At 60.6% G+C, this 57,671-nt stretch carries 50 protein-coding genes (1 of these 50 running past the window's edge); 24 read left to right on the forward strand and 26 right to left on the reverse strand.

The window, feature by feature from the left end:
• Positions 1-736: 736 nt before the first annotated feature.
• From HX801_RS29860 to HX801_RS29870, 3 genes are all read right to left on the reverse strand, one after another.
• Positions 737-1,636 carry a hydroxymethylglutaryl-CoA lyase gene (locus HX801_RS29860; protein ID WP_177023293.1) on the reverse strand — a complete coding sequence of 300 codons (900 nt, stop codon included), beginning with the start codon at positions 1,634-1,636 and terminating at the stop codon, positions 737-739.
• Positions 1,637-1,648: 12 nt separating this feature from the next.
• Entirely contained in the window at positions 1,649-2,047 is a 399-nt protein-coding gene (locus HX801_RS29865) for a MerR family DNA-binding transcriptional regulator (RefSeq protein ID WP_003211806.1), read from the reverse strand.
• A 67-nt stretch (positions 2,048-2,114) separates the two neighbouring features.
• On the reverse strand, positions 2,115-3,044 hold the full coding sequence (locus tag HX801_RS29870; protein WP_003211805.1) for a LysR family transcriptional regulator: 930 nt from the start codon (positions 3,042-3,044) through the stop codon (positions 2,115-2,117).
• Positions 3,045-3,194: 150 nt separating this feature from the next.
• On the opposite strand from HX801_RS29870, the gene HX801_RS29875 reads away from it, so the two are divergent.
• Positions 3,195-4,424, forward strand: a complete 1,230-nt coding sequence (locus tag HX801_RS29875; RefSeq protein WP_003211803.1) for an acyl-CoA dehydrogenase — start codon at positions 3,195-3,197, stop codon at positions 4,422-4,424.
• 139 nt (positions 4,425-4,563) lie between these two features.
• Here the strand turns inward: HX801_RS29875 and HX801_RS29880 are convergent, their stop codons facing one another.
• Both HX801_RS29880 and xthA read right to left on the reverse strand, forming a co-directional pair.
• Entirely contained in the window at positions 4,564-5,904 is a 1,341-nt protein-coding gene (locus HX801_RS29880; protein ID WP_003211801.1) for a substrate-binding domain-containing protein, read from the reverse strand.
• 201 nt (positions 5,905-6,105) lie between these two features.
• Entirely contained in the window at positions 6,106-6,918 is an 813-nt protein-coding gene (xthA, locus tag HX801_RS29885; protein ID WP_102369515.1) for an exodeoxyribonuclease III, read from the reverse strand.
• A 203-nt stretch (positions 6,919-7,121) separates the two neighbouring features.
• On the opposite strand from xthA, the gene HX801_RS29890 reads away from it, so the two are divergent.
• From HX801_RS29890 to HX801_RS29920, 7 genes are all read left to right on the forward strand, one after another.
• The gene (locus HX801_RS29890; protein WP_003211798.1) at positions 7,122-7,772 is read left to right on the forward strand and encodes an N-acetyltransferase; all 651 of its coding nucleotides are present in this window, start codon (positions 7,122-7,124) and stop codon (positions 7,770-7,772) included.
• A 64-nt stretch (positions 7,773-7,836) separates the two neighbouring features.
• Complete coding sequence (locus HX801_RS29895) at positions 7,837-9,564, forward strand: autotransporter assembly complex family protein (protein ID WP_023658973.1); 1,728 nt, start codon at positions 7,837-7,839, stop codon at positions 9,562-9,564.
• Positions 9,564-13,247, forward strand: coding sequence for a translocation/assembly module TamB domain-containing protein (locus tag HX801_RS29900; RefSeq protein WP_177023294.1), 3,684 nt, complete (start codon positions 9,564-9,566; stop codon positions 13,245-13,247). Before HX801_RS29895 ends, HX801_RS29900 begins: the two co-directional genes overlap by 1 nt.
• A 145-nt stretch (positions 13,248-13,392) precedes the next feature.
• On the forward strand, positions 13,393-13,866 hold the full coding sequence (locus HX801_RS29905) for a MarR family winged helix-turn-helix transcriptional regulator (protein ID WP_003211792.1): 474 nt from the start codon (positions 13,393-13,395) through the stop codon (positions 13,864-13,866).
• Entirely contained in the window at positions 13,863-15,326 is a 1,464-nt protein-coding gene (locus HX801_RS29910; RefSeq protein ID WP_087694798.1) for an efflux transporter outer membrane subunit, read from the forward strand. Before HX801_RS29905 ends, HX801_RS29910 begins: the two co-directional genes overlap by 4 nt.
• 15 nt (positions 15,327-15,341) lie before the next feature.
• Positions 15,342-16,559, forward strand: a complete 1,218-nt coding sequence (locus HX801_RS29915; protein WP_087694799.1) for an efflux RND transporter periplasmic adaptor subunit — start codon at positions 15,342-15,344, stop codon at positions 16,557-16,559.
• Between the two features lie 64 nt (positions 16,560-16,623).
• The gene (locus HX801_RS29920; RefSeq protein WP_003211786.1) at positions 16,624-18,156 is read left to right on the forward strand and encodes a DHA2 family efflux MFS transporter permease subunit; all 1,533 of its coding nucleotides are present in this window, start codon (positions 16,624-16,626) and stop codon (positions 18,154-18,156) included.
• Positions 18,157-18,324: 168 nt separating this feature from the next.
• On the opposite strand, the gene lpxH is transcribed toward HX801_RS29920, so the two are convergent.
• Together lpxH and HX801_RS29930 are read right to left on the reverse strand one after the other, a co-directional pair.
• Positions 18,325-19,074: a UDP-2,3-diacylglucosamine diphosphatase gene (gene lpxH, locus HX801_RS29925; protein WP_003211785.1), complete on the reverse strand. Its 750-nt coding sequence runs from the start codon at positions 19,072-19,074 to the stop codon at positions 18,325-18,327.
• Positions 19,071-19,574, reverse strand: coding sequence for a peptidylprolyl isomerase (locus HX801_RS29930; RefSeq protein ID WP_003211783.1), 504 nt, complete (start codon positions 19,572-19,574; stop codon positions 19,071-19,073). The genes lpxH and HX801_RS29930 overlap by 4 nt, the downstream gene beginning before the upstream one ends.
• A gap of 246 nt (positions 19,575-19,820) precedes the next feature.
• Between HX801_RS29930 and HX801_RS29935 the strand changes: the two genes are divergently transcribed.
• The 5 genes from HX801_RS29935 (at position 19,821) to HX801_RS29955 (ending at position 27,019) form a co-directional block, all read left to right on the forward strand.
• Positions 19,821-21,521, forward strand: coding sequence for a glutamine--tRNA ligase/YqeY domain fusion protein (locus HX801_RS29935; protein WP_008432425.1), 1,701 nt, complete (start codon positions 19,821-19,823; stop codon positions 21,519-21,521).
• A gap of 20 nt (positions 21,522-21,541) precedes the next feature.
• A complete protein-coding gene (cysS, locus tag HX801_RS29940; protein WP_008432427.1) occupies positions 21,542-22,930 on the forward strand; it encodes a cysteine--tRNA ligase in 1,389 nt (462 codons plus the stop codon).
• Positions 22,931-23,163: 233 nt separating this feature from the next.
• A complete protein-coding gene (locus tag HX801_RS29945) occupies positions 23,164-24,639 on the forward strand; it encodes a 3'-5' exonuclease (RefSeq protein ID WP_256344315.1) in 1,476 nt (491 codons plus the stop codon).
• Positions 24,636-25,298, forward strand: coding sequence for a DarT ssDNA thymidine ADP-ribosyltransferase family protein (locus tag HX801_RS29950; RefSeq protein WP_177023295.1), 663 nt, complete (start codon positions 24,636-24,638; stop codon positions 25,296-25,298). Before HX801_RS29945 ends, HX801_RS29950 begins: the two co-directional genes overlap by 4 nt.
• Before the next feature lie 62 nt (positions 25,299-25,360).
• Positions 25,361-27,019, forward strand: coding sequence for an ADP-ribosylglycohydrolase family protein (locus HX801_RS29955; RefSeq protein ID WP_218166771.1), 1,659 nt, complete (start codon positions 25,361-25,363; stop codon positions 27,017-27,019).
• A 787-nt stretch (positions 27,020-27,806) separates the two neighbouring features.
• Here HX801_RS29955 and HX801_RS29960 read toward each other — a convergent pair.
• Complete coding sequence (locus tag HX801_RS29960) at positions 27,807-28,358, reverse strand: dihydrofolate reductase family protein (RefSeq protein WP_177023296.1); 552 nt, start codon at positions 28,356-28,358, stop codon at positions 27,807-27,809.
• Positions 28,359-28,518: 160 nt separating this feature from the next.
• Here HX801_RS29960 and lepB point away from each other — a divergent pair, with 160 nt between their 5' ends.
• Positions 28,519-29,187 carry a signal peptidase I gene (lepB, locus tag HX801_RS29965; protein ID WP_003211763.1) on the forward strand — a complete coding sequence of 223 codons (669 nt, stop codon included), beginning with the start codon at positions 28,519-28,521 and terminating at the stop codon, positions 29,185-29,187.
• Between the two features lie 8 nt (positions 29,188-29,195).
• Here the strand turns inward: lepB and HX801_RS29970 are convergent, their stop codons facing one another.
• The 10 genes from HX801_RS29970 to HX801_RS30015 form a co-directional block, all read right to left on the reverse strand.
• Positions 29,196-29,783, reverse strand: a complete 588-nt coding sequence (locus HX801_RS29970; RefSeq protein ID WP_023658972.1) for a TetR/AcrR family transcriptional regulator — start codon at positions 29,781-29,783, stop codon at positions 29,196-29,198.
• Positions 29,784-29,814: 31 nt separating this feature from the next.
• Entirely contained in the window at positions 29,815-30,567 is a 753-nt protein-coding gene (locus tag HX801_RS29975; RefSeq protein WP_177023297.1) for a 3-oxoacyl-ACP reductase family protein, read from the reverse strand.
• Positions 30,568-30,701: 134 nt separating this feature from the next.
• The gene (locus HX801_RS29980) at positions 30,702-31,631 is read right to left on the reverse strand and encodes a sel1 repeat family protein (RefSeq protein ID WP_177023298.1); all 930 of its coding nucleotides are present in this window, start codon (positions 31,629-31,631) and stop codon (positions 30,702-30,704) included.
• Positions 31,632-31,746: 115 nt separating this feature from the next.
• Positions 31,747-32,682, reverse strand: coding sequence for an alpha/beta hydrolase (locus HX801_RS29985; RefSeq protein ID WP_003211755.1), 936 nt, complete (start codon positions 32,680-32,682; stop codon positions 31,747-31,749).
• A gap of 106 nt (positions 32,683-32,788) precedes the next feature.
• Positions 32,789-33,157, reverse strand: a complete 369-nt coding sequence (locus HX801_RS29990; RefSeq protein WP_003211753.1) for a Na+/H+ antiporter subunit G — start codon at positions 33,155-33,157, stop codon at positions 32,789-32,791.
• Positions 33,154-33,432 (reverse strand): K+/H+ antiporter subunit F, encoded by a 279-nt coding sequence (locus HX801_RS29995; RefSeq protein WP_003211751.1) that lies wholly within the window; start codon positions 33,430-33,432, stop codon positions 33,154-33,156. The genes HX801_RS29990 and HX801_RS29995 overlap by 4 nt, the downstream gene beginning before the upstream one ends.
• Positions 33,429-33,917: a Na+/H+ antiporter subunit E gene (locus HX801_RS30000; RefSeq protein ID WP_003211750.1), complete on the reverse strand. Its 489-nt coding sequence runs from the start codon at positions 33,915-33,917 to the stop codon at positions 33,429-33,431. The genes HX801_RS29995 and HX801_RS30000 overlap by 4 nt, the downstream gene beginning before the upstream one ends.
• Positions 33,914-35,596: a monovalent cation/H+ antiporter subunit D gene (locus HX801_RS30005; protein WP_003211748.1), complete on the reverse strand. Its 1,683-nt coding sequence runs from the start codon at positions 35,594-35,596 to the stop codon at positions 33,914-33,916. Before HX801_RS30005 ends, HX801_RS30000 begins: the two co-directional genes overlap by 4 nt.
• Positions 35,593-35,937, reverse strand: coding sequence for a Na+/H+ antiporter subunit C (locus tag HX801_RS30010; protein ID WP_003192163.1), 345 nt, complete (start codon positions 35,935-35,937; stop codon positions 35,593-35,595). Before HX801_RS30010 ends, HX801_RS30005 begins: the two co-directional genes overlap by 4 nt.
• Positions 35,937-38,858 (reverse strand): monovalent cation/H+ antiporter subunit A, encoded by a 2,922-nt coding sequence (locus HX801_RS30015; RefSeq protein ID WP_003211746.1) that lies wholly within the window; start codon positions 38,856-38,858, stop codon positions 35,937-35,939. Before HX801_RS30015 ends, HX801_RS30010 begins: the two co-directional genes overlap by 1 nt.
• A 186-nt stretch (positions 38,859-39,044) precedes the next feature.
• On the opposite strand from HX801_RS30015, the gene HX801_RS30020 reads away from it, so the two are divergent.
• Positions 39,045-40,622: an ABC-F family ATP-binding cassette domain-containing protein gene (locus tag HX801_RS30020; protein WP_177023299.1), complete on the forward strand. Its 1,578-nt coding sequence runs from the start codon at positions 39,045-39,047 to the stop codon at positions 40,620-40,622.
• Between the two features lie 6 nt (positions 40,623-40,628).
• Here HX801_RS30020 and HX801_RS30025 read toward each other — a convergent pair whose 3' ends face one another.
• A complete protein-coding gene (locus HX801_RS30025; protein ID WP_008432448.1) occupies positions 40,629-41,549 on the reverse strand; it encodes a DMT family transporter in 921 nt (306 codons plus the stop codon).
• A 92-nt stretch (positions 41,550-41,641) separates the two neighbouring features.
• Here HX801_RS30025 and HX801_RS30030 point away from each other — a divergent pair, with 92 nt between their 5' ends.
• From HX801_RS30030 to HX801_RS30060, 7 genes are all read left to right on the forward strand, one after another.
• Complete coding sequence (locus HX801_RS30030; protein WP_003211741.1) at positions 41,642-42,205, forward strand: helix-turn-helix domain-containing protein; 564 nt, start codon at positions 41,642-41,644, stop codon at positions 42,203-42,205.
• Positions 42,206-42,357: 152 nt separating this feature from the next.
• Positions 42,358-42,723: a hypothetical protein gene (locus tag HX801_RS30035; protein ID WP_134326982.1), complete on the forward strand. Its 366-nt coding sequence runs from the start codon at positions 42,358-42,360 to the stop codon at positions 42,721-42,723.
• 237 nt (positions 42,724-42,960) lie between these two features.
• Positions 42,961-44,157, forward strand: coding sequence for an SfnB family sulfur acquisition oxidoreductase (locus tag HX801_RS30040; protein ID WP_177023300.1), 1,197 nt, complete (start codon positions 42,961-42,963; stop codon positions 44,155-44,157).
• A 12-nt stretch (positions 44,158-44,169) separates the two neighbouring features.
• Complete coding sequence (locus HX801_RS30045) at positions 44,170-44,511, forward strand: hypothetical protein (RefSeq protein ID WP_003211737.1); 342 nt, start codon at positions 44,170-44,172, stop codon at positions 44,509-44,511.
• Entirely contained in the window at positions 44,511-45,926 is a 1,416-nt protein-coding gene (locus HX801_RS30050) for an LLM class flavin-dependent oxidoreductase (protein ID WP_003211735.1), read from the forward strand. Before HX801_RS30045 ends, HX801_RS30050 begins: the two co-directional genes overlap by 1 nt.
• A 124-nt stretch (positions 45,927-46,050) precedes the next feature.
• Positions 46,051-46,638 (forward strand): AMP-binding protein, encoded by a 588-nt coding sequence (locus HX801_RS30055; protein WP_102605521.1) that lies wholly within the window; start codon positions 46,051-46,053, stop codon positions 46,636-46,638.
• Between the two features lie 86 nt (positions 46,639-46,724).
• On the forward strand, positions 46,725-48,143 hold the full coding sequence (locus HX801_RS30060) for an FAD/NAD(P)-binding protein (RefSeq protein WP_177023301.1): 1,419 nt from the start codon (positions 46,725-46,727) through the stop codon (positions 48,141-48,143).
• Positions 48,144-48,246: 103 nt separating this feature from the next.
• Here the strand turns inward: HX801_RS30060 and HX801_RS30065 are convergent, their stop codons facing one another.
• The 4 genes from HX801_RS30065 to HX801_RS30080 are packed head-to-tail and all read right to left on the reverse strand — an operon-like array spanning position 48,247 to position 52,879.
• Positions 48,247-49,512, reverse strand: a complete 1,266-nt coding sequence (locus HX801_RS30065; RefSeq protein ID WP_177023302.1) for an efflux RND transporter periplasmic adaptor subunit — start codon at positions 49,510-49,512, stop codon at positions 48,247-48,249.
• Positions 49,502-50,983 carry a TolC family protein gene (locus HX801_RS30070; protein WP_008432459.1) on the reverse strand — a complete coding sequence of 494 codons (1,482 nt, stop codon included), beginning with the start codon at positions 50,981-50,983 and terminating at the stop codon, positions 49,502-49,504. Before HX801_RS30070 ends, HX801_RS30065 begins: the two co-directional genes overlap by 11 nt.
• Positions 50,976-52,175: an ABC transporter permease gene (locus HX801_RS30075; protein ID WP_102605525.1), complete on the reverse strand. Its 1,200-nt coding sequence runs from the start codon at positions 52,173-52,175 to the stop codon at positions 50,976-50,978. Before HX801_RS30075 ends, HX801_RS30070 begins: the two co-directional genes overlap by 8 nt.
• Positions 52,172-52,879, reverse strand: a complete 708-nt coding sequence (locus HX801_RS30080) for an ABC transporter ATP-binding protein (RefSeq protein ID WP_023658970.1) — start codon at positions 52,877-52,879, stop codon at positions 52,172-52,174. Before HX801_RS30080 ends, HX801_RS30075 begins: the two co-directional genes overlap by 4 nt.
• 363 nt (positions 52,880-53,242) lie before the next feature.
• Here HX801_RS30080 and HX801_RS30085 point away from each other — a divergent pair, with 363 nt between their 5' ends.
• Positions 53,243-53,995 carry a TetR/AcrR family transcriptional regulator gene (locus HX801_RS30085; protein WP_003211721.1) on the forward strand — a complete coding sequence of 251 codons (753 nt, stop codon included), beginning with the start codon at positions 53,243-53,245 and terminating at the stop codon, positions 53,993-53,995.
• A 230-nt stretch (positions 53,996-54,225) separates the two neighbouring features.
• Here the strand turns inward: HX801_RS30085 and HX801_RS30090 are convergent, their stop codons facing one another.
• Positions 54,226-55,071 (reverse strand): alpha/beta fold hydrolase, encoded by an 846-nt coding sequence (locus tag HX801_RS30090; protein WP_177023303.1) that lies wholly within the window; start codon positions 55,069-55,071, stop codon positions 54,226-54,228.
• Positions 55,072-55,176: 105 nt separating this feature from the next.
• Between HX801_RS30090 and HX801_RS30095 the strand changes: the two genes are divergently transcribed.
• Positions 55,177-56,040, forward strand: a complete 864-nt coding sequence (locus tag HX801_RS30095; protein WP_087694807.1) for a LysR family transcriptional regulator — start codon at positions 55,177-55,179, stop codon at positions 56,038-56,040.
• Here the strand turns inward: HX801_RS30095 and HX801_RS30100 are convergent, their stop codons facing one another.
• Both HX801_RS30100 and HX801_RS30105 read right to left on the reverse strand, forming a co-directional pair.
• Complete coding sequence (locus tag HX801_RS30100) at positions 56,041-57,102, reverse strand: FUSC family protein (RefSeq protein ID WP_177023304.1); 1,062 nt, start codon at positions 57,100-57,102, stop codon at positions 56,041-56,043.
• A 154-nt stretch (positions 57,103-57,256) separates the two neighbouring features.
• Positions 57,257-57,671 carry the 3' end of an NADP-dependent glyceraldehyde-3-phosphate dehydrogenase gene (locus HX801_RS30105; protein WP_102369501.1) on the reverse strand. The gene runs 1,211 nt beyond the window's last position, so only the last 415 of its 1,626 coding nucleotides appear in the window; the start codon falls outside the window, past its right edge; its stop codon occupies positions 57,257-57,259.

The raw sequence follows: 57,671 nt of genomic DNA on the forward strand, positions 1-57,671 counted from the left end.
GGCCAGGGATGGCCCATGACGGCGGCCCACGGTCCAAAGCCGGAGTGAGGGCACTCCGAGCCTAAGCGAGGAGCCGAGTGGTGGGGCAAGAGCGTTTTGCTTACTTTTGCGCTTTTCAAAAGTGAGCCGCTGTAAGAGCGGAACCAATCTCAGCCATCACCCAAAAAACGGATATACACGCAAATCACCTTCCCCGAGAAAGCACAAAGGGGACCCGAAGGTCCCCTTTAATTTGTCGTTGCGTGCTCTTTTTTTATTATTGAGGGGCGGTCTATTGTTGTTTTTGGCAACCGTGGCCCTTTACCGCTGTTTTTGGCGACCCCCATCCGGGGTCAAGAGCAAACGTATTTTTTTGAGCGCTGATCTGCTTCTTCGCACGCGATCCAACCAGTGGGTAGCTACCTTGAGGTAGTTTTTTGTTCTTCTCTATCCGGTTGCGGGTTTCGGCAAGCCGTACCCTGCGAAGCACATCTTCTCCAAAAAAATCTGTTAGCTGCGTCTCTGCCGTGTTGTTTTTGTTATGTCAGAGTCGTTACGTCTTATTTTTATTAGGTTTGGTGCTTTTTATTCTTGTTATGCAATAGAGATAGCAGAAGCCGTGCCAACTTTATAAAGTCCTTTAAAATCAATGCCTTGATTTTTTGGCGAGAAATTTCCTTCAGGAAATGCGACAAAATATGTTCCCGTGTTACCCGATGTGTAGCCGCGAGGTAACACATCGTCACAAGCGCACTACTCAACCGGCACTGCGAGCCTTCGCCACGCACGAACCGGTGGGGCGGCCGAGTACCGTACAAATCTGCTGACCCGCCAGAATCAGCTTGTCCATGTCGATACCCGTCTCGATGCCCAAGCCATTGAGCAGGTACAACACATCTTCAGTGGCAACGTTACCGCTGGCCCCCTTGGCATAGGGGCACCCGCCGAGGCCCGCAATAGAGCTGTCGAACACCTGGATACCTTCCTCAAGGCTGGCGTAGATATTGGCGATGGCCTGGCCATAGGTGTCATGGAAGTGCCCGGCCAGCTTGTCCCGTGGCACCTGCGCGCCGACCACCTCGAACATCCGGCGTGTTGCGCCTGCAGTGCCGGTGCCAATCGTGTCGCCCAGGGACACCTCATAGCAGCCCATTGCGAACAGCTCGCGAGCGACTGCCGCGACCTGTTCCGGCGAGACCTGACCTTCATAAGGGCACCCCAACACACACGACACATAACCCCGCACACTCACACCATGCTGCCTGGCCGCGTCCATGATCGGCACGAAGCGTTCCAGGCTTTCGCTGATGGAGCAGTTGATATTGCGCTGGGAAAACGCCTCGGAAGCCGCCGCAAATACGGCCACTTCTTTCACGCCCGCCGCCAGTGCATCTTCAAAACCCCGCAGGTTTGGCGCCAGCGCGCCATAGGTCACGCCCGGCTTGCGCTGGATCTGCGCAAACACCTCGGCCGACCCGGCCATCTGCGGTACCCATTTGGGCGACACAAAACTGCCGACTTCGATGTAACCCAGGCCGGCGGCACTCAGGGCGTCCACCAATTGCACCTTGTCGGCGACGCTGATGGGTTGCGCTTCATTCTGCAGGCCGTCGCGGGGGCCCACTTCCACCAGGCGCACATGAGAGGGGAGGGACATGGCAGCTACCTTTTATGAATGGCCAACCTGGCCCTGAATGGTCTGTTCCAGCGCCTGGGTGCAACGCTCTTCGGCGGTGTCCAGTTCGAGCTTCATCTGTTCGATGTCGAGCAACTGTTGTTCCAGCTGCTCGCGGCGCTCGGCGATTTTCGCCAGCATGCTGTGCAGCTGTTTCTGGTTGCCGCTGGTAGGGTCGTAGAGTTCGATCAGTTCCCGGCACTCGGCCAGGGAAAAACCGATGCGCTTGCCCCTCAGGATCAGCTTCAGGCTGACTTTGTCGCGGGGCGAATAAATGCGCTCCTGGCCCCGGCGTTCCGGGGACAGCAGGCCTTGTTCTTCATAGAAGCGAATGGCGCGGGTGGTGATGTCGAGCTCGCGGGCGAGGTCGGAGATGCTGTAGGTCGTGCTCATGAGGGCGCTCAAGGAGTGTCTTGAGCGTTAAGCTAATGGCTGGTTGACGTTAACGTCAAGCTCGCTCCTACAGTTTGTCCAGCTTCTTCTCATGGGCCGTCACCTGCTGGCACAACTCGATCATCTGCTCGCGCATCCAGCGGTTGGCCGGATCCTGGTCGGTGCTTTCATGCCAGTAAAGATGGGTTTCCACCATCGGCACATCATTCACCGGCAGGTTGAACCAGTGCAGTTCATGGCGCCGTGCGAAGCGCTCCGGCACGGTCATTACCATGTCGGTCTGTTGCAGCACCTGCGAGGCCATCAGGTAGTGCTGGGAGCGCAGGGCGATCTTGCGTTGCAGGCCCATCTTGCCCAGCGCCAGGTCGACATGGCCCAGGCCGTTGCGCCGGCTGGAGATATGAATGTGGGTCAGCGACAGGTAGTCATCCAGCGTCAGTTTGTCCTTGCCCGCCATCGGATGGCCCTTGCGCATGGCGCACACGTAGCGGTCCTCCATGAGCTTGACGTGGCGCACTTGCGGGTCGGTGTTGAGCGGCGCATCCACGGCAAAGTCCAGGCGACCGGCCGCCAGTTCCTTGGTGGTTTCCCGGCGCTTGGACAGGAAGCTCTCGATTACCACCGTCGGTGCCAGGCGGCGCAGGCGCTGGAACAGCGGCGGCAGAATCACTGCTTCGGTGAGATCGGTCATGCTGATGCGGTAGGTCTTGGCCGCCTGTTGCGGGTTGAAGATCCGGCTTTCCTGTACCGACACCCGCAGCAGCGACAGCGCATTACGCACCGGGCCAATGATGTTCTGGGCCATGGGCGTGGGCACCATGCCTTGGGCTGTGCGCACGAACAGCGGGTCGTTGAAGGTCTCCCGCAGGCGGGCCAGAGCGTTCGACACCGCAGGTTGAGTAATCCCGACAATCTGCCCGGCGCGGGTCAGGTTGGCTTCGGTGTAGATCGCGTCAAAGACGATGAAGAGGTTGAGGTCGACCTTGCTCAGATTCATTTCGCTGCGCTCTTATTGTTAGGTGTCCATACGCCGATCATATATCGGTGATGAATGTTAATACACGCCGAGAATAGGCTAGGTAAATTATCAACGCTGTTCTAGCATCGATTCATGACCTCAACAACCTCCATTGAGAAGGTGCTGCCCATGGATTTCGCCTATTCGCCCAAGGTTCAGGAACTGCGTGAACGCGTCACCGCGTTCATGGATGCCTACGTTTACCCGGCCGAGCCTGTGTTCGAACGCCAGGTTGCCGAAGGTGACCGCTGGCAGCCCACCGCCATCATGGAAGAGTTGAAGCTCAAGGCTAAAGCCGAAGGCCTGTGGAACCTGTTCCTGCCTGAATCCGAATTGGGCGCCGGCCTCACCAACCTGGAATACGCACCCCTGGCCGAAATCATGGGCCGCTCCTTGCTGGGGCCGGAGCCTTTCAACTGCTCGGCACCGGATACCGGCAACATGGAAGTGCTGGTGCGCTACGCCAACGAAGAGCAAAAACAGCGCTGGCTCGAACCGCTGCTGCGCGGCGAAATCCGCTCGGCATTTGCCATGACCGAGCCGGACGTGGCTTCCTCCGACGCCACCAACATGGCCGCCCGTGCAGAACGCGACGGCGACGAGTGGGTGATCAACGGTAAAAAATGGTGGACCTCCGGCGCCTGTGACCCGCGCTGCAAGATCCTGATCTTCATGGGTCTGAGCAACCCGGATGCGCCGCGTCACCAGCAGCACTCGATGATCCTGGTACCAGTGGATGCGCCCGGTGTGAAGATCGTGCGCCCGCTGCCGGTGTTCGGCTACGACGACGCACCCCATGGCCACGCCGAAGTGCTGTTTGAAAACGTCCGCGTGCCGTATGAAAACGTCCTGCTGGGCGAAGGCCGGGGCTTTGAAATTGCCCAGGGGCGCCTTGGTCCGGGCCGTATTCACCACTGCATGCGTTCCATCGGCATGGCCGAGCGCGCGCTGGAACTGATGTGCAAGCGTTCCGTCAGCCGTACCGCCTTCGGCAAGCCGCTGGCCCGCCTGGGTGGCAATATCGACAAGATCGCCGACTCGCGGATGGAAATCGACATGGCGCGCCTGCTGACCCTGAAAGCTGCCTACATGATGGACACCGTGGGCAACAAGGTCGCGAAAAGCGAAATCGCCCAGATCAAGGTGGTGGCGCCGAACGTGGCGTTGAGGGTGATCGATCGCGCTATCCAGATCCACGGTGGCGCCGGCGTATCCAATGACTTCCCGCTGGCCTACATGTACGCCATGCAGCGCACCCTGCGCCTGGCCGATGGCCCGGACGAAGTGCACCGCGCAGCAATCGGCAAGTTCGAGATCGGCAAGTATGTGCCGCGGGAAATGATGCGCAGCGGGCAGTAAAACCGAGGTGTCTTCATCGCAGGCAAGCCAGCTCCCACAGGGGAATGCAGTCAACTGTGGGAGCCGGGCTTGCCGCGATGAGGCCAGTTGATCGTTCCCACGCTCTGCGTGGGAATGCTGCCCCGGACGCTCCGCGTCCTCAATACACCCAAACCTCTACCCGCCGATTCTTGATCCGTCCCTCATCTGCCGTATTTGCCGCCACCGGCATCTCGGCACCGAACCCCTGAATGTCCCTCAGCACCACGCCGCTTTTAACCAGTTCCCGGCGCACCGCCATCGCCCGCAACTTCGACAATAGCGCCGCCCGCTGCGCATCACTCTTGGCATCCCCAAACCCCACCAGTGTCACCTGCTTGTCCAGCTTGCCGTGGCTCTTTATATAAGCCACTACCCGCATCAGGTCCTGGCGCGCCTTGTTGTCGAGGCTGGCACTGCCTTCCTCAAACCGGAAATTCACCGTCAGGCGCTGCGCTTGTCGGGCAATCGCCTGGTAATCCCCGGGCATCGGCGCCCGTGGTTCCACCGCCATGGCCTGCACCTGCTGTGCGATAAAACCGTTGGCGGCGACGATCGCTTGGCCCTTGCTGCTTTGTGCAAAGTCCACCAGGGCCTTGGCCCAGGGGTTTTGTGCAACAGGTGGCAGGTAGAAGAACAACCGGCGTGACAGTGGGTAGTCCTCGGTGGCGATCAAACTGTTCAGCGGCAGCATCGGCTGCGAGTCGCCATCGACGATGGCCACCGCCTTGGCCTGGCGCACATAGGGCAATCCGATAAAACCGATGCCCTGGGGGTCATGGCTGACAGCATCCGACAACTGCTCGCTGGATTCGAAGCGCTTGGCGCTGCCATCCAACGACTTGCCGCGCCGGCTGAGCACCAGTTCCTTGAAGGTGTCATAGGTGCCGGATTGATCATCCCGCGCGTACAGGTGAATCTGGCCACCGATGCCGCCCAGTTGTTCCCAGGTCGAGACTTCGCCGCTGAAGATCTGCGCCAGTTGCGCGGTGTTCAGCGTCCCCAACGGGTTGCGTGGGTTGAGGATGATCGCCAGCCCGTCAATGGCGATGACCTGTTCGGCGTCGGGGCTTTTCAGGTCGCCGAGGGCTTCGAGGTCCACCAGTTCGCTGTCCTTGATCGGCCGGGAAGACGCCGCGAGGTCGGCGCTGGCGTTTTTCAGGGCTGCGAACCCGGTGCTGGAACCATGGGCCGCCACTTCCACCGTCACCTTCTGGCCCTGGCGAGTCTTGCCGACGATGTGCTGTTCGTTGGCCTGGTCAGATGGCTCGCTGTGCACCGCTTGCAACCCCTGTTGCTCCATCAGCCCCTTGACCAGCGCCGGGCCAAGCGCCGCGCCGATGGTGTTGGAACCCTGGATGCGCAAGGCCGGGCCATGTTCGGGGAAGGGCAGTGGGGTGGAAAAAGCGGCGAGGGGAAATGCGCTGAGCAGGGCCAGCAGGGATAGAACGCGCAGCATCATGCCGGCACCTTCTCAAGCCAAAGGGAGTGCCGCGAGATTAAGTCAGAGAGGTTTCAGCAATATGACCGGCATCACGCCGTCAAAAAGTGTGGGAGCGGGCTTGCTCGCGAATACGGTGTGTCAGTCGACGTATCCGGTGACTGACACACCGTATTCGCGAGCAAGCCCGCTCCCACATTTAACGGCGCTGCTGTTAAGAAATCAGCTCAATTCCAGCCAGATCGGTGCATGATCGGAGGGTTTTTCCATGCCGCGCAGGTCGTAATCCACACCGGCATCCTTCACCCGAGGCAGCAGCCCTTGGGAAGCCAGGATCACGTCGATCCGCAGCCCGCGCTTTGGCTCGTCTTCAAAACCACGGCTGCGGTAATCGAACCAGCTGAAGCGGTCTGCCACATCCGGGTTGAGGTGGCGGAAGCTGTCCACCAGGCCCCAGTTCTTAAGGCGGGCCATCCACTCGCGTTCTTCCGGCAGGAAGCTGCACTTGCCGGTCTTCAGCCAGCGCTTGGCGTTGTCGGCACCGATGCCGATGTCGCAGTCTTCCGGGGAAATATTCACATCCCCCATTACCACCACGGCCTGTTCATTGCTGAACTGCGACTCCAGGAGGGTTTGCAGGTCCTCGTAGAAGCGCTGCTTGGCCGGGAACTTGGTGGGGTGGTCGCGGCTTTCGCCCTGTGGGAAATAGCCGTTCATGATGGTAATCGGGTTGCCGTTGGCGTCGGCGAAGGTGCCCCAGATAAACCGGCGCTGGGCGTCTTCTTCGTCACTGGCAAAGCCTTTGTGCAGCGCCAGCGGTTCCTGGCGCGAGAGCAGGGCAACACCGTAGTGGCCTTTCTGCCCGTGGTAATACACGTGATAGCCGAGGGCCTTGATCTCATCCAGCGGGAACTGGTCGTCGTGGACCTTGGTTTCCTGCAGGCCGATCACGTCCGGCTGGTGTTTCTCGATCAGTGCCGCCAGCTGATGAGGGCGGGCGCGCAGCCCGTTGATATTGAAAGACACGATTTTCATGGTCGGCGGTCCAGTCTGGCAAAAGGGCGATGCTAGCCGACAATGTAGGACGGGAGCCAGCCTTGTAGCAGCTGCCGAGGCACAAGGCTGCGTTGGGCTACGAAGCGGCGTCCGGTGGCTACACTGAACGAAACAGTGCCGCAGACGTTCGTAATAACAAGAGCGCGACCTTTTGAGTCAGCGCCCAGGGGAGATTCACTGTTATGCCTGACACCTCGACTGCCATCGCCCAGATCCACATGCTCGACAGCGGCTACTCCCGCGAAGCCCGTTCGCTGTTGTACCAGGCCTATCGCCATGAGCCGACGTTCGCCTACATCTTCGAAGCCGAACGTCCCGGCTACGAACAGCGGGTGCGCGCCACGGTGCGTGAGCTGGTCAAACAGCACTTCTTCCAGAAACTCCCGGCGATTGGCCTGTTGGTCAACGACCGGCTGATCGGCATCGCCCTGATCGCGCCACCGACCCGCCGCCTGGGCATCACCGAAAGCTGGGCCTGGCAGTTGCGCATGTGGCTGAGTACCGGCGTGCGCGGTACCCGGCGTTACCTGGAATACCATCAGGCGGTGCTGGCATGCCTGCCCTCGGACTCGGTGCATGTGCTGCCATTGCTGGGGATTCACCCGCAATTCCAGGGCAAGCACTACGGTGAGCAACTGCTGGAAGCGGTGCATAACTGGTGTGCCGAAGACCCGCATTCCTCGGGCGTGGTGCTGGACACGGGGAATTCTCGCTATCTGGAGTTCTATAAGCGCCAGGGGTATGAAGAGATTGGCGAGGTGGCTGTAGGACCTGTTCTGGAGCACGTGTTCTTTCACGCAAATCCGCAGGTGTTACAGGCTGCAACGGTTTAAGACAGAATTATTCAGACAAATCCGGGTTCTAACTCGCTCCCAAGCTCGTGTAGCATCCCGGCCTATGAAGTTTCCAGGAAGATTTACCAGCGGCTTGATTCTGCTGTTCACGAGCTGCGGCGCCTTGGCGCAAAGCGAATTGGATGTGCGCATCAAGCCTTCAAACGACGCGTTGAAAGCCAACATCGAAGGCTATATCGGCGGGGTCGGCGATCGTGACGAAGAAGCCCTGCTGCGGTTCAGCCGTGGCGCCGAGGAGCAGGCCCGCAAGGCCGCCCAGGCGCTGGGCTACTACCAACCGCAGATTGCCAGCGATGTGAAGGGCGGCAAGAACCCGCGCCTGATCCTCACCATCGACCCCGGCGAACCGGTGCATTTGCGCAATGTGACCATTCGGGTCGACGGCCAGGCCGCCGACCTCAAGGCCTTTCGCGTGCCCGCCAGCGACCAACTCAAATCCGGCGCCGTGCTCAACCACGGCAACTACGAAGACGCCAAGCGCGTCATCCAGAACCAGGCGTCACGCTACGGCTTTTTCAGCGGGCGCTTTACCAGTCAGAAACTCTCGGTCGACCCCAAGGCGGGTGTGGCCGATATCGAACTGATTTATGACAGTGGCCCACGCTACACCTTGGGCAAGGTCAGCTTTGCCGGCGATACGCCGTTTGATGAAGACCTGCTGCAACGCATGGTGCCGTTCAAGAGCGGCGCGCCTTACGACTCCGAACTGATCGCCGAACTCAACCAGAACCTGCAATCCAGCGGCTTTTTCGAGGGCGTGCGGGTGGACGCTGCCCCGGCCGCTTCGACCAATGACGTGATCCCGGTGGCCGTGCAACTTGAAACCCGCAAGCCGCGCACCATGGGCCTGGGCCTCGGTTACTCGACCGACGTCGGCCCGCGGGGCAAGGCCAACTGGACGCGCCACTGGGTCAACCCCCAGGGCCACAGTTATGGCTGGGAAGCCGAGCTTTCCGCGCCTCGGCAGAACGTCGGGTTGTGGTACGACATTCCCATGGACCCGCCACTGACCGACAAACTTCGCTTTGCCGGCGGTTACCAGAATGAAGAAATCGCCAACACCGACACCCTGAGTAAACTGCTCACCCTCGGCCCCGAGTGGCACAGCAAGTTGCCCAGCGGCTGGACGCGGGTGATCTCGCTCAAATGGCAGCGCGAAGAGTATCGCCTGGGCAACGACTCGGGCCTGAGTACGCTGCTGATGCCGGGCATCAGTTATTCCTACCTGCGCAGCGACAACCGCATCGACCCGCACAATGGCTATCGCCTGCTGTTCGACGCCAAGGTCGCCAAGGAAGGCCTGGGTTCCGACACCAACCTGCTTTACGGCACGGCGACCATCAAGGGCTTGACAACCCTGTGGGACAACCACCGTTTCCTGGCCCGGGCGCAGTTTGGCGGCAGTGCCACCAACGGCTACAAATCCGTGCCGCCGTCGTTGCGCTTTTTTGCCGGTGGCGACCAGAGCGTACGGGGTTACGAGTACCAGACCCTGTCCCCGGAAAACGATCGTGGCGACCGCATCGGCGGCCGCTACATGGTGGCCCTGAGCGCCGAGTACCAATATTCCATCGCCGAAAAATGGCGGATCGCGACCTTTATCGACCAAGGCAACTCGTTCAACACCCTGGAAATGCCAAGCCTGAAAACCGGCGTGGGTGTGGGTGTGCGCTGGGTGTCGCCGGTTGGCCCGATCCGCCTCGACCTGGCCCATGCCCTCGAAGATCCGGGCGGCATTCGTTTGCACTTTTCCATGGGGCCTGAGCTGTGATGCGTGGTTTGAAAATAGCGGGGCTGGCCATTCTGGCGGTCCTCGCGGTGATAGTGCTGGCACTGTGGACGGTGCTGGGTACCCAAGCCGGCAGCCGGTGGGTGCTGGGCCAGGTGCCGGGTTTGACCGTGGAGAATTTCCAGGGTCGCCTGGGCGGGCAGTGGAGTGCCGACCATCTGTTATGGCAGCAGGACAGCAGCCGCGTGGAGCTTCAGTCGCCAAAGTTCGACTGGTCGCCGGCCTGTTTGATGCGCATGACCTTGTGCATCAACCAACTGGATGTGGAGCAGGTGAGCCTGCAATTTCCACCCGGCACCGAAGAAAGCAGCGGCCCGATTACCCTGCCGGACCTGAAACTGCCGGTCGCCCTTCAGTTGGGTGACATCCGCGTTGGCAGCCTGCTGTTCAATGGCAGCGAAGAGCTCCAGGGCCTGCAGCTGGCGGCGCACTGGACTGCCGCCGGGATGCAGATCGATTCGGTGCACCTGCAACGGGACGGTTTGGTCCTTGACCTGTCCGGCCTGCTGCAACCCACCGGCAATTGGCCGCTGGCCGCCAGCGGCAACCTGAGCCTGCCTTACGCGCCGGGCGGTGCGCCCTGGACGCTGGCGCTCAAGGTCGATGGCGATTTGCTCAAGACCCTCAAGCTCGACGCCGACAGCAGCGGCTACCTGCCGGCCAAGCTCAGCGGCGAATTGCAACCGCTGGTGGAAAACCTGCCGGCGCAGTTGCACATCACCGCCGACGGCTTCAAACCCAGCGCCGATTTGCCCGATACCCTGCAACTCAATCAGCTGGACCTGACCGCCAAGGGCGACCTGAGCAACGGTTACCAGTTGCTGGGCAAAGCCGTACTGCCCGCGGAAAAAGGCCCGGTGGACCTGCTGCTGCAAGGCAAGGTCGACGCCAAGGGCGCGCAGATCGCCGGGCTGGATTTGAATGCCGGTGACAAACAAAGCCTCAAGCTCAGTGCCAATCTGGACTGGCAGCAAGGCTTCAGCGCCGACGCGAAAATCGACTGGCTGGATTTCCCGTGGCATCGCCTGTACCCCGTGATCGACGAACCCCAGGTGGCCTTGCGTACCTTCAATGGTGAAGTTTCCTACAAGGACGGCAACTATCTGGGCAACTTCAAGGCCGACCTCGACGGCCCTGCGGGCAAGTTCAGCCTGGCCAGCCCGTTCAGTGGCGACCTCAAGCAAGTGTTCCTCCCCGAGTTGAAACTCGCGGCTGGTCAGGGCAAGGCCGAAGGCCACCTGAACCTGCAATTTGCCGATGGCATCGCCTGGGACACGGCGCTGGACCTGTCGGCGATCAACCCGGCGTATTGGGTCGCGGAGTTGCCCGGCACCCTCGCGGGCCCGTTGCGCAGCAAGGGCGAAATGAAGAACGAGCAACTCAAGCTCAATGCCGACCTCGACCTCAAGGGCCGTCTGCGTGGCCAACCTGCCGTGCTCCAGGCCAAGGCCGAAGGCGCAGGCGAGCAATGGACCCTCGGCACCCTGGACATTCGCCTCGGCGACAACCGCATCTATGGCAGCGGCAGCCTGCAACAGCGCCTTGCCGGGCAGATCGACATCAAGCTGACGCGCCTCGCCCAGCTCTGGCCGCAACTGCGCGGGCAGATGAATGGTCGCCTCGACGTCGCCGGCACCCTGAAAGCGCCGCAAGGCAAGCTCAACCTGGTTGGCCAGCAACTGGCGTTTGAAGATAACCGCCTGCAAAACCTGACCCTGGACGCGAACCTGGATAATGCCCAGCGCGCCAAAGTCGACCTGAAAGGCAGTGGCATCCAGGCCGGTGAAACCCAGCTCGGCACCTTCAGTGCCAGCGCCCAGGGCGATATCAAAAGCCAGAAAGTCCAGCTCGACCTGGCCGGCCCGTTGCTCAAGCTGGCCCTGGCCCTGGACGGCAACCTCGACAAAGGCAACTGGCGCGGGCGCCTGGCCAGCGGCGATGTGCAAGCCGGTGGCCAGGACTGGAAGCTGCAAGCGCCGGCGAAGATCGAGCGCCTGGCCGATGGCAAGCTGACCTTTGCGGCGCACTGCTGGGTCTCCGGCCCGGCGAGCCTGTGCGGCGAAGACCAGCGCCTGATGCCCGAGCCGAAGCTGCGTTATCACCTCAAGCAGTTCCCAATCGACAGCCTGGCGCAGTGGTTGCCCAAGGATTTCGCCTGGCAGGGCAAGCTCAATGCCGACGTGCAGCTCGACCTGCCGGCCAGCGGCCCCAAAGGCGTGGTCTCGGTGGACGCCAGCGGCGGTACCCTGCGGGTCAAGGACAAGGACCAGTGGCTGGATTTCCCCTACGACACGCTGAAGCTGGAAACCACCCTCAACCCCACGCGCATCGACACCCAGCTCAATTTCCGTGGCGGCAAGCTCGGCGAGTTGCTGTTGCAGGCGCAGCTCAATCCGCTGGCAAAGAACAAGCCGATCACCGGCAACTTCACCCTGACCGGCCTCGACCTCGCGGTGGCCCGCCCCTTTGTACCCATGGTCGAGAAGCTCAACGGCAAGCTCAACGGTAACGGGCGAATCGCCGGCAGCCTGCTGGCGCCTCAGGTCAACGGCAGCATCAACCTGGTGGGGGGGGAAATCTCCGGCCCGGAACTGCCCACCAGCATTGAAGGCCTGAATATCCAAGCGTTGATTGCCGGCGAAAGCGTGCAGCTCAATGGCGGCTGGCGCAGCGGCAAGGCCGGGCAGGGCACTATCAAGGGGCAGATCGACTGGGGCCAGGCCCTGGCGGTGGATATCGCGCTGCAAGGCACGCAACTGCCGGTCACCGTGGAACCGTACGCGGCCCTGGAGGTGGCGCCCGACCTGAAGATCAGCATGAAGAACGACAAGCTGGCGATCTCCGGCAAGGTGCAGATTCCCAAGGGCGAGATCACCGTGCGGGAATTGCCGCCCTCGACGGTCAAGGTCTCGGATGACACGGTGATCGTCGGCAGCCAGACCGAAGAGGGCAAGCCGCCGATGGCCATGGCGATGGACATCGATGTGGAGGTAGGCAAGGACAAGCTGAGCTTCGCCGGGTTTGGCCTCACCGCCAACCTGCAAGGCCATGTGCACATCGGCGACAACATGGACACCCGTGGCGAACTGTGGCTCAACGACGGCCGCTACCGGGCCTACGGCCAACGCCTGACTGTGCGCCGCGCGCGATTGTTGTTTGCCGGGCCGATTGACCAGCCGTTCCTGGATATCGAAGCGGTGCGGATCACCACCGAGCCGTCCCGGACCGTCACCGCCGGTATTCGTCTGAGCGGCAGTGCCGAGCAGCCGACTACGCAAATTTTCTCGGAGCCGGCCATGGCCCAAGAGGATGCATTGTCGTACCTGGTGTTGGGGCGTTCGCGCACCACCAACGGTGAGGACAACAACATGCTGGCCGAAGCGGCGCTGGGTCTTGGGTTGATGGGCAGTGCCGGGGTCACGTCGGACATCGCCAAGAACCTGGGCATCCAGGACTTTGAACTGGACACCCAGGGCAGTGGCAACAACACCGCCGTGGTGGCCAGCGGCAAGATCTCCGAGAAGCTCAGCCTGCGTTATGGCGTGGGGGTGTTCGAGCCGGCCAACACCATCGCCTTGCGCTATTTGCTGAGCAAGAAGGTGTACCTGGAAGTGGCCAGCGGCGTGGCCAGCTCCCTGGATATTTTCTACAAGCGCGATTTCTGATCCGTCCACGGTAATGGTGGGAGCCTGGCTCCCACCATTTATCCGCTAATTAGCAAGCAACCTAACTATTCGTTTGACATTCGCTGCCTAGGCAGTAACATCGTGTCACACATTCACTGCTTAGGCAGTTAATAGGCTGGTCACGATGAAGCACTTCACCCCCGAAAACTTCCACAACTGCCACCTCGGCCTGCTGCTGGGCCGGGCTGCGCTGCTCAAAGACAAGATCATCGACACCCACATGGAACCCCACGGCATCACGGCCGCGCAGTTCAAGGTGTTGATCATCATGGCCCAGTACGGCGTCGACACCCCGGCCGAGCTGTGCCGCAACCTGTCGTTGGACAGCGGCTCCATGACCCGCATGCTCGACCGCCTGGAACAAAAGGACCTGCTGGCGCGCAAGCGTTCCGAGCAGGACCGGCGCCAGGTGCAGTTGGTGCTGACCGCCGAAGGCCAGCGCGTGGCCGACATGCTGCCGCACATCGGTGCCCAGGCCTTGAACCAGTTGGCGGGCGCGCTGGAGCCGGGTGAATTGCAAACCCTGGAAAAAATCCTGAAGAAAATTCTGATAGCTGCGGGTGACCCCATCACCATCCAGCGGGTAGGTAGTGCATGAACAATCGCTCCTTGCGTGCCGGCCTCAGCCTTGTGCTGGTGGCCATGACTATGGCCGGTTGTGCCAATTTCAGCGGCTTGGACACAGAAGGCAAACGCCTCGAAGCCAATAACCTGCAAACCGGCAAATCCCTCAGCGGCGTGACCCTGTCCGCCGCTGCCTGGCCCACCGCCGACTGGTGGAAAGGCCTTGGCGATCCACAGCTCGACGGCCTGATCCAGGAAGCCCTGCAGAACAGCCCCGACATGCAAGTGGCCAGCGCCCGTGCCCACCAGGCCGAAGCCGCTGCCTATGCCGCCGACGCCGAGCGCATGCCAACCCTGGATGCCAGCGCCGGTGTCAGCCGTTCGCGCCTGGCCAAGGACCAGGACCCGTTGGGCCAGGGCGATGCCTACGCCACCGTGCGTAACATCGGTGCCAGCTTCAATTATAACTTCGACCTGTGGGGTGGCCAGCGCGCCGCCTGGGAAGCCGCGCTGGGCCAGGCCCGCGCTGCCGAAGTCGACCAACAGGCCGCGCGCCTGACCCTGGCGGCCAACGTCGCCAAGGCCTACAGCGACCTGGGCCAGGCCCATATCGTGCGTGACCTGGCCAATGATGACCTCAAGCGCACCCGGCAGATGCTCGACCTGGGCCAGCGTCGCCTGAATTCCGGGATCGACAGCCAGTACCAGTACCAGCAAACCGAAAGCCTGGAAGCCAGCTCCCAGTCGCAACTGATCGATGCGGAAAAGCAACTGCAGAGCGCGAAGATCGCCCTCGCGGTGTTGCTCGGCAAAGGCCCGGACCGTGGCAGCGAACTGGTACGCCCCAACGTGCTCAAGCCGAGCGCGGTTGCGGTGCCTTCGGTGTTGCCTGCCGAGCTGGTGGGCCGTCGCCCGGACCTGATCGCCGCACGCTGGCGGGTGGAGGCGGCGAGCAAGAACATCGCGGCCAGCAAGACCCGTTTCTACCCCAACCTCAACCTGAGCGCGAGCGCCGGGGCCGAGTCGTTGCTGGGGGATGCGATGTTTGGTTCGGCCAGCCGCTTCTTCAGCATTGCGCCGACCGTCTCGCTGCCGATCTTCGACGGCGGCCGCCTGCGCGCCGACCTCGACGCTCGCGACGCCGACTACGACCTGGCCGTGGCCCAGTACAACAAAACCCTGGTGCAAGCCTTGGGCGATATCGGCAACACACTCTCGCAATTGCGCGAGACCGGCCGCCAGATCCAGGCCCAGCAACACGCCGCTGACATTGCCCAGCAGTCCTACGACACCGGCGTCCAGCGTTACAGCTCAGGTATCGGCAATTACCTGGACGTGCTCAGCATCGAACAGCAACTGCTCCAGGCCCAGCGTCAGTTGGCCACCCTGAATGCCGAGCAAATCGATCTTTCGATTCAACTGATGCAGGCCCTGGGCGGCGGTTTCCACGCCGATAACGTGGCCTCGACCACCCCAGCCACGCGCACTGAATAATTCAAGGTACTTGTCATGGCCACTGCCGAAACCAGCAACAACGCTCCTGAAACAAACAAGGCTGAACAACCCAACAACAGCAACCCGCGCAAACGCAAAGTCATGCTGTTTGTGCTGGCGCTGATCGTCATCCTCGGCGCCCTGGGCGTGTGGGGTTGGTACGAATTGTATGGCCGCTTCAGCGAAAGCACCGACGACGCCTACGTCAACGGCAACGTGGTGGAAATCACCCCGCTGGTGACCGGCACCGTGGTGAGCATCGGCGCTGACGACGGCGACCTGGTGCATGAAGGCCAGGTGCTGATCAACTTCGACCCCAACGACGCGGCCGTCGGCCTGCAAAGTGCCCAGGCCAACCTGGCCCGCACCGTGCGCCAGGTGCGTGGCTTGTACAGCAACGTCGATGGCATGAAAGCCCAGGTGCTGGCGCAACAAGCCAACGTGCAAAAGGCCCAGGACAACTACAACCGACGCAAGAACCTCGCTGCCGGCGGGGCGATTTCCCAGGAAGAACTGTCCCACGCCCGTGACGACCTGACCTCGGCGCAAAACGCCTTGGCCAACGTGCAGCAACAGTTCAAGACCAGCAGCGCCCTGGTGGATGACACGGTGATTTCGTCCCACCCGGACGTGCAGGCTGCCGCCGCACAGTTGCGCCAGGCTTACCTGACCAACGCCCGCAGCACCCTGATCGCACCGGTGACCGGCTATGTGGCCAAGCGTACCGTGCAATTGGGCCAGCGGGTCCAGCCGGGTACTGCACTGATGGCGGTGATCCCGCTGGATCAACTGTGGATCGACGCCAACTTCAAGGAAACCCAGCTGCGCAATATGCGTATCGGCCAGCCGGTGGATATCGAATCCGACATCTACGGCAGCGACGTGAAATTCAGCGGTACCGTCGACAGCCTCGGCGCGGGCACGGGCAGCGCGTTTGCCTTGCTGCCGGCGCAGAACGCTACCGGTAACTGGATCAAGATCGTGCAACGGGTGCCGGTGCGTATCCATGTGAACGCCGATGAGTTGGCCAAGCACCCGCTGCGGGTGGGCTTGTCCACCGTGGTCAACGTCGACCTGCACGACCAGAGCGGCCCGGTACTGGCCCAGCAGGCGCCGCAGAAGGCGTCGTTCACCACCAACGTTTACGACCGCCAGTTGGCCGAAGCCGACGCGATGATCACCCAACTGATCCATGACAACAGCGTCGCCGCTCCCAAGGCTGCCCAGCGCTGATTCGCCAATCCATCAGCTGCGGCCCCGGCGGCCGTAGCGCCAATCATGTTGCACAGGATTCGCGATGAGTAACGCTAACGCCTCCTTCACGCCGCCCAGCTTGCTGATGGCCACCATCGGCCTGTCCCTGGCGACCTTCATGCAGGTGCTCGACACCACCATCGCCAACGTGGCGCTGCCGACGATTTCCGGCAACCTCGGCGTGAGTTCGGAGCAGGGCACCTGGGTCATCACCTCGTTTGCCGTGAGCAACGCCATCGCGCTGCCGCTCACCGGCTGGCTGAGCCGTCGCTTCGGCGAGGTGAAGCTGTTTCTGTGGGCCACCATCCTGTTTGTGCTGGCCTCGTTTCTCTGCGGTATTTCCACCTCGATGCCCGAGTTGATCGGCTTTCGGGTATTGCAAGGCCTGGTTGCCGGCCCGTTGTACCCGATGACCCAGACGCTGCTCATCGCGGTCTATCCCCCCGCCAGGCGTGGCATGGCCCTGGCGTTGCTGGCGATGGTCACGGTGGTGGCGCCGATTGCCGGGCCGATCCTCGGCGGCTGGATTACCGACAGCTACAGCTGGCCGTGGATCTTCTTTATCAACGTACCCATCGGCATCTTTGCCGTGATGGTGGTGCGCTCGCAACTGAAGAAACGCCCGGTGGTCACCAGCTACCAGCCGATGGACTACGTCGGCTTGCTCAGCCTGATCGTCGGCGTCGGCGCCTTGCAGATCATCCTCGACAAGGGCAACGACCTGGACTGGTTCGAGTCGAATTTCATCATCATCGGCGCGGTGATCTCGGCTGTCGCCCTGGCGGTGTTCGTGATCTGGGAAATGACCGACGAGCACCCGGTGGTCAACCTGCGGCTGTTCGCCTATCGCAACTTTCGCATCGGCACGATTGTGTTGGTACTCGGGTACGCGGGTTTCTTCGGGATCAACCTGATCCTGCCGCAATGGCTGCAAACCCAGATGGGCTACACCGCCACCTGGGCGGGCCTGGCGGTGGCGCCGATCGGGATTCTGCCGGTGTTGATGTCGCCATTTGTGGGCAAGTACGCGCACAAGTTCGACCTGCGCTTGCTGGCTGGCCTGGCGTTCCTGGCGATTGGCTTGAGTTGCTTCATGCGTGCCGGGTTTACCAATGAAGTGGACTTCACCCACATCGCCCTGGTGCAGTTGTTCATGGGGATCGGCGTAGCGCTGTTCTTCATGCCGACCTTGAGCATCCTGATGTCCGACCTGCCGCCGGCGCAAATCGCCGACGGCGCTGGCCTGGCGACCTTCCTGCGGACCCTGGGCGGCAGCTTTGCGGCCTCGTTGACCACCTGGATCTGGATTCGCCGGGCGGACCAGCACCATGCCTACATGAGCGAAAACATGACCACCTACGACTCGGCCACCCGGGACGCCTTGCAGGCGCTCGGCGGGGCAGGGCACAAGGCGTATGCGCAGTTGGACCAGATACTGACGAGCCAGGCGTACATGATGTCCACCGTGGATTACTTCACGTTGCTGGGGTGGATGTTCATGGCGTTGATCGTGATTGTATGGCTGGCGAAACCGCCGTTTGCAGCGAAGGCGGGGCCGGAGGCTTCTGGCCACTAAGCCTCAATCCATGATCATTCCCACGCTCCGCGTGGGAATGCCGCTTTGATGATCGTTCCCACGCTCTGCGTGGGAACGCCGCTCTGGACGCTCTGCGTCCGCTTTTGATGGTCGTGACGCAGAGCGTCACAGGATGCATTCCCGCGCAGAGCGTGGGAACGATCTGGGTCAAGCGCCGGGCAGTGCCAACTGCGGGTTGACGAAGTCAAACGCCGCCAGTTGAAACCCTTGCTCATCCACCTGCAACGCCCACCCTTGCTTGTCCCAATCCCCCAGCACAATGCGCTTGGCCGCTTGCTCGCCAATCTGCAACTTGTGAATCGCCGGGCGGTGGGTGTGGCCATGCACCAACGTACGCACGCCGAACTGCTGCATCACCCTCGGCACTTCCTCAGGCGTTACATCGACAATGTCGTTGGTCTTCATTCGCGTCTGCGCGCGGCTTTCACTGCGCAGCTTGCGCGCCAGCTTGTGCCGCGTGCGCAAGGGCAGGTGGCGCAGGATGAACAGCGTGATGGGGTTACGCAGGATGCGCCGCAGCTTCATATAGCCAAGGTCGCGGGTACACAGGCTGTCGCCGTGCATCAACAGCACGGGCTCGCCTGCGAGTTGCACCACACTCGGGTCCTTGAGCAAGGTTGCGCCTGCGGCTTTGCAGAACGCCTTGCCGATCAGGAAATCCCGGTTGCCATGCATGATGAAAATCTGGGTGCCGCTGTCGCTCAGCTCGCGCAGAGCCTGGCAAATCGAACGCTGGAAGGGCGTCATCCCATCGTCGCCAATCCAGGCTTCAAAGAAGTCCCCCAGAATGTACAACGCCTGGGCAGAACGGGCGCGGCCGTGCAGTAAATCCAGAAACGCCCGGGTTATGTCCGGGCGCTCCTCTTCCAGATGCAAATCTGAAATCAGCAATATCACTCAACGATCTCGGCTTTCTCGACGATAACGTCTTCTACCGGAACGTCCTGGTGACCTGCCTTGCCGGTGGTTTGCACACCCTTGATCTTGTCGACAACGTCCTGGCCTTCGGTGACTTTACCGAATACCGCGTAGCCCCAGCCCTGCACGTTCTTGCCGCTGTGGTTCAGGAAGGTGTTGTCGGCGACGTTGATGAAGAACTGCGCGGAGGCCGAATGCGGCTCCATGGTACGGGCCATGGCGACGGTGTACTTGTCGTTGGAAAGGCCGTTGTCCGCTTCGTTCTGGATGCTGGGACGCTTGTCTTTCTTTTCTTTCATGCCCGGCTCGAAACCGCCGCCCTGGACCATGAAGTTGCCGATGACACGGTGGAAAACAGTGTTTTCGTAGTGGCCGGCTTTAACGTACTCGATGAAGTTGGCGACGGTGATCGGCGCTTTCTCGGCGTTCAGCTCGATGACGATGTCACCGTGGTTGGTGGTCAGTTTGACTTGAGTCATGTTCACTACTCTTTCAAGGAATTCGTGGGTTTGGGCGTTTTGCGCCTTACCTGCTTGGCAAAAACGGCAGCCAAGGCGCGCAGTTTAGCGTGACCTGCGGGAATTTCGAGGTGGTTTTTTACCGCCCGTGCAATAAATGCAGCAGTTTTTGGCCACGCTCTGTCAGGGCCTTGACAGCATCGGCTATGATAAGCCCTTTGTTTGTCGGCCTCACCCGGCCAAGTACTTCGTCTGTTCAAGGATCCTATGAGCAAGCCCACTGTCGACCCTACCTCGAATTCCAAGGCCGGACCTGCCGTCCCGGTCAATTTCCTGCGCCCGATCATCCAGGCGGACCTGGATTCGGGCAAGCACACGCAGATCGTCACCCGCTTCCCGCCTGAGCCCAACGGTTACCTGCACATCGGCCACGCCAAGTCGATCTGTGTGAACTTCGGCCTGGCCCAGGAGTTCGGTGGCGTCACGCACCTGCGTTTCGACGACACCAACCCGGCCAAGGAAGACCAGGAATACATCGACGCCATCGAGAGCGACATCAAGTGGCTGGGCTTCGAATGGTCCGGTGAAGTGCGCTATGCCTCCAAGTATTTCGACCAGTTGTTCGACTGGGCCGTCGAGTTGATCAAGGCCGGCAAGGCCTACGTAGACGACCTGACCCCGGAGCAAGCCAAGGAATACCGTGGCACCCTGACCGAGCCGGGCAAGAACAGCCCGTTCCGCGACCGTTCGGTTGAAGAGAACCTGGACTGGTTCAACCGCATGCGCGCCGGCGAGTTCCCGGACGGCGCCCGCGTACTGCGTGCCAAGATCGACATGGCCTCGCCGAACATGAACCTGCGCGACCCGATCATGTACCGCATCCGCCACGCCCATCACCACCAGACCGGTGACAAGTGGTGCATCTACCCGAACTACGACTTCACCCACGGCCAGTCTGACGCCATCGAAGGCATCACCCACTCCATCTGCACCCTGGAGTTCGAAAGCCACCGTCCTCTGTACGAATGGTTCCTGGACAGCCTGCCGGTACCGGCGCACCCGCGTCAGTACGAGTTCAGCCGCCTGAACCTGAACTACACCATCACCAGCAAGCGCAAGCTCAAGCAACTGGTCGATGAAAAGCACGTGTTTGGCTGGGACGACCCGCGCATGTCGACGCTGTCGGGCTTCCGCCGCCGTGGCTACACCCCGGCATCGATCCGCAATTTCTGCGAAATGGTCGGCACCAACCGCTCCGACGGCGTGGTCGACTACGGCATGCTCGAATTCAGCATCCGTCAGGACCTCGACGCGAACGCCCCGCGCGCCATGTGCGTGCTGCGTCCGTTGAAGGTGGTGATCACCAACTACCCGGAAGGCCAGGTCGAAAACCTCGAACTGCCACGTCATCCGCAGAAAGAAGAACTCGGCGTGCGCAAGCTGCCGTTCGCCCGTGAAATCTACATCGACCGCGATGACTTCATGGAAGAGCCGCCAAAAGGCTACAAGCGCCTGGAGCCGAACGGCGAAGTGCGCCTGCGCGGCAGCTACGTGATCCGTGCCGACGAAGCGATCAAGGACGCCGATGGCAACATCGTCGAACTGCGTTGCTCCTACGACCCGGACACCCTGGGCAAGAACCCGGAAGGCCGCAAGGTCAAAGGTGTGGTGCACTGGGTGCCGGCGGCGGCCAGCGTCGAGTGCGAAGTGCGCCTGTACGATCGCCTGTTCCGCTCGCCGAATCCCGAGAAGGCCGAAGACAGTGCCAGTTTCCTGGACAACATCAACCCTGACTCGCTGCAAGTTCTCACGGGTTGTCGTGCCGAGCCATCGCTTGGCGACGCACAGCCGGAAGACCGTTTCCAGTTCGAGCGCGAAGGTTACTTCTGCGCGGATATCAAGGACTCGAAACCCGGTGCTCCGGTATTCAACCGTACCGTGACCTTGCGTGATTCGTGGGGCCAGTGATTCTGTTTTAAGGAACTGTCGTGCTAACGATCTACAACACACTCAGCAAGACCAAAGAAGTCTTCAAGCCGCTGGATGGCAACAAGGTGCGCATGTACGTGTGCGGCATGACCGTGTACGACTACTGCCACATCGGCCACGGCCGCAGCATGGTTGCCTTCGACCTGGTGACCCGCTGGTTGCGTTTCAGCGGTTATGACCTGACGTATGTGCGCAACATCACCGACATCGACGACAAGATCATCAATCGCGCCAACGAAAACGGCGAGTCGTTCGACGCGCTGACCGAGCGCATGATTGCTGCGATGCACGAGGACGAGGCACGCCTCAACATCCTCAAGCCGGACATGGAACCGCGCGCCACGGACCATATCCCGGGCATGCACGCGATGATCCAGACCCTGATCGACAAGGGTTACGCCTACGCCCCGGGCAATGGCGACGTGTACTACCGCGTCGCCAAGTTCATGGGCTACGGCAAGCTGTCGCGCAAGAAAATCGAAGACCTGCGCATCGGTGCGCGGATCGAAGTCGACGAAGCCAAGCAAGACCCGCTGGACTTCGTGCTGTGGAAAGGCACCAAGCCCGGCGAGCCGAGCTGGGAGTCGCCATGGGGCGCCGGGCGCCCGGGCTGGCACATCGAATGCTCGGTGATGTCCACCTGCTGCCTGGGCGAGACCTTCGACATTCATGGCGGCGGCAGCGACCTTGAGTTCCCGCACCACGAAAACGAAATCGCCCAAAGCGAAGCGGCCACCGGCAAGACCTACGCCAACGCGTGGATGCACTGCGGCATGATTCGCATCAATGGCGAGAAGATGTCCAAGTCCTTGAACAACTTCTTCACCATTCGCGACGTGCTGGAAAAGTACCATCCGGAAGTGGTGCGCTACCTGTTGGTGTCGAGCCATTACCGCAGCGCGATCAACTACTCGGAAGACAACCTCAAGGACGCCAAGGGCGCCCTGGAGCGTTTCTACCACGCGTTGAAAGGCCTGCCCTCCGTGGCGCCTGCGGGCGGCGAAGCGTTTGTTGCGCGGTTCACCGAAGTGATGAACGACGACTTCGGTACGCCTGAAGCCTGCGCGGTGCTGTTTGAAATGGTGCGCGAGATCAACCGCCTGCGCGAGAGCGATCTCGACGCAGCGGCGGGGCTTGCCGCACGTTTGAAAGAGCTGGCGAGCGTGCTGGGCGTATTGCAGATGGAAGCCGATGACTTCCTGCAGGCGGGCGCTGAAGGGCGTGTGGATGCCGCTGAAGTTGATGCGCTGATCCAGGCACGCTTGACTGCCCGGGCCAACAAGGACTGGGCGGAGTCTGACCGTATCCGTGACCAACTGACCGCGATGGGTGTGGTGTTGGAAGACGGGAAGGGCGGTACGACGTGGCGGTTGGCTGATCAGGCTTGATCGGTAATTGCTGAATGAAAAACGCCCCGACTGGTTCGGGGCGTTTTTTGTCAAATCTGAAATGTTGCATCCGGCAATTTTGGACTGTGTCATGACGCCACCTAATGAGGAGGATTGGGTGGTTTATGATGTGCACCACATTGAGATTATTCGCTTGAAAGCGCGATATATTTCGTTCATGGAGCGAAGCAGGTTGACTAGCGGCACCGAAAGTAGCTAAAAGTAGTGGCTAATTGGCATCTCCTGCTCAGTTTATGGGGATGCTGGCGGTATACGTGCTCAACTTTAAATGGACTTTACAAAAAATGAAGACGCTTCCTCTGGTTAAGGCTACTCCCGAACAGCTTCCGTTGATCAGTCAAAACAGGTTCGGCGTTGAGGTGATTTGTGGTGCTGCGGGTAGTGGGAAAACCTCTACAGCCTTGTTAAGGCTTAGGTCGCTTTGTTATATGTTTGCTGAGCGTCATGAGCGGAAAGAGATACCTGAGCCTGTTAAGATTCTCGTGCTCACATTTAATCGTACTCTTGCGGGATATATTAGCTCATTGGCAGAGCATCAAGTTGAAAAAGGCTTAAATATAAGCCTCGAAATTGATACCTTTAGCCGTTGGGCTATCTCAAGTTTAAATGTGCAAGTGATTCAACAAAAGAGTGCGAGAGAGATTTTAAGCGCGTTCGCGGTTGGCTTGGATGTTTTAACTCCAGAATATATATTGAAGGAAGTCGACTATCTGCTAGGGAGATTCGAGCCCGAGAGTCTCGAAAACTATATAACATTCGAGCGTACAGGACGCGGGGTGTTGCCTCGTGTTGATAGAAACCTCCGGCGTAGAATTCTAGATGAGGTAGTTTATCCGTATCTTAATTGGTTGTCTGCGCAAGGCTCTAAGGATTGGAATGAGTTGTCGGTTTCTATGGCCCGAGATATTGAGTCGATAGGTTATGATATCGTAGTTGTAGATGAGAGTCAGGATTTCTCCGCAAATCAACTGCGAGCTATCAAACATCATCTTGCGCCTGATCATACTGTTACGTTTGTTATTGATACGGTACAGAGAATTTATGCTCGAGGGTTTACTTGGGCTGAAGCAGGGTTTGACGTCCGGCCAGAGAGGATACATCCTCTTTATACTAATCATAGAAATACCGTTGAGATAGCTGCATTTGCTGCTGGAATTTTGAATGGTGTAGGCGTTGACGGTGATGGTGCTCTTCCAAACCTAAACGCTGCTTCAGATCATGGTGATCTGCCGCAGGTTCTTCTTGGTAAGTACTCGGATCAGGCAGAATGGGCGGCTAATTACATCAAAGAATATGTGAATTTGGAGGATGAGTCAGTAGCGTTTCTTAAACCTCAGGCAGGGAAATGGTTCGATCAAATCAAATCTACATTGGCACGTCATAATATTGATTATGTAGACATTACCCGTGAAAGGGAGTGGCCTGAAGGTCCTGAGAACGTAGCTCTTTCGACATTTCATTCTGCAAAAGGCCTAGAGTTTGACTATGTTTTTATAATAGGATTTAACGAGGAAAACACGCATTTTGCTGAAGAGGAGTTTGATGATCAGGTGCTTGTGTTGCGGCGTCTATTAGCTGTGGCGGTAGCTCGGGCCCGAAAAGCAGTAATTATAGGTTATAAGCCGGGGGAGGGGTCTCAGTTGGTTAGATTTTTTTCTCCAGGCACATTTGGTCAGGAGGCTGTATGACCATTGCTGCTGAAGTTGAAAGGCGCAGTATTACCGAGGTTTTGCATTTTACGACTAACAGAGGAATTGTTGGAACTCTTGCTACTGGAGCACTCTTGTCTCGTCATCGTCTTCCTCAAGCTGCCTACCTGCAACATATTTTACATGTGAACGCTGCGGATAGGCCGGAAGCGCAAGAGTTTTTTGATAAGAGTCAGAACTGGTTAGACTTTGTAAATTTGTCAATTTCTGAGATAAATCGACGATATTTTCTTGTCTCGCAGAAGTGGCACATAGATGCCGATATATGGTGGGGTATTTTAGCGTTTGATCCTATTGTAATAACTCATGATGAGGTCGTATTTACGACCACAAATAACTCGTACGATCTTTGTATACGAAAGCCTGGTTTGTTGGGGTTCATTGATCTTTTCGAGCCTTGCATCCTGCGAAAGAGTCCGAATTGGAAGGTTTACCGCCTTCAGCGACCACTGCCTTTGCCCACATGTGAGCAGGCGGAAGTGCTGTATCTTGGGCAGATTTCTACGGAGTATCTCCGTCGCATATACGTCCAAGACGAAAATTGTCATGATATCGCCAAGGGATGGCTGCGAGAGTTCGGCCTCCGTGGTGTAGACGTTTTGATATCACCCCAGAAGTTTGAAGGACGGCCAAATTGAATACTGAGCAATCTGTAAGCCACCTCGGGACGGTTTCAATGGAGCGGAGGGAAAGGGCTGTCGTGAATTCTGCCCTTTGGGCCGCAGCGGGGGATGCTCTTGGCTGGATGACTGAGCTTGCACGGGGGGAAGCAGGTGTTAAGCATCGTGTCGGTAAGACAAGGGTAACTGAGCCGGTCAAATGGCAGCGTATGATAGGTGGGCGTAATGGCCCAAAAGTTGCTCTTCCTGCTGGAACATATTCCGACGACACACAGCTACGTCTCGCCGTATCTCGGTCGATCAGAGGGAATGGATCGTTTGATGTCGAGACTTTCGCAAAAATTGAAGTTACGGTCTGGCCAACCTATGCACTTGGTGGCGGTCTGGGAACGAAGGCTGCAGCTGTGAATCTCTCGCGTAGAGGGGTTAACTGGTTCTCAAATTTTTACGAACGAGGCACTCAAAAATATATAACTGGTGGCGGGAACGGAGCCGCGATGCGTGTTCAGCCTCATGTGTGGGCGTCTAAAGGGAGTCTGGACGACCTTCTGCTTAACGTACTCCGAGACTCTCTAGTAACTCATGGGCATCCTCATGGATTTTGTGGTGCTGTATTTCACGCTTTAACTCTAAATGATGTTCTAAAAAATGGTGAAATTCCAGGACCCGGAGTTTGGCAAAGATATATTGATAGGTTTACCGATTTGCCTGCCTTGATTGGGCGTGACTCTCAGTTAGCTGCTTTTTGGCGCTCTGCGTGGGAGAGTAACACCGGCGGCACATTGGAGGAAGCCCTGATACGGGTAAAGGAAGAAGCTCTTCGTGATGTCGAGCTTATATCGGAATTAATTTTAATTGAAGGTTTAAATGGATATCACCAAATCCTTGAAAAGTTGGGTTGCCTGACTGTTAAGTATCGTGGGTCTGGTTTTAAAACTGCTTTGGCTGCGTCTGTGCTAGCATATGTTTATCGAAAAGGTCCTATTGAGGAGGCACTGATTGCTTCTGCGAATGAGTTGGAGAGTGATACTGATACGATAGCGACTATGGCGGGCGCGTTATTAGGGGCAATTGCATTAGAGTCTCCTATGTGGCCAGTACAAGATGCTGAATATATTACGAAAGAGGCCAAACGTTTAGCGTCTATATCACAAGGTCGCCAAGAGAGTAGTTTTGTGTATCCTGACCTTGGAAGGTGGAACCCTCCAAGCAGCCAAGCGGCTTCTATTGGCATTAGTGAAGGTGGGCTTGCTATCGCTGGGTTGGGTATTCTTGCTGTCGAAGGCATTGAATATCAAGTAGGTGATGCGATTTGGCAATGGTGCCGATTACCATTTGGGCAAACCATTCTTGCTAAACGCAGAGCCGAGTTGAAATCGGAAATAACTAAAGCGCAATTGCCGGAAATTCGTCGCGTGCCACGAGGTAGCGAAAATATTCAAACGCAAAAAACTGATTCTTCATCAATGCCTCAAACAGAGCTGACGTTTGAAACGCCTGATATATCAACTGATATCGCTTTGGACAGTGTCTCAAAAGTTCAGAAGGATACCTCTTATAGCCCTCGCGATAAACTTGATGTCCTTACCGATGAAGTTATTTTTTCAAATTTTGATGATCAGGTTTTTGGTCGAATGTTGAATGAGTACATTGATTCCTCCCAGTCTGTCGAGTCTGCTGTTGCGTTTGTTTCAATTGTTGCGAAAGCCAAGTTGGTGAGGCAGCGTAGACGTCGATAAGGCTTTTGAACTATTATAGAAGCGTCCGGCGATTAGCGCACGCGCTATTGCGCTCGTTTTTTTTTTTGAGGTTAGTGTGTCGGGTATAAAGGTGTATCTATTTAATAAGGTGCCGATAAGCTCCGATCGTCTTAGCTTTGTGCCGTTTCGTTACTTGAGTTTTTTATTGTTGGGGGCATGGTTTGCCAATAGTTGAGTCTCCTCCGAACTTTGGCATATCCTTAGATCCATATTGCGTGGGTGGGGCGTCAAGTTCAAACTCCAAGGGGGTTGCCGATGTTGGGACTGATGCAAGTTCTTCGGAGTCCGGATCGAAGAGGTCTGGACATATAGTTATTTATGCAGCGCAAAGAGACCATGTGCCTTGGCAGACAGCTCTGGTTTTGTGGGTGTATTAGGTAATTATTAATCGCCCGATGAGCAGCCGCGTGAAGCGAGGGTGAATCGAGTGGCGGGTTTGGACTGTCTTTGATCATGACGACGCTCCTAGAGTAATGGAGCCGCCACCCATCGCTGCGAAACGACAATCGGGTGGCAGCTGTACGCAGGTTCGCAGACCGGGACTCTAGGCACCCGGCATACCCGAAGGTATCCCGCGCACAGCCGCCATAACATCAGGCATAAAAAAGCGCCCGCTATCTTGTGGTGGACGCTGTGCGTCTAGAGTTTACCCGGGCTGCGAAACCCGGTCGCTGAATTTGCAGCGACCACCGAAGAGTAGGGAGCCATCTTCTGAGCGACAACCCTAAAGAGCTGTCGGAAATTTCCGGGTGTTAACCCGCGACCATCAGCGCTTGCCACTCACCTCATACCGGCTTTGAACAAACCCGTTATCCGACGCATACGTGCCGATATGCCGAAGCTCATGCTCGCCACCCAACTGGCTGAACAAGGGGATCCCCTGGCCCAGCACAACCGGAATACGCGTGATGATCATCTCGTCGATCAAACCCGCCTCAAGAAACGCCTGAATCGTCTGGCCTCCGTCGATATACAGGTGTTTCATCCCGCGCTCGGCCAACGCTGCCACGAGGCTGGTGACATCCTGGCTCACCACCTCAACCTTGCCCTTCAAAGCTGCAGGTAGCTCAACCGATTGGTGAGAGAGTGCTATGACCGGCGTGCCCTCATAGGGCCACTCCGGAAAGGACAACACTTTTTCCAGGGTCTTGCGGCCCATCACCAGCGCATCCACGCTGGCGATGAAGTGTTCATAGGTCACGCCGTTCAATTCGGCGCCTTCGTACTCAGGGCGATGAAGCCACTCGATATCACCGTCTGGCCTGGCAATAAAGCCGTCGACGCTGGCTGCGATAAAGACCGAACATTTGCTATCCATGGGGCGTGAAACTCCTTTTCTGTGTGCTTGAAAATATCGACTGTCATGGGTCGGCAACGCTAATGTTAATTTAATCTTCCGATGCAATAAGCGAACATTGCCAAAAATCACCGTGGGTACCCGGCGCAGGCCGGTGTGCCTTTTCGTATTGCGAGGATCTATGCGCCGTTGGTTAATTCGCTACCGTTACGCGATCATTTTCTGGCTGTGCTTCGGGGTTTTCCGCACCTCCCTGGCTGACTGGAATCCCATCCCGTCCGGTTCCATGCGCCCGACGTTACTTGAGGGCGATGTGGTGCTGGTCAACCGCGTCGCGTACGACCTCAAATTGCCCCTCACCGATATTTCCCTGGCGAGACTGGATAACCCCCAGCGCGGAGATGTCGTCACGTTCTCTTCGCCCAAGGACGGCACGCGCTTGATCAAACGCATTGTCGGTATCCCCGGCGATACCCTGGAAATGCGCGACGAGGTGTTGTGGGTCAACGGTACGCCGGCCACCTACAGTAATGGGCAGGACATCAGCGAGCCCATCGCGCCTGGCCAAACAGTTCCGGGGATCAAGGTGACGGAGCGTGCGAACAGCAGCCAGCGCACGGTGCAGTTCATGCCGACAGTACGGGCGCTGCGCGATTTCGGCCCGGTGGTGGTGCCTGCCGACAGTTACTTCATGCTGGGCGACAATCGCGATAACAGCGATGACTCCCGCTATATCGGGTTTGTGCCGCGTCGGCTGTTGATCGGGCATGCGCACCATATCCTGGCGTCAGCGCAGATCCTGGACCACTGGATGCCACGACTGGACCGATTTGGCGCGCCGATCCTGTAGTGGGCTGATCACGCGTTTGCGCTGAGCGCCCGCAGTGCAAAACCCGCAATGCGCTCCAGCTGCTCAGTGGTGGCGCCGCCCTTGCTGGCGACTTTCATGCCGCTGAGGGTGGCCATCAGAAAATCACACGCGCCCGAGCGATCGGTGCCGACGGTCAATTCGCCTTGTTCCTGCGCACGCTCCAGCGTCTGTTCGAATGCATTGCGCAAGCGTTCGGCGCTGTGGGCGGTGAGTTGATTTATCTCATCATCTTCCAGGCCGAACTCGCAGATGGCATTGACGCCCATGCAACCCGCCGTTCCTTCCCGCAGGGCGCGGGTGGCGAAGGATTGCAGGGTGTCGTGCAGTGCCTGCAGCGGGGTCGGGCCCTGGTTCAGGCGCTCGATCAAGTCGTCGACGCCGGTGCGCTGATACTCGGCCATCGCCAGCAGGTACAACTGACGTTTGTCGCCAAAGGTGTTGTACATGCTCTGGCGGCTCAGTCCCATGGCCTGCATCAGTTCTTCAGTCGAGGCCGCGGCAAAACCCTTGTCGCAGAAAACCCGGATGGCCTCGCGCAGCACCTGGTCGCGGTCGAATGCTCTGGGTCTTGCCATGGTTACCTCGGGGGAAATTGCAGGTGAAGGCTCAGGCCAGGTAGCCGCCATCGATGGTCATGCTTGTGCCGGTGACAAATGCCGCTTCTTCGGACGCGAGATAAGCAACCATGCCGGCAACATCGTCGGCGGTACCTACGCGGCCCAAGGGGATCAGGCTTTTGATCATGTCCGCATGGGGCCCGTCTGCCGGGTTCATGTCGGTGCTGGTCGGGCCCGGCTGCACGTTGTTGACGGTGATGCCGCGCGGCGCGAAATCAATCGCCAGGCCGCGGATCATACCGGCGATCGCCGACTTCGTCATGCTATAGACGCTGGAGCCCGGGAAGCCCGAACGTTGGGCGACCACGCTGCCGACGGTGATTATTCGGTCACCCGTATGCATCACCGCCGAGCTGGCCTTGGCCGCCGCAAACGTGGCCCGCACATTGACCGCAAACATTCGGTCGAAGTCTTCCAGGCTGAAGGTGTCGACGGTGCCCATCAGCAGGATCCCGGCGTTGTTGACCAGGATATTCAAGGCGCCGAAATGCTCGACAGTGGCCGCGACCGCCCGATCTATTGCCGCCACATCGGCGCTGTCGGCCTGAATCGCCAAGGCTTTTCCGCCCTTGCTTTCGATCAGGCCAACCAGCGCTTGCGCCTTGTCGGCAGAGGAGGAATAGGTAAACGCGACCGCTGCACCTTCAGCTGCAAGCCGGCGGACAATCGCTTCGCCGATACCGCGGGAACCGCCGGTGACCAGGGCGACTTTGTGGTTGAAGCGAGGGGTGTGAGCTGTCATGGGGGAGGCCTGAGGTTTAGTGGATTAAATAATCCACTAAACCGTACCAGCCTGGAAATACTTAGCCAAGCTGTTTTTGGATTAATTAATCTTTAACTGCCGGATGTGCTCTCGAATCCTTCATCAGACGCCGGTCATTTCAGGTCGCTGTAGGTCAACCTGAACTCCGACAGCGCCGGGTGCTCGGTTTTCCACTGGCGGCCATACGCCTTGGCTGTTTCCATTTCTTCGGCAGTCAGCGCGCTGGCCAGTTGTTGCAGGTAGCCTGCGGCATCGGCGTGCCGTGGGTTTTGCCGGGTACTGTCCATGACCAGCCAGTAGAGCCCATAGGCGTGGATTTTGTTCTCGGGGTAGTGATAGCGGTTGGTGCCACTTTCATCGATATCGAACCCGCCGAGCGCACCGGCATAGGTCATGACGCCATCAAGGTCATTCAGCGCCAGCCGTTTTTCCAGGTGTATGCGCTGGTAGGAGAGGTTGCGGTAGTAGGTCTGCATGTTGGCCAGCCACTTCATCGCTGGCGGGAAGCCCTTGAAGGCCGCATACCTGAGCATGGAGTCGCGGTTGTCACTGGCCTCCGGGTTTTTGTCGTACAACAGCGCCGCAATGTAATAGGCCTCGGCGCAGCCGGCATCACCTGCCTTTCTCAGCCACGAGCGATCTTTGGTCAGTTCATACAGCTGCAGCATCGCTGCGCCGTCGCCAGCATCGGCACCTGCCTGGGCGAGGGCCTTGGCCTTGGCCAGGTTGGTTTCGCCACCCAGGCGCATCAGGGCGTACACATGATCCTGGGCGGCGGCCAGGCGGTACCACGCCTGGGCCTCGGGGTCGACACTGCCGACCCGGCGCCGGATGGCTTCGCCCAGGGCGTATTGGGACGGCGCATCGCCGGCCGAGGCAGAGATGGTCAAATGGGTTTCGCACTCTTCGAATTCACCGAGTTGATACAACTCGAGGCCCCGCTGCTTGGCTGCCTGTTGCTGGCTCGTCAAATGTGAAATCAGCGCATTCAGCGAGTTGAGCAAATCAAACAGCGTGGTCAGTGCATCGGAATGGGTATACATGATCATTACCTGTATCGGGATACGTTGTCCGATAAAGGTAGGTGGAGCGGTGGGGCCCCAGGTGACAGATAGTTATCGGCAGGAGCGCTACCTTTCCCGCGCTCTGGGCAACCCCTCAAGCGCTACGGCTGCCACGTATTGCCTGGTCCAGAAACAACGCCGCATTCGCCACGGCCTGCATGCCTTCGGGCAAGATTGCCGCAAACAAATGCCAGACATGAAACATCCCAGGCCAAACCTCCAGCGACACGCGTACCCGGTTTTCCCCCAGGTGGGTGGCCAGGCGCATGGCGTCGCTGAGCATGACTTCGTTTTCGCCGATCTGCACCAGAATGGGCGGCAATCCCCGGACGTCCGCGAACACCGGCGATGCATCGGGATCATTCGGCAGCGCGCCGTTGAGAAACGCTTTTGCAAGCAGCGTCAGCCCCAGGCGGGAGGCTTGCGGGTCGAGGCCGTCACGGTTGTCGATGGAGGCGCCGGTGTGTTCCAGGTTGGCCCACGGCGACAAGGCGGCGCCCCCGGCGGGCAGTGGCAGGCCTGCGTTGCGGGCCTTGACCATCACCGACACCACCATTGCGCCGCCGGCCGAATCGCCCGAGAACACGATGGACCTGGGGTCATTGCCCTGGTCGAGCAGCCAGCGATAAGCCTGCAACGTGTCATCAATAGGTACGGGGAACGGATGCTCGGGCGCCAGGCGGTAGTCGGGCAGGTAGACTTTTGCACCCAGCAGTTTTGCGAAGTGGCCGGCAAGGCCCAGGTAGCCCCGCGGGCTGCCGCCGACATAACCACCGCCGTGGATGTAAAGCAGCACCCGGTCACCCTCAAACCCATCCGGCACGACCATCATGCCCGGTACGCCACCCATATCGACGTCACAAAAGCTGACACCGGCGGGAATCGGATGGGAACAAAGCACCTGCTCATAAGCCTTGCGCTGCTCATTGAGGGTGAGGGTGGTTTCCTGGCCCGTGAGAAATGGGCCGAAGTCAGCGGCGCAGGCAACCCACGCGTCGAGATGGGCCTGGACAAGGGGAGTGAATGCCATGGGGGAGAACCTCATAAAGTGATCCCGATACCGGGATTAGCGATTGAGGTTCTATTTTATGGATTCTATTGGAGAACGAATTTCACCACTGCGGCGCCTGTGGGGATCAGCTGCCGCTGTCAGTGCGACGGCTGCTGACTTCAGCCGGCACATCATCCCCGGCCATGCGCTTGCGGAACAACGCGGTGCGTGCCAGCAGCAATGTGGTCACCGGCACTGTGATCGACAGCAGGATCGGGATCAACCAACCGTGCAACACCGGCCCGGACTTGAGCACCGAAAAGTAGATGATCGAGGCCAGCGCCACACACCAGGCGCCCAAGGTCGAAGCCAACGCCGGCGGGTGCATGCGCTGGAAGAAGTCTTTCATCCGCAACAACCCAATCGCCCCAATCAGCGCAAACAGGCTGCTAAGCACCAACAATACCGCGACGATCACTTCAACCCACAGCGGCAACACGTCGACATTGATCATTCGATCACCTCCCCACGCAGCAGGAATTTCGCCAGGGCAAACGACCCCACAAAGCCAAACAGCGCAATCAACAGCGCCGCTTCAAAATACGTGTCACTGGCATACCGAATACCCAGCACCAGCATCATCAGCATGGCCAGGATGTACAGGTAATCCAGCGCCAGCACCCGGTCCTGGGCCGACGGGCCTTTGAACAGGCGCACCAGGGTCAGCACCATGGCCAGGGAGAACAGGAACAGGCTGAACAGGATCGCATTGGAGAGCAGGGCGCTCATTCGAAGATCTCCATCAGGGGCCGTTCGTAGGCGTGTTTGAAGTGCTCGATAAACTGCGCTTCGTCATCCAGGTCGAACACGTGGATTAGCAGGACGCTGCGGTCCAGGGCCAGTTCCGACCATACGGTGCCCGGCGTCACGCTGGTGATCATCGCCAGCACGGCTAGGCCGTTGGCATCCCGCAGGTCCAGGGGGATCTTGATAAAGCGCGAACGCGGTGGGCGCGAGCCGCAGGTCAGGATGCCCCAGGCCACGGCGAGGTTGGAGATGATCACGTCACGTCCCACCAGGAAGAACAAACGGATGATCACCCCCGGGCGGCGGATGCGGATCGGCAGCGGGCGCAACGGCGCCATCATCAGCGGTGCGGCAAAGCCGAGGATTGCCCCCAGCAGCAGGTTGCCGGGGCTGACGGACAGGTTCAGCACCAGCCACAACAACCACAATGCCAATGACAGCCACGGGGCAGGGAACAGGCGCTTCATGGCTGCACCTCCAGGGCGGCGGCCTTGGCTTCAGGGCTCGGCACCGGACGCGTCGCCATGACCGCCATCACATAGTGTTCCGGGTTGTTCAGGCTCTCGGCGGCCGCCTGGGTATAGCGCATCAGCGGCTCGGCCTTGAACGTCAGGGCGATGCTCAGGCCCAGCAGGAAGAAAATCGGCACGCATTCGAAGCGGCGCAGCAGCGGCGATGGACGTTCTTCCGGGGTCCAGAAGCGCTGGATGCCGAGGCGGGCGAAGGCGATCAGCGAAGCCAGGCCGGAGAAGATCAGCAGTGCCACCAGGCCCCAGGCGGCCGGACGCACCGGTTCGTCGATGGCATTGCCCAGGCCCATCGGGTTGATCAAGGCGCTGAGCAGGCTGAGCTTGCCGATAAACCCGGACAGCGGCGGCATGCCGATGATCAGCAGGGCGCAGGCGATAAAGCTCAGGCCGAGGAACGCTACGGTCCAGGGAATCACCTGGCCGACCACGGCTTTCTGTTCGTCGTCGAGGTTGGTGCCGGGCGGCGGATGCAGGGATTCCATGGCCTTGGGCAGGGCTTCGATTTCATCGTCCAGGGGCATGTCGTTGGCCGAGCGCGAACGTTCGATCAATTCGGCCAGCAGGAACAGCGCGCTCAGCGCCAGGGTGGAACTGACCAGATAAAACAGCGCCCCGGCGGTCAGGCTTGGCTGGGCAAACCCCACCGCCGACAGCAGGATCCCGGCGGACACCAGGATGCTCAGGCTGGCCATGCGTTCCAGACGTTGCGCCGCAATCATCGCCAGCGCCGCGCAGACGATGGTTGCCATGCCGCCGTAGATCAGCCAGTCGCCACCGAACAGCGCCGAGGCACCCGCCTGGCCGGAGAACAGCAGGTTCCACAGGCGCAGCACGGTGTACACGCCGACCTTGGTCATGATCGCAAACATCGCCGCCACTGGCGCACTGGCCGAGGAGTAGGCAGGCGCCAGCCAGAAGTTCAGCGGCCACATCCCGGCCTTGGCCAGGAAGGCGACGGCGAGGATGCCCGCACCGGCATGCAGCAGGCCGCGATCGGCTTCCGGCACCAGGGGGATTTTCAGTGCCAGGTCGGCAAAGTTCAGGGTACCGGTGACGCCATAGATCAGCGCCGCGCCAATCAGGAACAAGGTCGAGGCCAGCAGGTTGATCGAGATGTAATGCAGCCCCGCCGACACCCGCGCCCGGCCGGAACCGTGGAGCATCAGGCCGTAGGACGCCGCCAGCAGCACTTCGAAAAACACGAACAGGTTGAACAGGTCGGCGGTCAGAAAGGCGCCATACAGGCCCATCAACTGAATCTGGAACAGTGCATGGAAGCTGGTGCCGGCGCGGTCCCAACGGGCCATGGCGAACAGCAGGGCGCTGACGCCAATGATCCCGGTGAGCACCAGCATCATCGCCGAGAGTTGGTCCACCACCAGCACGATGCCGAACGGCACCTGCCAGTTGCCCGGCAGGTACACACCGATGGAGCCGGGGCCGCCTTTCTGGGTCCAGTACAGCAACAGCACGGCGATGCCCAGGCCCACCATGCTGGAGAACAGGTTGATCCGCGCCTTGAGCGGGCGGTGCTTCTCGCCGAGCATCAGCATCAGCGCGGCGGTCAGCAACGGCAGCAGGATCGGCGCGATGATCAGTTGATTCATCCAGGTCATTCCTTGGGCTCCCGGCCGTCCACATGGTCAGTGCCGGTCAGGCCCCGGGATGCCAGCAGCACCACCAGGAACAGTGCGGTCATGGCGAAGCTGATCACGATTGCCGTCAGCACCAGGGCCTGGGGCAGCGGATCGGTGTAGTTGAGCAAGTCTTGCGGCACGCCATCCTTGATGATCGGCTCCTTGCCGATAAACAGGCTGCCCATGCTGAAGATGAACAGGTTGACCCCGTAGGAGAGCAGGCACAGGCCCATCACCACCTGGAACGTCCGTGGCCGCAGGATCAGCCAGACGCCGGAGGCCGCCAGGACCCCAATGGCAATTGCGATGACTTCTTCCATCAGGCGGCTCCTCCTGGGCTGGCAACGGCTTTCGCCTGGTTACTGGGTTTATGGGCGCGCACCGATTGGTGGCCGAGGGCGGTGAGCATCAGCAAGGTCGAGCCGACCACCATGGCGTACACACCGACGTCGAAGAACAGCGCGCTGGCGACGTGGATGTCGCCCAGCACCGGCAGGCTAAAGTGCCAGGTGTGCGTGGTGAGGAACGGGTAGCCGGCGAGCAGTGCGCCCAGCCCGGTCAGGGTTGCCGACAACAAGCCAAAACCCATCCAGCGCATCGGCCGCAGGCTCATCTGCGCCTCGACCCACTGGGTACCGGCGACCATGTATTGCAGGATGAACGCGACGGACATCACCAGGCCGGCGACAAACCCGCCGCCCGGTTGGTTGTGCCCACGCATGAACAGGTAGAACGAGACAACCAGCGCAATCGGCAGCAGCAGGCGCACCAGCACCGCCGGCACCATCATGAAGCCCAGGGCGGTGTCGCTGGCCTGGCGCGGGTTGATCAGGTCGGTGGCCACGTCGGGTGCCAGTTGGCGCTGTTGCGCGGGCAGTTCCATGCTTTCCTTCGACGGGCGGAAGCGGCGCAGCAGGGCGTAGACGGTCAGCGCCACGGCGCCGAGCACGGTGATTTCTCCCAGGGTGTCGAAGCCCCGGAAGTCCACCAGCATCACGTTCACCACATTGCTGCCACCGCCTTCTGGCAGGGCACGGCTGAGGTAGAAGGAGGAGATGTCGTTGGGCGTCTGGCGGGTCAGCATCGCGTAGGAGAGCAGCGCCATGCCGCCACCGACCACGGTGGACAGCAGGAAGTCCCGCAGGCGGCGGATGCGTGCCTTGCGCAGCGAGCTGGGCAGTGGGGAAACTTCTTCGATCCGCCGTGGCAGCCAGCGCAGGCCCAGCAGGATCAGCACGGTGGTGACCACTTCCACCACCAGTTGCGTCAGCGCCAGGTCTGGCGCCGAGAACCAGACGAAGGTCACGCAGGTCACCATCCCGCACACGCTGACCATGGTCAGGGCTGCCAGCCGGTGGTACTTGGCTTGCCAGGCGGCGCCCAGGGCGCAGGCGATTGCCAGCAGCCACAGGGTGACGAACACGATGGAGCCCGGGATCTTCGGCCGGTCGCCCCAACTGATGCCGCTGTAGAGCATCGGGATCAACCCGGCGATCACCGCCGCCAGCACCAGCAGGAACAGCTGGGTTTGCAGGCGTTTGGTGCTGATGCGTTTTTCGATCTTGCGCACCCCGCGCATCATCACCACCAGGCAGCGCTCGAAGCCGCGCTTGCCATTGAAGTAGCTGATGATCGGCGGGTATTTGAAGCGGCCCAACTTGAGTTGCTTGCGCAGCAGCAGATAGAGCACCACGCCGCCGGACATGGCCACCAGGCTCATGATCATCGGCGCGTTCCAGCCGTGCCAGATGGCGAGGCTGTATTCCGGCAGTTCGCCGCCGACCACCGGCAGGGCCGCTGCGGCGAGGATCGAACCGACCACCTGGGCCGGGAAAATCCCCACCAGCAGGCAGGTAAACACCAGCAACTCCACCGGCGCACGCATCCAGCGTGGTGGCTCGTGCGGGGTGTGGGGCAGGTTGGTGGCCTTGGGGCCGAAGAACACATCCACGGTAAAGCGCAGGGCATAGGCCACGCTGAAGGTACCGGCGATAGTCGCGATGACCGGCAGGGCGATTTCAACCCAGGCAGTGGCGGAGATGAATACGGTCTCGGCGAAGAACATTTCCTTGGACAGGAAGCCGTTGAGCAGCGGCACGCCGGCCATGGACGCACTGGCGACCATCGCCAGGGTGGCGGTAAACGGAATCAGCTTGAACAGGCCGCTGAGCTTGCGGATGTCACGGGTGCCGCTTTCGTGGTCGATGATCCCCGCCGCCATGAACAGCGACGCCTTGAAAGTGGCGTGGTTAAGGATATGGAATACGGCGGCGACAGCGGCCAGCGGGCTGTTGAGGCCCAGCAGCAAGGTGATCAGCCCGAGGTGGCTGATGGTGGAGTAGGCCAGCAGGCCCTTGAGATCGTTCTGGAACATGGCGCAATAAGCGCCGAGCAGCAGGGTAATGGCACCGGCACCGCCGACAATCCAGAACCACTCTTCGCTGCCGGACAGTGACGGCCACAGGCGGGCCAGCAGGAACACGCCGGCCTTCACCATCGTTGCCGAGTGCAGGTAGGCCGACACCGGCGTCGGTGCAGCCATGGCGTGGGGCAGCCAGAAGTGGAAGGGGAATTGCGCGCTTTTGCTCAGGGCGCCGATCAGCACCAGGGCAAGCATGATCGGGTACAACGAATGGGCACGGATCTGATCACCGGCAGCCAGGACCTGGTCCAGGTCGTAGCTGCCGACGATATGCCCGAGCAGCATCACCCCCGCCAGCAGGCACAAGCCGCCCGCGCCGGTGACCATCAGCGCCATATAGGCGCCACGCCGGGCATCGGCGCGGTGGTGCCAGTAGCCGATCAGCAGGAACGAGAACAGGCTGGTGAGCTCCCAGAAAAACACGATCTGGATCAGGTTGCCGGAGATCACCAGGCCGAGCATCGCACCCATGAAGGCCAGGAAAAACGCGAAGAAGCGCGGCACCGGGTCTTCCGGCGACATGTAATACCGGGCGTACAGCGACACCAGGGTCCCGATGCCCAGCACCAGCATCGAGAACAACCAGGCAAAACCGTCCATGCGCAATACGAAGTTCAGCCCGAGGCTGGGCAACCACATGAATTCTTCACGTATCACGCCACCATGGGCGATCTGGGGGTAGAGCAGGGCGACTTGAACCGTCCCGACCAGGGCCACAAGGCCGGCCAGCAGGGACTCTGTGTTGCGTGCGTTGTGCGGCAGCAAGGCCGCCAGACAGCTGCCGATAAAAGGCAGAAGCAGTAGAACTATCAGGGACATAGGCTTCTAATCTGCGGGAGTTTGGGATGCATCATACGTGCCGGAATCTTGATCACCAAACGGCAAGATGTGGCAGGATCCTACAAGGTAGGCTGAAAAAGGCTGTTTGGCATTGTTTCAATGCCCGTATCCAGGACAGGTATGCTGTTCAAAGGTTTTTTTCAGCCTGTTGCATAAGGACGTGTGATGACCCAGCGATTGCTCCACCTTGACCATGTCGCCTGCAGCCTGCCGGATGGACGCAGCCTGTTCGACAACCTGAACCATGCCTTCAGCGCCCGGGCGACCGGCCTCGTGGGGGCCAACGGGACTGGCAAGTCCTTACTGGGCGCAATGCTCGCCGGCACCCTGCAGCCCACCCGCGGGCATGTGCGCCGTGAGGGCAGTGTGTACGCGGTGACGCAACTGCTGGAGCCCGAACACTATCCCAGCGTGGCGGCGCTGGCGGGTGTCGACCAAGTGCTGGCGGCGTTGGCGCGCATCGCCGAGGGCAGCGTGGACGAACAGGACCATGCACTGGCCGTTGATCAATGGGATTGCGCGCCTCGACTGGCGGCGGCCCTGGAGCAAATCGGCCTGGGGCACTTGACTGCCGACTCGCCAACCGCGGCCCTCAGTGGCGGCGAACGCCAGCGCGTCGCTTTGCTGGGCGCCTGGTTGTCGAGGGCAGACTGGTTGATCCTCGATGAGCCCAGCAACCACCTGGACATCGATCAGCAGCACAAGCTTGCCCAGCAGATTGATCGCTGGTCCGGCGGCCTGGTGCTGATCAGCCATGATCGCGGGTTGCTGGAGCACATGGACGAGATTGTCGAACTGTCGCCCAAGGGCTTGGCGGTGTACGGCGGTAATTACAGCCACTATGCGGCGACATGGGAGCAAGAGCAGCAGGCGTTCCAGTCGGCGTTGCAGGGGGAGCGCGCGCACGCCAAACGTGAGCAGCGTGAAGCGGTTATCCAGATGGAGCGTCAGCAGCGCCGCAATGCCCGGGGCGACCGCCAGGCCCGGGATGGCAACCAGACCAAACTGATCACCAACGCCCAGAAAGAGCGCAGTGAAAACAGCCAGGGCAAGTTGCGCCTCAATCAGCAGCTGGCGCGTGAGCAGCAACAGCAGCGGATCGCCGAGGCGCGTGCGCGGTGTGCGCCCGAGATCCAGCGCATGATGCTGTCGCCGGAAAGCGTGGTGCCCCAGGGCAAGCTGGTGTTGCAACTCAACGAGGTGGTGCTGCCGTTTGGCAGCCGCGCACCGATCAATCTCACCCTGACCGGCCCGATGCGCATGGCGATCCTGGGAGCCAATGGCAGTGGCAAGTCGACCCTGCTGCGGGTGATTGCCGGCCAGTTGCCGGTGGCTGCCGGTGAGTTGGCGCGCAGTTGCCATATCGGCTGGCTGGACCAACACGCCGGGCTGGAGCACCCCGAGCGCACGGCGGTGCAATGGCTTTACGAAAGTAATCCGCTACTGGCGGAAAGCGAAGCGCGTACCCGGCTGGCGCAAATGGGCATCGATGCCGACCGGGCGGTCCTCGATACGCGCCAACTGAGCGGCGGCGAGCGTCTGAAAATTGCCCTGGCCGCACAGCTCTACGCCGAGCATCCGCCGCAATTGTTGTTGCTGGACGAACCCGACAACCATCTGGACTTGCCCAGCCGGATTGCCCTGGAGCAAATGCTCAATCAGTACCAGGGCGCGCTGATCGTGGTGTCCCATGACGAGGCGTTCCTGCAGGCCATCAACCTGGACGGTGAGTTGCGCCTCTGAGGCCGCTTAACCCTGGTTTTCATGTTCCAGTTCGGCCTGGGGCTCGGCGAGCCGCTGCCGGCGGGTTTTCATCTCACTGACAATCACCGCCGCCACGATCAACGCCGCGCCCACCATGGCAATCGGCGGGAAGCGCTCCCCGGCAATCCGCCCGACTACGCCGGCCCACACCGGCTCCCCGGCATAAATCAGCGTGGCGCGAGTCGGCGAGACGCTTTTCTGCGCCCAGTTCATCGCCACCTGAATCACCGCGCTGGTCAGCCCCAGGCCCACCGCGCTGAACAGCAGCAACCAGGAAAACCCCGGCAGCGCCTCGCCCATCGGCACCACCATCAGGAACGACAGCACCGACGCCGTGGCCAGTTGCACCACCGTTACCCGGCGTACATCCACCTGCCCGGCAAAGGCGCTGATCAGGATGATCTCGGCGGCAATTGCTACCGCACCGATCAACGTGGCGATTTCACCGGGGCTGAAATTCAATGATGCCCCGGCCGGGCCGGTCAGCAGCATCAGCCCGGTAAACGCGAGCATGATGCCGATGCTCGGCATCAACCCCGGCCGCCGTCCCAGTACCAGCCATTGCAGCAGCGGCACGAATGGCACATACAGCGCAGTAATAAATGCCGACTGGCTGCTCAGGATCGTCTGCAAGCCAATGGTCTGCAAACCGTAGCCGAACATGATCGCCACACCGATAAAGCAGCCAGCCTTCAATTCAAACAGCGTCAGGTTCCGCAGGCTGCGGAATGAGAACGCCCCGACGATGAGCGCCGCCGCAGCAAAACGCAGGCCGACGAAAAACATCGGGCCGCTGACCGCCATGGCGTGCTGCACCAGCAAAAAGGTGCCGCCCCAAAACATGGTGATCACCACCAATACACATTCGGCTTTGCTGAAACGGGAAAACAATGGGGAGGTGGTCATGGCGGCTCGGTCTTGCACAGGAAGGGCGCGGACCGCACAATGCGCCGCAAGCTGGGCAGTATACTGCGCAACCCCACCCTGTGAGCAATATAGTGCACAAAGAAAATCCGCAACGGGCCTCGGTCCTGCAACACGTCAGCCAGAACGTTCGGCGCCTGCGCCATGCGGCTGAGTTGAGCCAGACGGCGCTGTCCGAAAAATCCGGCGTCAGCCGGCGCATGCTGGTGGCAATCGAGGCGGGGGAGAAAAACGTCAGCCTGTCGACCCTCGACCGGGTGGCCGAAGCCCTGGACGTGGCCTTCAGCGACTTGATCCAGGCCCCGGATGCCGCTGATCACAGCCGTATCAACGAACTGGCCTGGGCCGGTGACATCCCCGGCAGCAAAGCCGTGCTGCTGGCCAAGGCCACCGCGCGTCGCGAGGTGGAACTATGGGAGATGCGCCTGGAGCCCGGCGATCGCTACATGCCTGAACCGGACCCCGAGGGTTGGAGCGTGCAGTTGTTTGTGTTCGAAGGCACCCTGACGCTGGTGCTGGGGGATGAGGAAAAAAACGTCGCCACCGGTGAGTTCCTGATGTTCGCCAGCCGCTACCTTCACGCCTATCGCAATGACGGCGACGTGGCGGTGCGGTTTGTGCGCAACGTGGTGATTTAAGACTCTTGGCTTTGAGTGTTGTCAACTGTCAGATTTCACAGCTTACATCAGCGTTGGATTGAATCTAGTGTGGGAGTTACTGCTCAGAGAACTGGCTCAATCGGAGCGCGGGCGGAAGGGGCAGTTGGCTTCACTAAATGGAGAGCACACTGATGACAGCGCAAGACTCAAAGCACATCAAGAGTAGTGACTTGCTTCCCCGTCCACGCATTAATCCCTCTCACGGGAACCATGTGAATTATCCCGAGATGCAGGGTGGGCAAGCCTCGATCATTATTCCCGCGTATCCGGGACTGGCCATTGGGCAAACAATCAGGTGGACGGTCAGGGGGAACGGCTTGCTGTTTGGTCACATCGAGGTAAAGTCGCTGGAGCACCAATACAAAGATGTTGTGAACGGTATTGTCTTCCGCCGTGAGGTGGTGGAGGCAAAATATGGCGTGCGTCAAGATGGACATGACGAGCGCCTTTCTGACCATAGTTTTTATATCGTGGACGACCGTCCTGCCGATGCCTGAGTGGTAGTGAGTTGGCTTTCAATACCGAAGTCAGTGTCGCCGGTATTGAAAGCCACCACGGGGCCTTGCTCCCGGATGATCAACTGTTGGCAGCGCAACAGTGGTTGGACACTTTGCTGTTTTGACCCGCCAACGATTTCCCTGATATACCGGCAACCCGCTGATTTCATTGCACATTGCATTCGGGCACGACTCCTGCAATCACTCCAGTATCTCTCTGGAGCCTGGAGTCGGCCCATGTCAGCCCAACCCCTACAACCTGCCCACATCATCCGTTCGGACGCCGAGGCCATTGCGGTTGCCACCGAGTTGGCCAAGCGTTTTGCCGTGGACGCCGGCGTGCGCGACCGCGAGCGACGCCTGCCGGTGGCCGAGCTGGACGAATTCTCTGCCAGTGGCCTGTGGGGCATCACCATTCCCAAGGCCTACGGCGGCGCGGGAGTGTCCTATGTGACGGTGGCCGAGGTGATCAAGCTGATCTCCGCCGCCGACCCGTCCCTGGGGCAGATTCCGCAGAACCACCTGGGCGTCGTCGACATCCTCCTGCAAACCGCCAGCGAGGAGCAAAAGCAGCACTACTTCGCCAAGGTCCTGCAGGGCTATCGGTTCGGCAATGCCTTCTCCGAAGCCAAGAGCAAGAACGCCGGCACGTTTGACACACAAGTGCGCTTTGACGGCGACAGTGCGTTCATCAACGGCGAGAAGTTCTACTGCACCGGCGCACTGTTCGCCCATATCGTGCCGACGGTGGGCGTCAACGAAAAAGACCAGGCGTTCATCGCCTTTGTCGAACGGGACGCGCCGGGCCTGCAAGTGATCGACAGCTGGGACGGCTTCGGCCAGCGCACCACCGCCAGCGGCGGCGTGACCCTCGACGGTGTGAAGGTGCCGCTGAGTGCGGTGATCCCCGCGCACCAGGCCTTCGACCAACCCACCGCCAACGGCCCGATTTCGCAGATCATCCAGGCGGCCGTCGACACCGGCATCGCCCTCGGGGCCCTGGAACAAGCCAAGATTCATGCACGCCAGGCCCGGCCCTGGATCGACAGCCAGCAGGATCACGGCTGGCAAGACCCGTTCACCATCGCCGCCATCGGCGACCTGGAATGGCGGGTCCACGGCACCGAAGCGATCCTCGCCAAGGCCGGCATTGCCGTCGACCAGGCCCTGGCCAACCCCAACGAAGACACCGTGGCCAATGCCTCGTTGGTCGTCGCCCAGGCCAAAGTGCTGTCGGCGGAAACCGCCTTGCTCGCCAGCAGCAAACTCTTCGAACTGGCCGGCACCCGCTCGGTGTCCGGCAAGCACAACCTCGACCGCTTCTGGCGCAACGCACGTACCCACACCCTGCACGACCCGGCCCGCTGGAAATACCACCTGATCGGCAACTTCGTGCTCAACGGCGTCAAGCCCGCACGCCATGCCTGGAACTGAGGAGTTGCATCCATGACCGCACTGAATCAGGCGCGCCAACTGCTGGAAAGCACCCGGCGCTTTGTCGAGAAAAGTGATGACCCCTACGTGATCAGCCGCTTTGGCGATTTGCAGATTCGCGTGGAGGTAGCGGCTGCTTTGTTTGAACGTGCCGAAACCCACCCAGGCCCGGTGGCCCTCACAGAAGCCCAGATAGCGGCTGCCGAGGCCCTCATCGCTGTCAGCAACGCCGAATTCGAACTCACTGGCCAGCGTACTGCGCTGCCGCCGACCCTTGATGATCCCCTGCGCTGGAAATACCAGATTGTCGGCAACTACCACCTCAACGGTGTCGCCCCCCGGAGTAACGTTTAATGCCTCGTGAAATCCGTTTGAATGCTTTCGACATGAACTGTGTCGGCCACCAGTCGCCGGGCCTGTGGGCCCACCCGCGTGACCGCTCATGGCAGTACAAGGACCTGGAATACTGGACCGACCTGGCAAAAATTCTCGAGCGCGGCAAGTTCGACGGCCTGTTCATCGCCGACGTGTTGGGCATCTACGACGTCTATAACGGCAACGGTGACGCAGCGATTCGCCAGGCGACCCAGGTGCCGGTCAACGACCCGCTGTCGCTGATCGCACCCATGGCGCTGGTCACCGAACACCTGGGTTTTGGCCTCACCGCTTCACTGTCCTTCGAACACCCGTACCCGTTCGCCCGGCGCCTTTCCACCCTCGACCACCTGACCAAGGGCCGCGTCGGCTGGAACATCGTCACCTCGTACCTGGAAAGCGGCGCGAAGAACCTCGGCCAGAAAGCCCAGACCGAACACGATGCGCGCTACGACTACGCCGAGGAATACCTGGAGGTTTGCTACAAGCTCTGGGAAGGCAGCTGGGAAGAGGGCGCGGTGTTGCGCGACCGCGAACGGCGGATCTTCAGCGATCCGAGCAAGATCCACGAGATCCGCCACGTCGGCAAACACTTTCAGGTGCCCGGCATTCACCTGTGCGAACCGTCGCCACAACGCACGCCGGTGCTGTACCAGGCCGGGGCGTCGAGCCGTGGCAAACAGTTCGCCGCCGAACAGGCCGAATGCGTGTTCGTTGCCGCACCGTCGAAAGTGCTGCTGAAGAAAACCGTTGCCGATATCCGCCGCCGTGCGGCCGAGGCGGGGCGTGACCCGAAGAAAATCCTGATCTTCAACTTGCAGACGGTTATCGTTGGCGAGACCGATGCCAAGGCCAAGGCCAAGTTCGACGAATACAAATCCTATGTCAGCTACGAAGGCGCGATGGCCCTGATCTCCGGCTGGACCGGCATCGACTTCAGCCAGTTCAAGCCCGATGAACCCCTCAAGCATGTGCATACCAACGCCATTCAATCGGCGGTGGAAGCCTTCTCCACTGCCGACCCGAACAAGGTCTGGACCCCGAATGAACTGGCAGACTGGGTCGGCATCGGCGGCTTCGGCCCGCTGTTCGTCGGCGGCCCGGAAACCGTGGCCGATCTGTTGCAGGAATGGGTTGAAGAGACCGATGTGGACGGCTTCAACCTGGCCTATGCACTGACCCACGAGACCTTTATCGACGCGGTCGAGTTACTGGTGCCGGAGTTGCAGAAGCGCGGCGTGTACAAGACCGAATATGCCCAGGGCACCCTGCGGGAGAAATTGTTTGGGGACGGCGCGCGGTTGGCGGACAACCATCCGGGGGCCAGCTATCGTGATTTGTCGGGTGTACATAAAACAAATGTGGGAGCGGGCTTGCTCGCGAATGCGGACTGACATTCAGCATTGATGTTGCCTGAAGCACCGTTTTCGCGAGCGAGTCGAGCCGTCCCACCGCCGCCCACATAAATCCGGCCAGCGGACCACCGCATGCTTGTTTCACCAATAGGAGCATCACCCTATGAGCGTGCATGAACTTGAACTTGCGCTGGATGTGGAATGGCCCGCCGAACGGGTCACGGTGTTGCCCGAGGCGTTGGCGCAGTTGCGCCATTGGGCACAAGTGACCCCGTTGCACAGCGCCCTGCGCCACAAACGTGACGGCCAGTGGTATGCCTGGCGGTGGATCGATGCGTTGCGGGATGTCGAGCGCCTGGCTGATGGCTTGCGTCAGCAGGGCTTTACCGAGCAGTCGCGGCTGGCCCTCAGCGGTGCCTTCGAACCCGGCCTATTGCTGCTGGCCCTGGCCGCCCAGGTGATCGGTGGCCAGATCCTGACCCTGGCGGATGACCTCGAGCCCGCTGCCCTGCAGCAACAAGTGTGGCGCATCCGGCCTACCCACGCGTATGTCCCTGGGTTCCAGACGTTGGCGATGGTGCGACGGATCGACCCTGTGGACACCTCACAACGGCTCTGTCGCTGGTGGCAGCCTTCGGGCAAGACCGAATTGTGGAGCGGGGAAAGCACCCATTGGCAAGGCGGCCTGGCGACGGTGCTGGAGCAATGGCTGATTAGCGGCCAGAGCCTGGGCTTCCCGCAGTCGGGCTGAACTAGGCGTCCCGGGTGAATGTGCTGGATACTGCACGGGGCGATTTTTACCACAACCATTCAGGCAGACAGTAAGGGCGCAATTTCATGAGTGAAACCGAACGCGGACAGGCGACGAGCGCCATTCGCAACGCCGATGTGCTGATTGTCGGCGGCGGCCTGAGCGGGACGATGCTGGCGGTGCAGTTGCTGCGCCTGCCGGGCACGCGGCAGATCCTGGTGATCGAGCCGCGCCAGGAACTGGGGCGCGGCGAGGCCTACAGTGCGGTAGAGCTTGGGCACACCTTGAACGGCAACGCCGCGCGCATGAGCGTCGACCCGGACAACGCCGATGACCTGACCCAGTGGCTGACCGCCTACATCGCCGGCGGCGGCTGGCCCGAGTCGGACCAGCAGCACGTGCCCATCAGCGAACTGTTTCCGCCCCGCGGGATTTTTGGCCTGTACGCGCAGCAGCGGCTGGCCGAGGCCAAGGCGATTTCCGCGTCGACCGTCGAGCACATTCGCGCCGAGGTGACAGACCTTGAGGTGGATGAACACGCCACACGGCTGACCTTGAGCGACGGCCAGCAACTGCGCGGTGCCTGTGCGGTATTGGCCACCGGCATGTTCCCGGCGGCACGCACGCCACAGACCGAATCCAGCGGCTTGAATGCCGCTGCCGTCGACCCGTGGGATGTATCGGCCATGACCCAACTGGACCCGCAATCCACCGTGCTGATCATCGGTTCCGGGCTGACCATGGTGGACGCCGTGGTGTCCCTGGAACAGGCCGGCCATCGCGGGCCCATCGAGATTTTTTCGCGCCACGGCCTGTTGCCCCATGTCCGTCGGCAGCCGCCGGCCTGGGTCGACTTCCTGGGAGAAGACCACAGCCTGCGCAGCCCCCGGCAATTGCTGCGGGAGGTGCGACGCCAATGCCGGCTCGCGCTGGTGCAGGGGATTGACTGGCAAGCGCCGCTGGACACCGTGCGTGCCAACATCGGGCGGTTGTGGAGCCAGGCCAGCGAGGGCGAGAAACGTCAGTTCGTGCGGCATGTGCGGCCCTGGTGGGAAAGCCACCACCACCGTTCGCCGCCGTTGAGTGCCGAGTTGGTGGCGCGGTTGCATGGGGAAGGGCGGCTGCGGATCCGGGCGGCTTCGTACAAGGGGCTGGTGCCTTCGCAAGGTGAGGTGACGATCCGCCTGCGTCATCGTGGAGAGCAGGATGTGGTGCAGGTGTCGGGGGCAGCGCTGATCAACTCCAGCGGGATTGAATATGACTGGCGGCGCGTGGCCCGGCCGTTGCCCCGGCAGTTGCTCAAGCGCGGGCTGATTCAGCCCGGGCCGTTGGCGTTGGGGATTGCGGCGGATGTGTCGGGGGCGGTGCTGGATGCCCACGGGAATGTCAGCCGGCGGCTGTTTGCCATGGGCCCGCCGTTGCGCGGGATGTGGTGGGAAAGTACCGCAGTGACGGATGTCGCGATTCAGGCCAAGGCGCTGGCCGCGAGGTTGGCACACCTCTGAATCTAATGTGGGAGCTGGCTTGACTGCGATAGCGGTGGGTCAGCTGCATCTTTATCAACTGAGAGATTGCTATCGCAGGCAAGCCAGCTCCTACAGGTCGGGTTCATGGACCGACCTTCACAAACCCAGGCTTCAACCCAAACACTTCAACCCCCTGGGCCGTCGACTGCCCGGTGGTCACCGTCACCCGCTCCACCGGTTTATCCATCGCTGCCCGATATTCCACCGTCATCACCCCATCCCCGCGACTGATCGCCTGGGCCGGTACGACAATCGCCTGGTCATTGTTGTAGGTCACAATGGTCAACCGCGCACTCATCCCCAACCTTACCCGCTGCAACTGTCGCGGGGTCAGCTTGGGAATCGACAGGGTCACCGGAAACTGCGCGCTACCCTGGCTGTCGCTGGCAATCGCCAAGCCACTGACCACGCTGACCGATCCCGTCAGCCGTTCCCCATCAAACCCGTCGCCCATCACCTCCACCGCCTGCCCTTGGTGCAACTGGTTGATGTCCAGCTCCGACACCTTGGCGACGATTTTCAGTTTCTCGATATTCGCCAGTCCAAACAGCACCTGGCCCTGGCTGACCTTGCTCCCGGCCTGCACCGGCGCGTTATTGCCCCCGCCGCCCTGGGTCGATGAATTACTGCCCGGCGCCGGCACCACAATGCCGGAGAACGGGGCCTTGACTTCCTTGCCATCTAGCAGGGTGCGCAGGGCTTCATATTTCACGGTGGCGTTGGTCAGCTCCATATCGGCGATCTGCCGGTATTCGCCCTTGCCTTGTTCAACGGCCTGTTGCAGCTCAGCGCGGGCGGCCGTCAGGTCGAGTTGTTGCTGGGTGGCCTGTTGTTTCAGGTCGTCGAGTTCGTTGCGCGGGATGATGCCGCGCTTGAACAGGTTTTCGCTTTCGGTGAGTTTGCGCTGGGTGTTGCTGGCGGTCATTTCGGCAGTGCGCAGGGTGCGGCGGGCGCGCCCGACTTGCTGGCCGCTGTCCCAGTCCTGCATTTCCTGCACCGTGCGCCGGGCCTTGAGCTGGGCGGAGAGGGCGTCGCGCAGTTGCACTTCGAGGGTGGCCGGGTCCATGCGTAGCAGCACCTGCCCGGCCTCGACCCGCTGGCCCTGTTCCACCAGGTTGGCCTGCACATTACCGTCGAACGGCGCGGTGAGGGTGATGGTGGTGTCAGGCTCGATCTTGCCCACCAGGCCGATCTGATGCACCAGCGGGTCGACCTTCACCGCCAGCCACTGCTCGGCGTTGCCGGGCTGGTTGGCGGCCGGGCTTTGACGGCTGAGCAGCGAGATGCCGACGCCAGCCACCAGCACAATCAACACGGCGCCCAACAGGCGCTTCTTATTAGTAGTCATTGAGGGCGATTTCCCAACTTTCCAGCGTCATGCCCAAGGTCAAGTCGAGCTGAGTCTGGGCGTTCAAATAGGCAATCAGCGCATTGAGCCGCGAGTTCTCGGCGTTGCGCAGGTCGGTTTCGAAACTCAATACCTGGAAGTTCGTGGAGCGCCCGGCGCTGAGTTTTTCCCGTTCGATTTCGATCTTGCGCTTGGACAACTCTACCGCCCGCTGGGAAATTTCATACTGGCGCCAGCGAGTGCCCAGGTCGCGCACCACATCGTTGACGTCGCGCTCCAGTTGCTGGCGGGCGTCGGCGATGATGATCTCCTGGTTTTCCACATCGACCCGCGCGTGCACCTCGGCCTGGCGAGTGCTGATGTCGCCGATGGGAATCTGCACCTGCACGCCCGCGTAGCTGTCCCAGCGCCGGTTGCTGTTGTAGCCGTTATCGTCATTGGTGGCGGCCCGAATCTGGTTGGCACCGGCCACCAGGTCCACTTGCCAGCGGCCGGAGTCCTTGGCGATCACCAGGTTGAGGTCGGCCTGCTGGCTGCCGAGCAGGGTGGCGAGGTATTCCGGCTGCTGGTTCTGCGCCAGCACGAAAGCCTGGCGTTTATCGATGTCCATGGGCCTGGCTTCAAGGGCCTCGGTGGCGCGGATCGGTGTCGACAGGTCGAGGGCCAGCAGGCGCAGCAGGGCCAGGCGGCTGGTGTCCAGTTGGTTCTGGGCTTCTTCCACCCCCAGTTGCTGGGTGGCGATATCGGCTTCGGTCTGCACAATCTCGAACTCGGCCATGCGCCCGGCACTGATCAGTGCCTTGTTCACTTCAAGCAAGGTGCCGGAGCGCTTGAGGGCGTCCTGCACGATGCTCAGTTGTTCCTGGGCCCGCAGCAACTCGCGGTAGGTGGCGATGATGTTGCTGATGGTTTGCGCCACGTTGGCCTTGAGGTTCAGGCGGTTGGCCTGTTCCGACAGGCGTGACAGGCGCAGCGGGGCGGTGGTGGCGTCCCAGCCGGCACCGCGCATCAGCGGTTGGATCAGTGACAGGTCGAGGCCGTCGCTGCGGTAGCGTCCGGCGCGATCGGCGTTGTTCAGTTGTTGGGTCCAGTTCATGCTCAGGCGCGTGCCGTACTCACCGAGCAAGGTGGCATTAGGCGCGAGGTTAGCGTTGCGGGAGCTGTCTTCAGTGCCTTTAGTCGTGCGGTAGTAGCTGTTCAGGGTCAGCTTGGGGTTGAACGTGTCTTCAGCTACCCGCAGGTCGAATTTCTGCGCCACCCGTTGCAGGTACGCGCTGCGAATCGCCGGGTTGTTGCGCAGGCCCAGGTACACCGCATCCCCCAGGGTCAGGGTGGTGGACTGGGCATTCAGCGACACGCTGCGTTCATAGCCACTGCGGGTGGTACTGGGCGCGGAGGGGCGAATCACCACGTCGGCGGCCACGCTGTGCAGGCTTACCAAGGCGGTCAACAACAGCAGGCGTTTATTCATCGCGCAGGGCCTCCACCGGCTGCAGCCGCGAGGCCGACACCGCCGGATAGATCCCGAAAAACAGCCCCACCAGCAACGTGCTGCCGACCCCGAGCGGCAGCGCGGCCACCGCCAGGGAAAACTGCCAGCCGGACAGCCTGGCATACAGGTACGCGGCGGTCATGCCCAGTACCGCGCCGCATACCGCACCCACGGCGGTCAGGGTCACGGCTTCCAGCAGGAACAGGTTGCGAATGTCGCGCTGGCGCGCCCCGAGGGCCATGCGAATCCCGATTTCCCGGCGCCGCTCCGAGACGTTCATCAGCATCACGTTCATCACGCCGACGCCGCCGCCCACCAGGGAGATCGCGCCCAGGGCCAGCAGCAGGTAGGCGAAGGTCCGGCTTTGGCGGGTCATGCCATCGATCATTTGCTGGGGCACCTGAATGTCGACATCGTGGTCGGAGAGCTGGGCTCGCAGTGCCACGGCTGAGTCCTGGGCGAGGCGTTCCATATCCTGGCCGGGGGTGGCACGGATGATCACGTTGCCGATTTGCGGGCTGGCGTAGATCCGGCGCATGCCCGGGGCGGGGACGAACAGCGATTCGTTGGCCTGTACGGGAATCAGCATTGCCCGGGGCTGGCTGTGCAGAATGCCCACGATCAGGAACAGGTAATCGTTGATACGTACCCGGTCGCCCAGTTGCAGCGGGTCGCCGGGCACGCTCAAGGCCTGGACGACCTGGTCACCGACGACCGCATAGGTTTCCCCAGCATCGAAACTCGACAGGAAGCGCCCGTCGCGCACCGACAGGCGCATGGCATCCTTGAGGTCCGGCGTACTGCCGACGAGGCTTGCGTTCCAGGTACGGCCATGGAACACCACTGGCCCGCTGAACAGCGAGACCGCACCGATATGGGCAATGCCTGGAACGCTGCGGCGCACGGCTTCCAGGTCCAGGCTGGCGGGCATTTGCGCAGTGCTGGCACCCCTGGGCGGGAATTGCGCCACCAGGGTGTCGGTGCCCATGTCCTTGAAAATCATCGCCGCGTCTTCGGCGGCGTTGTGCCCGATATTGATCAGCGCCACCACCGAGGAACTGCCGATGACGATGCCCAGCAAGGCCAGGATCGAGCGCTTGCCCAGGGTGCGCAGGCTGACAAACGCCTCGTGCAGCAATTGGCTCAGGCTTTGTTCGACCCGCAGGCTCATAGGCGCCCGGCCTCTTGCACCACGCCATTGCGCACCAGGATCTTGCGATTCAGGCGTTCGGCAATGTGCGGGTCGTGGGTGACGATGATCAGCGTCACCTGCTGCTCGCGGTTGAGCGCCAGCAACAGGTCCATGATCTCCTGGGCGGTGGTGCTGTCGAGGTTGCCGGTGGGTTCGTCGGCGAGGATCACCGACGGGTTGCCGACCAATGCCCGGGCGATGGCGACCCGTTGGCGCTGGCCGCCGGAAAGGTCGGCCGGGCGATGGTGGGCGCGCTCGGCCAGGCCCACCTGGTCGAGCATGCGCAGGGCCTGTTCCACCGAGTCGTGGCGTGACACGCCGCGGTAGCTCAGGGGCAGGGCGACGTTGTCCAGGGCACTGAGGCGTGGCAGCAGGTTGAAACTCTGGAAGACGAAACCGATCTGCTGATTGCGGATCGCCGCCAGTTGATCGGGGCTGGCGCTGAAGATGTCATGGCCGGCAAAGCGGTACTGGCCGCAGTCGGGCAAATCCAGCAGGCCGAGAATATTGAGCAGGGTACTTTTGCCGGAGCCGGAGGCACCGAGGATGCCGCAGCTGTCACCGGTTTCGATGGCCAGGCATACATCATTGAGAATCGACAGGTGTTGACCGGCCAGCTGATAGCTTTTGCCGATGCCTTGCAAGGAGATAAAGCCTGGGTGCGCGGGGGTATCTGTCATCATGACTACGCCTGCAGCCTCGACAGCGCCGTGCTTCCCCCGAAAATCCTTGTAACAAGTTCAGGAGCTGCCTGGTACACGTCACGGACTGGTTTTATTTCTTGTTTTTAAAATATTGTTTGAATACTAACCGCGATCCAGCCGTTCCGCCAGCCATGGATATAGAGCGGTTTTACCCTTTGAAACGATTCTTCAAAGGGACGTTTCCGGCGCTGAAAAAATCCATCAGCTACCCTCAATGAGCCCGTTGCTGTTGGCTTTGAATAGTATGGCGCTGTGTCACTACTTGCTTTCAGGCAGCGGCCCCGGTATAAAAAATCAAATTAATTTTTAAAACAATATTTCCGCAGTGGAACCCCAATCCCTATGGTCGCGAAGAAACTCAGCGCTCCAAACGTTACCAAGACCCGATTGCTGGATGCGACAGAGGCTCTTTTCATCAAATACGGCTATGACGCTGTTTTGTTGCGGCAGATAACCGAGAGGGCCCAGGTCAATCTCGCTGCGGTGAATTACCACTTCGGGGACAAGGACTCCCTGATGAAAACCCTGCTGATGCAGCGCCTGGAGCCGCTCAACGAGCAGCGCCTGGAGTTGCTCGCCCGGTGCGAAGCCGAATCCGACGGCCCGCTGGATTGCGACACCTTGCTCGGGGTGCTGTTCGCCCCGGCCATGGGCCTGGAACGCAGCGACCCGGCCAGCGGGGAAGGGCGTTCATTCATCCGGTTCCTGGGGCGGGTGTACAGCGACACGTCGCCGTTTATCCAGGAATACCTCAAGGTGCATTACCAGCCGGTGTTCCAGCGCTTCTTCGAAGCCTTCGCACTGGCGCTTCCGGACTTGCCGCGCAACGAGCTGGGGGTACGCCTGCAATTTGCCCTCAAGGCGATCTCCGGGGTGATGGCCGGTACCGAGCTGCGTTTGCTGATGAACTCCATGAGCCTGGGACGCCCGGCCACGGATGCCGAGGTCATGGCCAAGTTGATTACCCTGGTGTCGGCGGCGATTCGTGTGCCGCAGCAAAGTCCTGAAGCCGAAACGGCCCTGGCGCGGGTGCTCGATACCCAGCGCGCGATACGTGAGCAAGCGGCGTCGCCTGTCAACAAGGTGGCTCGTTGACCCATCAAGACCGGCTCGCAATGAGCCGGTTTGCTTCGACTCCTCTCTCCAGAAACCGTGTGCCCACTCAAATTCCGGGCAAAAAAAACCCGCTGGGGCGGCGGGTTTTTAACTACAACGTTTGTAACGGATGAGGCTTTACCCTACGTCTCTGGATGTGAATAAAACGTGAAAAATATGTAAGAGAAAGTGTGAAGTCTATTGGCTTGTGTAATCCCGACAAATGGCAGTCAGCGTTTACTGTGAACCTGGCCGATAAAGTCTACAAGGTACTCACTCACCCGTTCCGGCGCATCCTCCATCAGAAAGTGCCCGGCGTTTTGCACCACCTGCAGCACGGCCCCACGGATGTCGTTTCGCAGGCGATGTGCATAAGCCAGCGGCTGCCATTCATCTTCAGCGCCCCATAAAATCTGCACCGGCAAATCCATGCCCGGCAGGCGCTGCGCAAAATCGGCGGTATACCGCGAGTCGTAATGCGCCACCTGATGCTGGTAGAACGCTGGCTGACCGATCACGCCACTGATCGGCGCCAGGTATTCCTCCAGCAGCGCGCCCTGCATCACGCTCTTGTCGAACACCGCCATGGCCAGTTGTCGGATCATCAACGCGCGGTGTTCATCCGGTGCCATGCGTGCATGTTCGGCAAACCGCTGATGAATCCCGCGCCAAGTGGGCGATGGCCACGAGTCATAGCTGGGGGCGTCGGCGACCGTCAATGAGTGCACCCGCTGCGGGTGGTCAAGGGCAAACAGCAGCGCGTTGACGCCGCCGATGTCATGGCCCACCAGGTGCACACGCTCGAGCCCCCAGTGGTCCAGCAAATCGCCGATCAAGCGGCTTTGCACTGCCACCGAAGTATCCCCCTGGAGTGGACGCTCCGAAGCGCCGAAACCCAACAGGTCAAACAAATGGACCTGCATGCCGGCGGCAGTCAGACGCGGCACCACCCTGCGCCAGATGATGGAATGGGCGGGTGTGCCGTGCAGCAACAGCACCGGCAGCCCCTCGCCATGGCGGCCAGTGGCGATGCGCCAACCGTTGATCAGTGCGGTTTCGTTAAGCAGGGCAGTCATGACAGGTCCTCGCGGTTGATTAAGGCTTTACCCTAAAGCCCGACTGGTCATGACGCCAATGACAACTTACTCTCTGCTAATCCTGTTTTTGTCATAGGTCTGATCATGAACCAGCGACTGCCCATCGATGTGCTGCGTGCCCTGCAAACTGTGGTCGAAACCGGTAGTGTCACCCGGGCGGCCGAGCGTTTGAACCTCAGCCAGTCGGCGGTCAGCTGGAAGATCAAGCGCCTGGAGAAACAACTCGAGCGGCCGTTGATCCAGCGCGAGGGCCAGCGCCTGGTGGCCAGTGATGATGGCGCGCAGTTGCTCGTCCACGCCCGGCGCATCATCGAGGCCCACGATGCAGCGCTGGCGCATTTCAATCCGGTGCAGTTACAAGGCTCCATCCGCCTGGGCGCCACCGAACAGGTGCCGATGGCCGAGTTGTCGAACTTGCTCGGCCAGTTTTCCCGGCAACACCGCCAACTGGATGTGCGAATTGTGGTGGAGCAGAGCCACGTGCTTCGCCAGGCCCTGGTGGACCGTGAGCTGGACCTGGCGCTGCACCAGGATTTCATCCCGCGTATCGAAGCGCGGGACCAATTGCTGTGGACCGAACAGGTGCACTGGTGCGCCCGGCCAGGCTGGCAGCCTGCGCCTGACGAATGCGTGCGGCTGATCACCTTCGGCCCCGGCTGTTTTTACCGGCAACTGGCCCAGGAACGCCTGAGCGCCTTGGGCATTCGCTGGCAGGTGGTGGTGGAATGCGGGTCGGTGGAGGGTGTGGTATCGGCCATCGCCGCCGGGTTGGGCATCGGCCTGCTCAGCAGTGACCATCTCGACAAGCGCGTGGAAGTGTATCGCCCCTTCGACCAGCGGATGCCGCTGCCCGAAGTGGCGAACGTGTTGCGCTTTGCCGAGGACAGCCCCGCGCCCCGGTTACAGGCGTTGCAGCAGCTGTTGATACAGGCGCTGCACCGGGGCTGATCAGATTTTCCAGTGGCTGGCGCTCTTGGCCAGGCGCTGGCGCATGGCGTCAATATTGGCTGCCAGTTGCAGGGTCAATAACCGGTAACCGTCCAACGCGTTGACCACCGGCACTTCAAAGGTCTGTTCGTGGGTCGGCGTGGTGCTCGGACGTTCCAGCCGGTCGGTGGCCCCGGATTGCAACGCCCGCGCCATCCCGATCAACTGCACCCGAATCTGCCGGTGCTCGGCTTTCAACGCCACCTGCATGCGCGCCAGGACTTCCTTGTCCCGTGGGTCGGGGCGGGTGTTGCCGAGGATCTCCAGGGTGCTGATGCACATCCGCAAATGCCGCTGCAGGGTGTCCAGCTCGGTCATGGAAATCCGCACTTCCTTGGAGACCGATGGCATCAGCGAGCGTAGTTGCAGCATCGCGGCGTTCAGGCGATTCAGCAGCTTGAGGTGTTCATCATCGGTGACCGATTGGCCGCTGATGATCCGGCTATAAATCGCCGCGCAATCGCGCAAGGCACTGGCCAGGTTGTAGCGCCAGGAATACACCGCATACAGCGGCAGGGCGAAGGAAAACGCCAGGGCCAGGACGATGCCGATCAGGATGTCGACCGTGCGCCACAACCCGTCCGATATCGGATTATCGCCATGGCCCGCAACGATAAATACGGTGATGGCCGACAGCAACGCGATGTATCCGCCCTTGCCGATGGCGTGATAGGAAAAGAACCCGCACACCACCGACATCAGCAAATAGGTCAAAAGTGGCTGCCCCAGATACGCCTGTTGCAGCACCAGCAGCAAACCGACGCTGGCGCCGATCAACGTGCCGTAGGCGCGCTCGACGGCTTTCTTGCCGATATTGCCGTGGTGCTGCAAACCGCCGATCACGATCAGCATCGTCACCGAGGCCCACTCACCATGGGGCAGGTTGATGCCGGTGGTGAGCAGGATCGTTGCGAGCAACCCAATGGAAACCCGCACCGCGTGGATCAACTTGGCGTGACGGTAGCGCCGGTACGGGTCCAGCAACGGACGCAGCAAGCGGCGGGCGAAGAGAGGGAGATTCATTGGTATCAGGGTAACCTCGTTGTTCAGGCTTCACTCAGTTCCAATGTGGGAGCGGGCTTGCTCGCGAAGGCGGCGTGTCAGTCAATACATCCGGCGACTGAACCACCGCTTTCGCGAGCAAGCCCGCTCCCACATTTTTAGATCGGTGTCGGGCTCAGAAAATATAGTCAGTGGTCAGAAAGCTCGACGTGCGTTCCTGCAGGATGTCACTGACCAGTTCCTTGTTGCTCGCCTGGAACTTGGTCGCCACCAGGGTACGGATCGAAAACACCCGCAACGCATCATGTACCGACAGCGTGCCCTCGGCCGAGTTCTTGCGCCCGTTGAACGGGAAACTGTCCGGCCCGCGCTGGCACTGGGCATTGATGTTGATCCGGCCCACCTGGTTGGCGAACGCGTCCACCAGGCGCCCGACTTCCCTCGGGCTGGTGCCGAAGATACTCAGTTGCTGGCCGAAGTCCGACTCCAGCACGTAGTCGATCACCGTCTCCAGGTCGCGGTAAGGCACGATCGGCACCACCGGGCCGAACTGCTCCTCGTGGTACACGCGCATCTGCGGGTTCACCGGG

It is taken from the genome of Pseudomonas sp. G1002 (genome assembly GCF_013385455.1).
GTDB lineage: Bacteria > Pseudomonadota > Gammaproteobacteria > Pseudomonadales > Pseudomonadaceae > Aquipseudomonas.

Excerpts from the sequence above, each read along its gene's own strand:
- HX801_RS29860 (WP_177023293.1), bottom strand. The coding sequence starts at position 1,636 with ATGTCCCTCCCCTCTCATGTGCGCCTGGTGGAAGTGGGCCCCCGCGAC.
- HX801_RS29865 (WP_003211806.1), bottom strand. The coding sequence starts at position 2,047 with ATGAGCACGACCTACAGCATCTCCGACCTCGCCCGCGAGCTCGACATC.
- HX801_RS29870 (WP_003211805.1), bottom strand. The coding sequence starts at position 3,044 with ATGAATCTGAGCAAGGTCGACCTCAACCTCTTCATCGTCTTTGACGCG.
- HX801_RS29875 (WP_003211803.1), top strand. The coding sequence starts at position 3,195 with ATGGATTTCGCCTATTCGCCCAAGGTTCAGGAACTGCGTGAACGCGTC.
- HX801_RS29880 (WP_003211801.1), bottom strand. The coding sequence starts at position 5,904 with ATGATGCTGCGCGTTCTATCCCTGCTGGCCCTGCTCAGCGCATTTCCC.
- xthA (WP_102369515.1), bottom strand. The coding sequence starts at position 6,918 with ATGAAAATCGTGTCTTTCAATATCAACGGGCTGCGCGCCCGCCCTCAT.
- HX801_RS29890 (WP_003211798.1), top strand. The coding sequence starts at position 7,122 with ATGCCTGACACCTCGACTGCCATCGCCCAGATCCACATGCTCGACAGC.
- HX801_RS29895 (WP_023658973.1), top strand. The coding sequence starts at position 7,837 with ATGAAGTTTCCAGGAAGATTTACCAGCGGCTTGATTCTGCTGTTCACG.
- HX801_RS29900 (WP_177023294.1), top strand. The coding sequence starts at position 9,564 with ATGCGTGGTTTGAAAATAGCGGGGCTGGCCATTCTGGCGGTCCTCGCG.
- HX801_RS29905 (WP_003211792.1), top strand. The coding sequence starts at position 13,393 with ATGAAGCACTTCACCCCCGAAAACTTCCACAACTGCCACCTCGGCCTG.
- HX801_RS29910 (WP_087694798.1), top strand. The coding sequence starts at position 13,863 with ATGAACAATCGCTCCTTGCGTGCCGGCCTCAGCCTTGTGCTGGTGGCC.
- HX801_RS29915 (WP_087694799.1), top strand. The coding sequence starts at position 15,342 with ATGGCCACTGCCGAAACCAGCAACAACGCTCCTGAAACAAACAAGGCT.
- HX801_RS29920 (WP_003211786.1), top strand. The coding sequence starts at position 16,624 with ATGAGTAACGCTAACGCCTCCTTCACGCCGCCCAGCTTGCTGATGGCC.
- HX801_RS29930 (WP_003211783.1), bottom strand. The coding sequence starts at position 19,574 with ATGACTCAAGTCAAACTGACCACCAACCACGGTGACATCGTCATCGAG.
- HX801_RS29935 (WP_008432425.1), top strand. The coding sequence starts at position 19,821 with ATGAGCAAGCCCACTGTCGACCCTACCTCGAATTCCAAGGCCGGACCT.
- HX801_RS29950 (WP_177023295.1), top strand. The coding sequence starts at position 24,636 with ATGACCATTGCTGCTGAAGTTGAAAGGCGCAGTATTACCGAGGTTTTG.
- HX801_RS29960 (WP_177023296.1), bottom strand. The coding sequence starts at position 28,358 with ATGGATAGCAAATGTTCGGTCTTTATCGCAGCCAGCGTCGACGGCTTT.
- lepB (WP_003211763.1), top strand. The coding sequence starts at position 28,519 with ATGCGCCGTTGGTTAATTCGCTACCGTTACGCGATCATTTTCTGGCTG.
- HX801_RS29970 (WP_023658972.1), bottom strand. The coding sequence starts at position 29,783 with ATGGCAAGACCCAGAGCATTCGACCGCGACCAGGTGCTGCGCGAGGCC.
- HX801_RS29975 (WP_177023297.1), bottom strand. The coding sequence starts at position 30,567 with ATGACAGCTCACACCCCTCGCTTCAACCACAAAGTCGCCCTGGTCACC.
- HX801_RS29980 (WP_177023298.1), bottom strand. The coding sequence starts at position 31,631 with ATGTATACCCATTCCGATGCACTGACCACGCTGTTTGATTTGCTCAAC.
- HX801_RS29985 (WP_003211755.1), bottom strand. The coding sequence starts at position 32,682 with ATGGCATTCACTCCCCTTGTCCAGGCCCATCTCGACGCGTGGGTTGCC.
- HX801_RS29990 (WP_003211753.1), bottom strand. The coding sequence starts at position 33,157 with ATGATCAATGTCGACGTGTTGCCGCTGTGGGTTGAAGTGATCGTCGCG.
- HX801_RS29995 (WP_003211751.1), bottom strand. The coding sequence starts at position 33,432 with ATGAGCGCCCTGCTCTCCAATGCGATCCTGTTCAGCCTGTTCCTGTTC.
- HX801_RS30000 (WP_003211750.1), bottom strand. The coding sequence starts at position 33,917 with ATGAAGCGCCTGTTCCCTGCCCCGTGGCTGTCATTGGCATTGTGGTTG.
- HX801_RS30005 (WP_003211748.1), bottom strand. The coding sequence starts at position 35,596 with ATGACCTGGATGAATCAACTGATCATCGCGCCGATCCTGCTGCCGTTG.
- HX801_RS30010 (WP_003192163.1), bottom strand. The coding sequence starts at position 35,937 with ATGGAAGAAGTCATCGCAATTGCCATTGGGGTCCTGGCGGCCTCCGGC.
- HX801_RS30015 (WP_003211746.1), bottom strand. The coding sequence starts at position 38,858 with ATGTCCCTGATAGTTCTACTGCTTCTGCCTTTTATCGGCAGCTGTCTG.
- HX801_RS30020 (WP_177023299.1), top strand. The coding sequence starts at position 39,045 with ATGACCCAGCGATTGCTCCACCTTGACCATGTCGCCTGCAGCCTGCCG.
- HX801_RS30025 (WP_008432448.1), bottom strand. The coding sequence starts at position 41,549 with ATGACCACCTCCCCATTGTTTTCCCGTTTCAGCAAAGCCGAATGTGTA.
- HX801_RS30035 (WP_134326982.1), top strand. The coding sequence starts at position 42,358 with ATGACAGCGCAAGACTCAAAGCACATCAAGAGTAGTGACTTGCTTCCC.
- HX801_RS30040 (WP_177023300.1), top strand. The coding sequence starts at position 42,961 with ATGTCAGCCCAACCCCTACAACCTGCCCACATCATCCGTTCGGACGCC.
- HX801_RS30045 (WP_003211737.1), top strand. The coding sequence starts at position 44,170 with ATGACCGCACTGAATCAGGCGCGCCAACTGCTGGAAAGCACCCGGCGC.
- HX801_RS30050 (WP_003211735.1), top strand. The coding sequence starts at position 44,511 with ATGCCTCGTGAAATCCGTTTGAATGCTTTCGACATGAACTGTGTCGGC.
- HX801_RS30055 (WP_102605521.1), top strand. The coding sequence starts at position 46,051 with ATGAGCGTGCATGAACTTGAACTTGCGCTGGATGTGGAATGGCCCGCC.
- HX801_RS30060 (WP_177023301.1), top strand. The coding sequence starts at position 46,725 with ATGAGTGAAACCGAACGCGGACAGGCGACGAGCGCCATTCGCAACGCC.
- HX801_RS30065 (WP_177023302.1), bottom strand. The coding sequence starts at position 49,512 with ATGACTACTAATAAGAAGCGCCTGTTGGGCGCCGTGTTGATTGTGCTG.
- HX801_RS30070 (WP_008432459.1), bottom strand. The coding sequence starts at position 50,983 with ATGAATAAACGCCTGCTGTTGTTGACCGCCTTGGTAAGCCTGCACAGC.
- HX801_RS30075 (WP_102605525.1), bottom strand. The coding sequence starts at position 52,175 with ATGAGCCTGCGGGTCGAACAAAGCCTGAGCCAATTGCTGCACGAGGCG.
- HX801_RS30080 (WP_023658970.1), bottom strand. The coding sequence starts at position 52,879 with ATGATGACAGATACCCCCGCGCACCCAGGCTTTATCTCCTTGCAAGGC.
- HX801_RS30085 (WP_003211721.1), top strand. The coding sequence starts at position 53,243 with ATGGTCGCGAAGAAACTCAGCGCTCCAAACGTTACCAAGACCCGATTG.
- HX801_RS30090 (WP_177023303.1), bottom strand. The coding sequence starts at position 55,071 with ATGACTGCCCTGCTTAACGAAACCGCACTGATCAACGGTTGGCGCATC.
- HX801_RS30095 (WP_087694807.1), top strand. The coding sequence starts at position 55,177 with ATGAACCAGCGACTGCCCATCGATGTGCTGCGTGCCCTGCAAACTGTG.
- HX801_RS30100 (WP_177023304.1), bottom strand. The coding sequence starts at position 57,102 with ATGAATCTCCCTCTCTTCGCCCGCCGCTTGCTGCGTCCGTTGCTGGAC.